Here is a 57,002-nt window from a genome sequence, read left to right as displayed (position 1 = left end):
AATTCACCGAACGCGCGCGCCAGCAGGTCGGTCTGCCCGCCGGCCGGGTAGCTGCAGATCATGCGGATTTGCCGCGATGGCCAGGCGGCCTGCGCCGAGGCCCCGCGCGACAGCAGTGGCATTGCGGCGGCGGCTGCTCCGGCTGCGATGACGTGACGGCGGCTGATCTTCGCTGGCATCTTGGTCCCTCCCAGATTTTTCAGCGAGGGTAGCGCATCGGCCGATCTCAGCTACGGGACAGATTGGCGCAGCGGGCTCGCTCAGCGTCGCAACCGTTGATCCCTGATCGGCCCCGCCGATATCGGCGCAACCTTCTGCATCAGCCGCTGGCGGCCGACGAGGCCTGCGGTTGCCAGCATGACGGCGCCGCCGAACCACCATGAGCCGATCACGAATTCCCAGGCCCGCGGCGGGATCTCGTCGAAGATGATGCCGTAGACCGACACCAGCGCCGCCAGCGCCGCGAGGAAGATGCCGCCCGCGCTCATGAGCTCGACGGCATCGATGCGCCCGGTCGCGCGCAAGGCGGGCCTTGGAATATCGATGCCGAGATAGAAGCCGACGGCACCGATCACGATCGTCGTCACGATGAAGGCAAGTGTCCCGAACAGAACGACGTGCCCCTTCGCGAGCTGGGCGGCGACGAAGGTGCCGGCCATGGCACCGGCCATCGCCAGGCCGGTTCGCTGCAATACATGCGCTGCGCGGCTGACCATCATCAACTCGCGGGCGATCACGGCCCGCTGCTTCGGCCTGGTCACGATCCTCATGTGCGGTCTCCTTTCCTGCGAAGCCCCCTCTCCCCGTTCTCACGGGGAGAGGGTTGGGGTGAGGGGCCGCTTCCGCAGATGCGGTGAGCGTTGCGCTTGCGGAGACTCCCCCTCACCCGGATTGCATCTCCAATCCAGCGTAGCCGAGCTCCGCTTCGGCGTTCTTGAGAACGGCCGCCGACGGCGGCCTCTGTCTCTCCCGCATGCGGGGCGAGGTGCAGCGGAGCCTGCTGCTCGACCCGAAGTCACGCCTTCCCGCCCTAGAACGGGTAATAGCGGATCTGCGACATGATGATGTGGTCGTCGGTCCTCGGCGCACCGCCGACACCTTCGAAGGCAAAGCGCTGGTTATAGGAATACTGGACGCCGGCCTTGATCGCCCCGTAATTGCCCTTGAAGATCGTGTCGTAGAAGCCGACCGTGTATTGCCTGACCTCCGAGGTGTTGCCGTTGCAGGTCGCCGCCGGCGAGTTCTCGATGTTGCAGCCGAGATTGTTGTAGAGCGGATTGCCGTAGCCGAACGGTACCGAGCCGACATTGGAGAACGTCGCCTTGGTCTTCTCGAGGCCGGCATAGGCGTAGAGATCGAGCGACGGCGTCGTGTGCCAGACCGTACCGAGCAGGAACGCTGTGATCGGCAGCGGCTGGATCGAGCCGTCCTGGCGCAGCGTCGCGTCCGGGAATGGCGTCGCGGTGAAGCGGCCGAGCGCGCCGTGTGACGCCGAGCCCTGCAACTCCAGGAGCTTCGGCACGATCTCCGCCGAGAAATGCCCGCCGAAGCTCACCGTGTTGACGTCGTGATTGGCGAAGTTGAAGTGGTCGTAGAAGTCGCGATACATCGCCCAGCCCTCGAGATGCAGCTTGTAGGGCCCGAGCCGCGGATCCCACGCGCCCTTCACGGTGAAGTCAGGCACGTGGTTGAGACTGACATTGTTGGCGTTGTTGAAGAAGCTGCCGCCCGGACCGGTGAGGTTGACGAGGACATTCGGGTTCAGCACGCCTTGCGGACCGACCGCGGGCGTCCCGACCAGCGGCGTGTTGCCACCGAAGAACGAGGTCTGCGCATTTTCCGCCGAGAAGGCGAGCTTGAACTCGGGCCCGAAATCCTGCCAGACGCGAACGCCGGGCTGGCGCGCCGCGAGGAAGCCCGGCACCGATTCGAAATCGATCACACCGGGAGCGTCGACTCCGCGCGGATCGATGCCGGCCTTGCTCGGCGCATTCAACGACCAGCTCTGGCCGGCAAGGAAGTGCAGACCGAGGTCGGTGCGCGCGATCTCGATGCTGGCCTGGCGCAGCCGCGGGTTGAACGAGTTGGTTGCGACCGAATTTGCGGTCTGCGCCGCGCCTTCGAGGTCGAGTTCGCCATAGCCCGCGACGTGCGTGTCGGCGAACACATCGGCTTCCGCGAGCAGCGAGAACCGGCTCTGGCGCGCGGAGAAACGCGTTTCGTCGGTGTTGAAGTTCTTGCTCTGCCGGAACGGAATGAAGTTGTAGACCGAGCCGGTGTCGGAGGCGAGATTGCGGCTGCGATAGATGCCGGTGAGATCGACCCAGCCGCCGAAGGTGAAGGTGACGCCCTTGTAGCAGAGCTTGCCCGATGCGCAGGGGTCGAACGGTATCGGCGCCTTCGCCGCCATCTGGGTGTTCTGCAGGGCGCTCTGCCTTGCCGCCAGCGCCTCCTCTTTGCGCGCCTGCGCTTCCATCTTCTGCTCGAGCTGTTTGAGGCGCGTCTTCAACGCCTTCAGCTCCGACGCATCGTCGTCCGCCAACGCTGAACCTGCCGACAACAGCATGCTGCCGAGCAGAATTCCCCCGAGAACTCGCATCGCTTCCTCCACACGAGGTTGTTTCCTCAGGCGAGAGAGAGCGGTACTCGGGGAATGATATTCGCGGCGGCCCGCAATATTGCGGTCACGTTTTTCTCATGCTGCCGCGGGAATAGTTTGCCGTGATGAACGATATCGCGCGCGAGGGATCAATGAATCGTGGGGCGCATCAGCGAAGCGTGATCCACTGCACTGTCGGCGCTGAAGGACGGCGGATTGCGCGTTGCGGCTAATGCGCCCTACGAAGCGACAACACCGACGTCGCGCCTTCGCGTGAGTTTTTCTCGCGCTATGCGCGAGTTTTTACCGGGTTGTCCGGTTCGGATTTTGGCGATACGTCCATGTCGTGGTCAGGCGATCAACAGGGGCACGCAACATGGCTGACGACACGAGCATTCGGACCGGCCAGTGCCATTGCGGCACCGTGCGTTTCGAGGTGGCGCTCAACGACGGCTTCAACTCGATCCGCCGCTGCACCTGCTCCTACTGCCGCATGCGCGGCGCCGTCGTCGCCATGGCCGAGATGGGCGGGATCAGATTCCTGCAGGGCGAGGACGCGCTGACGAGCTACCGCTTCCATAGCGGAACGGCGCAGCACTTCTTCTGTTCCCGCTGCGGAATCTACACCCATCATCAACGGCGCTCCGACCAGAACCTCTATGCCGTCAACGTCGCTTGCCTCGACGGGGTCAGCCCGTTCGATTTCCCTGACGTGCCGGTCATGGACGGCGTCAACCACACCAACGACACCGGCAAGCCAACGCGTCGCGCCGGAACGCTCCGCTTCATCCCGGCTGACTGAGCGCGCTGCTCAGAACAGCGGCGGGATCTGCGCGACTTTAAGCGGGCCCAAGAACACCGCGCCGTCGGCGAAGCGGAGCGGGAAGCTGCGCGCCTTCTTGCCTTCGAGCGTGGCCTCGGTGCCGAGCGAATTGATCCCGGCCGAGATGCCGGCATTGGCGTTCTGCTTGATCACCTTGCCGAGGCCGGGAATGGCGCGGTCCAGCGCGCCGAACAGATTGCTGAGGTCCTGGCTCTTCACGCCCGGCGCGACACGATCGAGCGTCGACTGCGGCACGCCGTCCTCCAGCATCTTGTCGATGCCGAGCGCGGGGATGACGCGGTCGAGGCCCGCGACCGTCATCTGCAGCTCGCCCTCGATACGGCCTTGCGCGTTGAGGCGCAGCGTACCGGCCGCGACCGACAGCACATCGCCCTGCTCGATGCGCGACTGCTGGATCTCGACGCTGCCGCCGGCGGCCTGGATCTCGCGGAAGCGATCCGGCCACGGCTTCGGCGAGAAATCCTTCAACCCGTTCAGCCGCGCATGGATGTCGGCGTTGAACGGCTGGGTGAGCAGCGGGTGCACCTCCTGCAAGGTGCCGCCATTGATCTGGAGCACGGTCTCGATCGCCGGGCTGTCAGGAGCCGAGCCGTCGACCTGCCGTCCGTGCAGCTCGATGTGATTGACCCGCATCAGCGGCGTCGGCGCGGGGCCGCCGGTGCGGTCGATGGCGAGATCGTCGAACACCAGCGAGGCGCGCTGCGGCACCGCCGGCAGGCCGACCACGCTGGCGCGTCCGAGACGCCAGTCGACCGACAGCGTCGGCTGCGCGTTGCGCTCGGCGATGGTGGCCGGGCCCTTGAACTCCGCGATCACCAGCTTGGGATCATAGATCTGCGCCACGACCAGGATCTCGGCCAGCCGCGCCACGAACGACATCTGCGGCGAGGCGGTCTGCGACACCAGCATCACGCTGGGCTGCCCGCAGCGGATCTCAAGCCGGAACGGGTAACCTGCCACCGAGCGCTTGTCGCAATCATAGACCCGGCCCGCCTTCGCCTCCTGCGCGCGCCAGGCATCGGCCTGCACGCCGACCTGCGAGGCGGCGAAGAACCAGAAGCCGCTCCACAGCACCGCGGCGATCAGGACCGCGACGGGGACGGCATAGAGGCCGAAGCGCGAGCGGCGGCGGGGGGCGGAGGTCAAATCGGACATGCGGCGTCCTTTGGAGCGCGAATTTGTCAAAATCTAAGCGGCAGCAAGCCGCGGGCAAGCCTTACGCAACCTTCACGCAACCCTTCTGCGACCCTTCTGCAACCCTTGCGCAACTCTTGCGCAACCCTTGCGCAACTCTTGGAAACATCACGGAATCTGCTTCGCTTCGACGGCCCGTTCTGCTAGCCCATCTGCGCGATGTCAGCAAATCCTCCCCATTCCGAAACCGACGGCGACCTCTGGGTGTTCGGCTACGGCTCGCTGATGTGGAAGCCGGGCTTCGAGTTCCTCGAGCAGGTGCCGGCACGGCTGATCGGTGAGCATCGCGCGCTCTGCGTCTATTCGTTCGACCACCGCGGCACGCCGGAGAAGCCGGGCCTGGTGCTCGGGCTCGACCGCGGCGGCGCCTGCCGCGGCATCGCGTTCCGCGTCGCCGCCCGCCAGCGCCACGACACCATCGCCTATTTGCGGGCGCGCGAGCAGACCACCAACGTCTATCGCGAGGTGATGCGCTCGGTGTGGCTGGAGAACACGGCGCGCGATCGCGTCTCAGCGCTCGCCTATGTGGTCGACCGCGGCCATGTGCAATACGCCGGGCGGCTGTCGCTGTCCGAGCAGTTGCGCCTGGTGCAGCAGGGCCACGGCCGTTCCGGCAACAACCGCGACTATGTGCTCTCGACCGTGGCCTCGATCGAGAAGCAGGGGCTTCGCGACGCGCAGCTGCACCAACTCGCGGTCATGCTGCATGATTCGGGCTCCTTGCATCGCGACGCACGCGGCTGATGGGCTCGAACCGGGCCGGGGCACGGAACCGACTCGCGAATTCCTGCCACGGCGCGAACAACATTGTGGTCTCAATTTCCGGTCGCTGGAATGGAATGACCGGAATGCGCCCCTCACTGCCCAAGCTCGCCGCACTCGGCCTGCTCTTGCTGTTCACCACACCATCCTATGCCGGTTTGAGAGAGGACGCTGCGGCGTGCGACGCCAAGGATCCGCACCCGGAGCTCGCGATCCCCGCCTGCACCCGCCTGATCGCGGCCAATCCGAGGGGACGCGACCTTTCGATCACCTATTACAACCGCGCGCTCGCCTGGCATAACAAGGGCGATCTGGAGAAGGCCAAGGCGGATTACGATCAGTCGATCGCGATCAATCCGTCGTTTGCGCCGTCCTATGGCCAGCGCGCCAAGGTCTATCTGCAAAACCAGGACTACGACCGCGCGCTGAGCGACTTCGACCGAGCGATCCAGCTCAAGCCCGCCGGCCCGTTCAGCGCCGGCTGGTTCAACAACCGCGCCGAGCTGTTCGTCGCCACCGGCGACTATGATCGCGCGCTGGCCGATTATGGCAAGTCGATCGAGCTCGATCCCAACTCGTGGTACGCCTATGTCAATCGCGCGCTGGTCTATGATTTCAGCGGCAAGGACCGGCTCGCGGCGCTGCATTGCCAGCAGGCGATCAAGCTCGCGCCGCGCGCGGCCGGCCCCTATTATTGCCGCGCCGTCATCGAGATCAGCGCCGGCGATCTCGACAATGCCGCGCGCGATGTCGACCGCGCGATCGCGATCCAGGACGGGCAGGCTGAGTTCTACTCGCTGCGCGGCCTGACGCTGGCCGGCAAAGGCGAGCTCGATCAGGCCATGCGCGACTACGACCACGCCACGCAACTCAATGCCCAGGGCGCGCTGAATTACGCACGGCGCGGCCTCGCCGACGAGAAGAAGGGCGATATCGAGAGTGCCCGCGCCGACTTCCGCCACGCGCTCGACGTCATCGGCCTCGATCAACTCGACCGCACGCAGGGCCAGCGTGTCGCCCGGGACGGCCTGCAACGGCTGGATAAAATTGCCAGCACGGACAAGAGCGTCGTCGCAGATCATAGTGCGGCCAAGCCAGCTACTACGGTCGCCGCCGCCGTCCCTATCGCACCGGTCGGCACGGGCCCGAAGGCGGCGACGACGGAGCGGCGCGTCGCCCTGGTCGTCGGCAACTCCAGATATCGCTCGGTCCCGGTGCTGCCGAACCCCGGCCAGGACGCGGCAGCGATCGCCGACACGCTGCGCGCGGTCGGCTTTCAGGATGTCCGCCTCGTCACCGACGCCACGCGCGACAGCCTGGTCGACGCGCTCAAGTCGTTCGCCAACGCGGCCGACGGCGCCGATTGGGCCGTGATCTACTATGCCGGGCACGGCATGGAGATGGCGGGCGAGAACTATCTGGTGCCGGTCGACGCCAAGCTCGCCACCGACCGCGACGTGCCGTACGAGGCGGTCGCGCTGACCCAGGTGATGGCCGCGACCGAGGGAGCGCGCAAGCTGCATCTCGTCATCCTCGATGCCTGTCGCGACAATCCGTTCGCCAACCAGATCAAGCGCACCGTCGCGTCGCGCTCGATCGGCAGGGGGCTGGCCCAGGTCGAGCCCGACAGCGGCACGCTCGTCGTCTACGCCGCCAAGCACGGCCAGGTCGCGCTCGACGGCGACGGCGGCCACAGCCCGTTCGTGACCGCCCTGATCAAGCGCATGCAGACGCCGCGGATCGAGATCCGCAAGCTGTTCGACCTCGTGCGCGACGACGTCATGGCCGCGACGGACCGCCGGCAGCAGCCCTTCAGCTACGGCTCGGTGCCGGGAAGCGAGGATTTCTACTTCACCGGCGCGAGCCAGAATGCGGCGAAATAGGCCGGACGCCAGCCAGCGGCGCGCGGGATTTGCAAGAGGCGGATGATGAGCACCGAGATGCCGAGATTGCAAAGCGATGACCCGCTTGCCGTCGAGCTGACGGCAGCGCTCAAGGCCGGTGAGGCCGAACACCTCCGCGCACTGCTCACATCCCATCGCGAACTTGCCGGCTGCGTGGTCGAGGATGCGAAGGGCGGCGGGCGAAGCCCGCTGCACCTGTTTGCCGACTGGCCGGGTCACAACCCCAATGCGGCTGCGATCGTGCAGATCCTCTCCGCAGCCGGCGCCGATCTCGACGCGCCGGCGGCTGCAATGTGGCATCGGGAAACGCCGCTGCACTGGGCCGCTAGCAATGACGATGTCGCGCTGATCGATGCACTGCTCGATGCCGGCGCCGATATCGAGCACGAGGGCTCATCGATCGACGGCGGTCCAGCGCTGTCGTCGGCTGTCGGTTACGGCCAATGGGCGGCGGCACGGCGGCTGGCCGAGCGCGGCGCGCGAACACAGCTGTGGCACGAGGCGGCGCTCGGCATGATGCCCGAGATCGTCCGTCGGCTCGGGACCGCGCCCCTCCCGGCCGGAGAGCTCTCGGGACCGTTCTGGAATGCCTGCCATGGCGGCCAACTCGCCGCGGCAGAATATCTGCTCGAGCACGGGGCCGACCTCAACTGGCCCGCTCCCTGGACCGGGCAGACAGCGCTCGACATCGCGGAGCAGGCGGAGCATCGCGAGGTCGTGGCCTGGCTGCTGGAGCGTGGCGCCGTCCGCGCAAAGCAGGGCTCCGGGCCGGACGCCAGCTGAACGGCTCGGATAGATCGCGCCGCAAATCCGATCGTGGTTTGGTCGCAACCCGGCAAATCGCGGCAGGTGTATGGCAGCGCCCTGTGACATTTAGGCTTTTGCATCGTGGCGCGGACGGATAGAAGCTCATCCGCAAACATCGCTCGCTGATGCAATGAACCTCTCCGCCCCCTTTGTCCGACGGCCGGTCGGCACCACGCTGCTGTCGCTTGGACTTGTGGTGGCGGGCATCATTGCGTTCTTCAAGCTGCCGGTGTCGCCGCTGCCCGACGTCGACATCCCGACCATCATGGTGCAGGCGACGCTGCCCGGCGCCAGCCCGGCCGACGTCGCTTCCACCGTGGCGAGCCCGCTGGAACGGCACCTCGGCCAGATCGCAAGCGTCACCGAAATGACCTCGGTGTCCTCGCTCGGCTCCGCGCGCATCACGCTGCAATTCGACATCGACCGCGACATCAACGGCGCCGCGCGCGACGTGCAGGCGGCGATCAACGCGGCGCGCGCCGACCTGCCGACCAACCTGCGCGCCAATCCGACCTACCGCAAGTTCAACCCGGCCTCGGCGCCGATCCTGATCTACACCCTGACCTCGGACACCCTGACGCCGGCCGAGCTCTATGACGCCGCCTCGACCGTGCTGGCGCAGAAACTGTCGCAGGTCGAGGGCGTCGGCGAGGTCTCGGTCGGCGGCGGCTCGCTGCCCGCGGTGCGCGTCGAGCTGATCCCGCCGGCGCTCTACAAATACGGCATCGGGCTCGAGGACGTCCGCGCCGCGCTCTCGAGCGCCAATGCGCACAGCCCGAAGGGCGGCATCGACGTCGGCGACCAGCGCTACCAGATCTACGCCAACGACCAGGCCCGCAAGGCGGCCGACTACAAGCCGCTGGTCGTCGCCTACCGGAACGGCGCGGCGGTGCGGCTGACCGACGTCGGCGACGTGATCGATTCCGTGGAGAATGTGCGCACGCTCGGCCTTGCCAACGGCAAGCCGGCCGTCGTGATGATCGTGTACCGGCAGCCGGGCGCCAACATCATCAAGATGGTCGACAATGTGAAAGGGCTGATGCCGCAGCTCAAGGCCTCGGTCTCGCCCGCGGTCGACATCACGCTCGCGATGGACCGCTCGAAGACGATCCGCGCCTCGCTGCACGATGTCGAGATCACGCTCTTGATCGCGGTCGCCCTGGTGATCCTGGTGGTGTTCGCCTTCCTGCGCAATGCGCGGGCGACGCTGGTGCCTGTGGTGGCGGTCGGCGTGTCGCTGATCGCGACCTTCGCCGTGATGTACCTGCTCGGCTACACGCTCGACATCTTCTCGTTGATGGCGCTGACGGTGGCGACGGGCTTCGTGGTCGACGACGCCATCGTGGTGCTGGAGAACATCACCCGCCACATGGATGCGGGGCTGTCGCGGCTGGAGGCGACGCTGGTCGGCACCCGCGAGGTCGGCTTCACCGTGCTGTCGATGAGCGTGTCGCTGATCGCGGTGTTCGTGCCGATCCTCTTGATGGGCGGGCTGGTCGGCCGCCTGTTCCGCGAATTCGCCATGACCATCACGATCGCGATCGTGATCTCGCTGGTGGTCTCGCTGACTACGACGCCGATGATGTGCTCGGTGCTGCTGCGCAAGGAGGGAGACCGGGCGCATGGCCGGATCTACCGGATCAGCGAGCGCATCTTCGAGCTGCTGCTGGGTGGCTACCGCGCGACGCTCGGCCTCGCGCTGCGCCATCCGCTCTTGGTGATGCTGATCCTGGGCTCGACGCTCTATCTGAACTTCCATCTCTACCGGGTCGTGCCCAAGGGCTTCGTGCCGCAGCAGGATACCGGGCTGCTGGTCGGCTCGATCCAGGCCGACCAGAGCACCTCGTTCCAGCTGATGAAGCAGAAGCTGACCCAGTTCATCGACATCGTGAAGTCGGATCCGGCGGTCGATACCGCGGTCGGCTTCACCGGTGGCGGCGGCGTCGGCCCGGGCGGCACCAACACCGGCACCGTGTTCGCCTCGCTGAAGCCGATGGGCGAACGCAACCTGCGCGCCGACAAGGTGATCGAGCGGCTGCGCGAGCCGTTGGCGAGCGTGGCCGGCGCCACCCTGTTCCTGCAATCGATCGGCGATCTCGGCGCCGGTGGGCGCTCGGGCAACGCGGCGTATCAATACACGCTGAAGGGCTCGACCTTCGAGGAGCTGAACGAGTGGACGCCGAAGCTGGTCGCCGCGCTGCAGAAGGAGCCGACCCTTGCCGACGTCAACAGCGACCAGCAGAACAAGGCGCTGCAAGCCAATCTGGTGATCGATCGCGACGCCGCCTCGCGGCTCGGGATCACCGTCAGCCAGCTCGACAACACGCTCTATGACGCATTCGGGCAGCGCCAGGTCTCGACCATCTTCGTCGCGCGCAACCAGTATCACGTCATCATGGAGGTGGCGCCGCGCTTCTCGCAGGACCCGCAGACCCTGAAGGAGGTCTACATCTCGACCTCGGGTGGGTCGGCGACCGGCACCCAGAGCACCAATGCGGTGGCCGGGACCGTGGCCTCGTCCTCGCAGAAGAGCTCGCTCAACTCGATCGCCGCCAACGTGGTACGCAACCAGGCGACCAACTCGATCGGCGCCACCGGCAAGGGCGTCGCCTCGACCGGAACCGCGGTCTCGACCAGCGCCGAGACCATGATCCCGCTGTCGAGCGTCGCGCGCTTCGAGCATGGCGAGACGCCGCTTGCGGTCAACCACCAGGATCTCCTGGTGTCCAGCACCATCTCCTTCAACCTGCCGCCGAGCGTCTCGCTGAGCACCGCGACCACCACGATCGAGAATGCGATGCATGCGATCAACATGCCGGCGGGCATCAACGGCGGGTTTGCGGGGTCCGCGAAGATCTTCCAGCAGGCGCTGGCGAACGAGTTGTTCCTGATCCTCGCCGCGCTGGCGACGATCTACATCTCGCTCGGCATGCTTTATGAGAGCTACATCCACCCGCTGACCATCCTCTCCACCTTGCCCTCGGCCGGCGTCGGCGCGGTCGCGGCCTTGATGCTGTCGCACACCGATTTCGACATCATCGGCATGATCGGGGTGATCCTGCTGGTCGGCATCGTCAAGAAGAACGCCATCATGATGATCGACTTCGCGCTCGACGCAGAGCGCCAGCGCGGGCTGTCGTCGCGCGATGCGATCTACGAAGCCTGCCTGATGCGCTTCCGCCCGATCATGATGACGACGCTCGCCGCGCTGTTCGGCGCGGTGCCGCTGATGATCGGGCTCGGCGAAGGCAGCGAACTGCGCCAGCCGCTCGGCATCGCGATCTTCGGCGGATTGATCCTGAGCCAGATCCTGACGCTCTACACCACGCCGGTGGTCTATCTCTATCTCGACCGCGCCAGGCTCTGGACCCAGCGCCGCCGCGCCGCACGCCGCGCACGGCGGGCAGCAGCGGCAGGCGCCGCCGGTCGTTGACATATCGGCGTCGATCTTGCCAACCTGACGCGAAGTGGCAGGCGCAAGGAACCAGGCCGTGACTCCAGCACCGGAAATCGCAGCATCCCGCTGGTTCAACAGCGAGCCGCTGACCCTGGCGGCGCTGCGCGGCCGCCCCGTGCTGCTGCACGCGTTCCAGATGCTGTGTCCGGGCTGCGTGTCGCACGGCACCCCGCAGACCCAGCGCGCCTTCGAGCTGTTCAAGCATTCCGACCTGCAGGTGATCGGGCTGCACACCGTATTCGAGCACCACGCGGCGATGACGCCCGTGTCGCTGGAAGCCTTCATCCACGAATACCGGCTGACCTTCCCGATCGGCGTCGATGAGGCCGGCGACGGCACGCCGATCCCGGTCACCATGCAGCGCTACGGCATGCAGGGAACCCCGACCAGCATCCTGATCGGTCGCGACGGCAACATCGTGCATCACGGCTTCGGCCAGCAGAGCGACATGGCGCTCGGCGCGATCATCGCAGCCGAGCTTGCCGCACCGCACGGCTGAGGCCCGAGCAACCCCGTTCACGCAGGCGCGTTATGACGGCGTCGCGCGAGGCATGATACCGTTTGGCCAACCAGAACCAGCGTCTCTGCGGGAGGATCTCATGAAGACCTATCAGCTCTACATCAACGGCCAGTATGTCGATCCGGCCAATGGCGAGTGGTTCGAATCGATCGATCCCTATCGCGGCGAGGCCTGGGCCAGGATCCCGCGCGGCACCGCCGCCGATGCCGACAAGGCGGTGAAGGCCGCCAACGAGGCGATGTGGAATGGACCGTGGGCGAAGATGACGGCCTCCGCCCGCGGCAAGGCGATGCGCAAGCTCGGCGACCTCGTCGCGGCCAATGCCGAGCGGCTCGCCGAGATCGAGGTGCGCGACAACGGCAAGCTGATGGCCGAGATGCTGGGCCAGCTGCGCTACCATCCGGAGTGGTGGTGGTATTTCGGCGGCCTCGTCGACAAGCTCGAGGGCGGCCTGGTGCCGATCGACAAGGCGGAGACGTTTGCCTACACCACGCACGAGCCGGTCGGCGTCGTCGCGGCGCTGACCGCGTGGAATTCGCCGCTGCTGTTCGTCGCCTGGAAATGCGCCGCCGCGCTCGCGGCCGGTTGCGCCGTGGTCGTCAAGCCCTCGGAATTCACCTCGGCCAGCACGCTGGAATTCGCCGAGCTGACGAAAGAAGCCGGGATTCCCGACGGCATCTTCAACGTGGTGACCGGCTTCGGTCCCGAAGCAGGCTCGGCGCTGATCTCGCATCCCGGCGTCGCCAAGATCACCTTCACGGGGTCGGACACGACAGGCGCAAAGGTCTACGAGACCGCGGCGAAGAGCCTGAAGCGCGTTTCGCTCGAGCTCGGCGGCAAGTCGCCGAACATCGTATTCGAGGATGCCGACCTCACGGCCGCCGCCGCCGGCGCGATCTCCGGCATCTTCGCCGCCACCGGGCAGACCTGCATCGCCGGATCGCGCCTCCTGGTGCAGAGCTCGATCAAGGAGAAGTTCGTCGCGCGCGTATTGGAGCTCGCGAAGTCCGCCAAGATCGGCGATCCCATGCAATCAGACACCAATGTCGGGCCGATCACGACACCCGCGCAGTACAAGAAGGTGCTCGACTACATCGACATTGCAAAAGCCGAAGGCGCACGCTGCCTGCTCGGCGGTAAGCCTGCGTCCGGCGACGGCATCAAGGGCGGCCAGTTCGTCGAGCCGACCATCTTCACCGATGTCGACAACTCGATGCGGATCGCGCGCGAGGAGGTGTTCGGGCCGGTGCTGTCGATCATCTCCTTCGACTCCGAGGAAGACGCCATCCGCATCGCCAACGACACCATCTATGGCCTCGCCGCCGGCATCTGGACCAAGGATCTCGCCCGCGCCATCCGCGTGCCGAAGCAGCTGCGCGCCGGCACGGTGTGGGTCAACACCTACCGCGCCATCAGCTACATGATGCCGTTCGGCGGCATGAAGTTCTCCGGCGTCGGCCGCGAGAGCGGCATCGACGCGGTGCGCGAATATCAGGAGACCAAGAGCGTCTGGATCTCGACCGCGACCGACGTGCCGGCCAATCCATTCGTGATGCGGTGAGCAAGCGCTATGCTTCACCTCTCCTCGCCGAGGGGAGGTGAAGCACGCATTCGCCAAGACGTTGCGTCACGCAGCCGGACTTGCCGACGCACAAGACGTGCATTGCTTGCCCTGCGGCGAAGCGCTCCGACCAGAATCACGAGCGACGAGAGAGCGAGGATGGCGGCGCTGAACAGGAAGGTGGCACGATAGCCGCTGCTGTCGAAAAGCACGCCACCACCCGCGGCACCCGCCGTAATGGCGAGCTGGATCACCGCGACCATCAGCCCGCCGCCTGCTTCAGCGTCATCGGGCAAGGCCTTGCTCAACCAGGTAAACCAGCCAACGGGCGCCGCAGTGCCGATGAAGCCCCACAGCAACATCAGCGCCGTCGTTGCGCCAAGCGAGCCGCCCAATGCCGTGAGGGCAACGGCAATCGCGGCCATTGCGAACGGCATCAATACAAGGAACGTGTAAAGGCGGTCGCGGATAACAAGGCCGATCAGGGTCGTACCGACAAGACCGGCAACGCCCATCACGAGCAGCAGAGCCGAAATGGTCGTGACATCGACGCGCGTGACCGTCTCGAAGAATGGCCGCAAATAAGTGAAGAGCGCGAACTGCCCGAGGAAGAACAGCCCCGCCGCGAGCATGCCGTACGGCACTCCGGGCCGGCGCAGCACCTTGAATGCCGCCGTCGCGCTCGCCCGTTCATGGCTCGGCATCCTGGGGAGGGCGACGAATTGCCAGAGCAGCGTCAGCGCCGCGATCGGCACGACGCAAAAGAACGCGCCGCGCCAACCGATATACTGGCCGAGAAAGCTACCAAGCGGCGCGGCGATCGTCGTCGCGAGCGCATTGCCACCATTGAGGATCGCGAGCGCGCGCGGCACATCGGCGGCTGGCACGATGCGGATCATCGTTGCGGCGGACATCGACCAAAAGCCTCCAACGACCATGCCGACCAACGCACGCCCGACCATGAAAACCGTGTAGGTGGGCGCAAACGCGACGACGACGCCGGAGATCAGCATGACGCCGGTCAGCCACAGCAAGACTGCCCGCCGATCGGCGCCGCGCGTTGCGGCCGAAATGAAAAGGCTGGTCAGGATGGCGAAGAAGCCGGACACGGAAATGGCTTGCCCGGCCTGTCCTTCAGTCAACTCAAGGCCTGCTGCAATCGGCGTGAGCAAGCTCACGGGCATCCACTCGGTTGCAACGAGGGTCGAGGCGCAGAGTGCAAGCGCGAAGACGGCGCTCCACGCGGTCATTGGTTGCATTGTCTTTTGATCGATTGTGGCGTCCATCGAGCATCCATGTTCAGAGAGGCGCCCGCGTCGGCGCTGTTCGCGGTCACACATAGAGCGCGGCACGACGTTCGATTAGCCGCTATAATTCGCTTGCATTAATCGACCTGGGCCATGAATACTGGCGCCATGGCAAGCCAGGATTTCAACGACTTACTGGCCTTCGTGGCGGTCGCCCGCGAGCGCAGCTTCACCAAGGCCGCTGCCAAGCTGGGCGTCGTACAGTCGACGCTCAGCCACACGATCAAGCGCCTCGAGATGCAGATGGGGCTGCGGCTTCTCACGCGCACGACGCGCAGCGTCGGCCTCACCGAGGCGGGCGAGCGCCTTCAACAATCGCTTGCGCCGCGCATCGAAGAGATCGAGCGCGACATCGCGGCGCTGATGTCGCTGCGCGACACGCCATCGGGTACCATCCGGATCACGCTTTCGGACCACGCGCTGCAGACCGCCGTCTGGCCGAAGCTGTCGCCCGTCCTGAAGAGATATCCGGATATCCAGGTCGAGTTCAGCGTCGACACGGGATTCCGCAACATCGTCAAGGACGGCTTCGACGCCGGCGTCCGGCTCGGCGAGAGCGTGGAAAAGGATATGATCGCGGTGCGCATCGGCCCCGATTGGCGGCTGGTCGCGGTCGCTTCACCCGCCTATCTGAAGGAACATCCCCGGCCCAAGCGTCCACAGGACCTCGTCAACCACGTCTGCATCAAGCGGCGCCTGGCGGCGGGCGGTCACTATGTGTGGGAGTTCGCCAAGAATGATGCTGAGCTCCGGGTACGCGTCGAGGGGCAAATGACCTTCAACGACTCGCACGCGATGATCGATGCCGCCGTGAAAGGCTTCGGCATTGCCTACCTTCCCGAAGACATGGCCGCGCAGCATGTGCGGTCGGGAGAGTTGGTTGTCGTGCTTGACGACTGGTCGCCGAAGTTCGACGGCTATTTCATCTACTACCCGACGTCCCGGCAGAACTCGGCTGCATTCAAGGTGATCGTCGATGCGCTACGGCACCATGACATCCGGCGGCAAGAAAAGCGCGGCTAGCGACGCCGAACGTCGCCGTCCACGAGATCGCGCCCTACTCCGTCGCATCCGGCACGCCACCGAACAATTTGGCCTGCTCGGCGCGGCCGGCGTCGACGATGCGGGTGGTGGCGGTTTCGATCTCGTCGCGCAGGCGGGTCATGAACTCGTCGCGCGGCAGCCCCGGCGGCAGCGGATCGAGGAATTCGACCACCAGCGTGCCGGGGTAGCGCATGAAGGTGCGGCGCGGCCAGAACAGCCCGGAATTGAGCGCGATCGGCAGGCACGGCACGCCGCTCTCGGCATAGATCTGCGCGACGCCGGCCTTGTAGTTCGGCGCGGCGCCGGGCGCGGTGCGGGTGCCCTCGGGGAAGATCACGAGCTGGCGGCCGAGCTTCACCTCGGCTGCGGCGCGCTTCAGCGTCTTGACCAGGGAACGCGGTCCGCCGCCGCGCTCGACCGAGATCATGCCCACTTTCTTCAGGTACCAGCCGAACACCGGGATCATCATCAGCTCGCGCTTGAGGATGAACAGTGGGTGCTCGAAGAAGCGCACTAGCGCAAACGTCTCCCAGAACGACTGGTGCTTGGAGGCGACCACCAATGGTCCCGGCGGGATCTTTTCGACGCCGCGGAACTCGATCCGGATGTTGCAGATCACGCGCATCAGGAACAGGCTGATGTTGGCCCACAGGGCCTCCAGCGCCATCAGCGCGCCCCGCGGCAGCAGCAGCGCCGGCAGCGCGACGATGCAGAGCAGCACCAGCACCAGATAGAACAGCACGTTGAAGATCAGCGAACGCAGGAAGATCATTTCAGTCCTTGTTTGACGCCTGCGCCGTCGCCGGGCGGCGCGGCGTGGCTGCCGGCTCGCCGAGATCGGAGGTCAGGTCGAGGCCGATATCGGCCAGCCGCACCCGCATCTCCGCGGCGACATATTTGGCGTATTCCGATAGCAAGAGACGGAACGTTCCGCCACTCGTCCACCACGGCTCGTCGCGCCATTTGTCGCCGACCACCGCGAACGGGATCAGCGTGACATCCGGCATCGCATGCGACAGTTCCACGATCGCGCGCGGCATGTGGTAGTTCGACGTCACCACGATCAGCGACCTGAAGCCGCGCTCGTGGACCCAGCGCCGCGTCTCCGCCGCATTGCTGCGGGTGTTGACCGCCGAGCGGTCGAGGTCGACGCAACAGCGCATCAGCCCCTGGCTGTCCGGCACCGAGCGGGAGATGTCGCTGGCGTCGTTGGTCGGGTGCACGCCGGAGATCAAGAGACGCTTGCCGTAGCCGGCCGCCAGCAGTTCCATCGCGTCCGAGACCCGCGACGAGCCGCCGGTCAGCACCACGATGCCGTCGGCATTGTGCGGCGGGTCAGTCTCGACGCCGCGCAATTGCGACAGGAAGCCGATGAAACCGACCGCGGCGGCGACGAACGCCAGCGCCAGCGACGCGACGATGGCGGCGCGCAGCCAGCCGCGCGGGCGCGCGGCATGGCCATTCGGCGACGTATCGTCGGACTGCAAACTCATGTGATGCGGCTACCCTTCCCCCCGGTGATTTTAGAACATGATCCGGAAAAGTGGAAACCGGTTTTGCCGCGGCTGGACCTGCGCGAATGCACGCCGGATCACACTCACCCCGCGAACTGCGACCACGAAATCGGCGCCATCAATGCGATGCCGCCGGCCGTCAGTCGATGTCGTCGAGCGTGGCAAACAGGGTGCGCCGCGACGCCCATGCCGTGATCGCCGCGATCAGCACCGCCTGCAACGCCAGCACCAGATAGCCCGACGGACGCAACGAGAAGGTGCCGAGCAGGGCCGCGAACTGGTCGCCCACCGGCGTGCCGGAGAACCAGTTGGCGATCGACTCGGAGAAGCCGAACGCCAGCATCGCCGCGCCGCCGCCGATCAGCCCGCCCTCGAGGCCGAGCCGGAGGAAGTGCCGCAGGAAGCGGTTGGCGATGAAGCTGTCGCCGGCGCCGACGAAATGCAGCACCTCGACGATCGGGCGGTTGGCGGCCATCGCGCCGCGGGTGGCGAACGACACCGAAATGATCGTGGCGATGATCACGAGGATCAGGATGCCGACGCCGGCGAACACCGTGGCGCCGGTCATCGAGCGCATGCGCTCGATCCAGGCGCGGTGATCGTCGACACTTGCAGTTGGCGCCGCCTGCGTTACCCGCGCGCGCAAGCCCGCGAGATCGAGCGTGGTGCCGGGCTGCACCCGCGCCACGATGACGCGCGGCACCGGCAGTTCGTCGATCGAGAGCCCGCTGCCGAGCCACGGCTCCAGCAGCTTGGCACTCTCCTCCTTGCTGAACGGACGGACCTCGAGGATGCCGGGCTGCGCCCGCATCGCATCGCTTGCTGCCTGCGCGTCGCGATCGAGATCGCGGCCCGGCGAAGGGCGCACCTGGATGGTGATCTCGCTCGAGACTTCCGACTGCCATTCGGCGGCGGACGCGCTGACCAGCAGCACGGTGCCTGTCGTCAGCGAGGCGAGGAAGGTCATGATCGCGACCACGGCGACCAGTGCGCGGCCGGAGATCGATGCGCGCGGCACGATCGGCGACATGTTGCGCGCCGTGGCCGGGACCTGCGGACGCTCGCGCCCGAGATCGACCAACGACACTTTCTCGTCGCCGCTCCTACTCATAGATGTGCAGCCGTCCCTGATGCAGCACCAGCCGCCGCGCCTCGTATTGATCCATCAGCGTGATGTCGTGGGTCGCGATGATGACTGCGGTGCCGGACTTGTTCAGCTCGATGAACAGCCGCAGCAGGCGGCGTCCGAGCGTCGGATCGACGCTGCCGGTCGGCTCGTCCGCCAGCAGCAATTGCGGCCGCGAGATCACCGCGCGCGCGATCGCGGCGCGCTGCTTCTCGCCGCCCGACAGGATCGGCGGCAGCGCATCCATCCGCTCGCCGAGGCCGACCCATTTCAACAGGTCGATTACCTCGCGCCGATAGGTCGATTCCTCGCGGCCCATCACGCGGAACGGCAGCGCGACGTTCTCATAGGTGGTCATGTGATCGAGCAGGCGGAAATCCTGCAGCACGATGCCGATCCGCTTGCGCAGGTCGGCGACCTGGTCCTTGCTCAGCAGGGAGACATCCTTGCCGAACAGATTGACCAGCCCGCGGGTCGGCCGCAGCGACAGGAACAAAAGCCGCAGCAGCGAGGTCTTGCCGGCGCCGGACGGCCCGGTGAGGAACTGGAACGAGTGCGCCGGGATCATGAAGGAGAGGTCGCGCAAAATCTCCGGGCCGAGCCCGTAGCGCAGACCGACATTTTCGAACCGAACCAATGCGCTAGCTCCGTTCGAGAGGGCCTGGTGGCCCAATACCCAACACTGACGGCGGCCCGAACGCCCCGCCGAGCGGCCGCGAACCGCACCGAAAGCTTGTGCGACCGTTATGGTTTCCGATTCGTTAACGGTCGCTCAGTAGCATCCGGGCATACCACACGGTGGAGATTCGGCTCCATGCATATCGTTTGCCCGCATTGTACAACATCCTATGCCATCAATCCGGCCACCCTCGGGGAGGCCGGACGCACCGTCCGTTGTTCCCGCTGCCGCGAGGTCTGGCTGGCCCGGCCGGAGGATGCGATCGGGGCGACCGCGCCCACCCTGGCCTACGAGGCCGCCGGCTCCGATCTTGCCGCCGAATGGGAGGCGATGGGCCGCGAGGAGACCGACGAGACCCCGGTGGTCGAGAGCCCGTCGATTTCGGCCGATTTGCCCGAGGGCGATGCCGCGACCGCGTGGCCGGCGGTGGCCGAGGCGGATGCCGCGGCCCATGCCGACGGCCAGGAAGCGACCGGAAAGCGCCGCTTCCGCCTGCCGCGATTTCCCCGCTTGTTCCGCCTGCCTGCCCTGCCCCGGATTCCCTTCATGCCCGTGATCGGCGCGCTGCCGACCACCTGCGCTGCGATGGCCGCGCTGATCATCGCGCTGTTCGTCTGGCGCAACGACGTGGTGCGGCTGCTGCCGCAGACGGCGCTGTTCTACAAGATGGTCGGGCTCGACGTGAATCTGCGCGGGCTTGCCTTCAAGGACCTCAAGATCACCAACGAGACCGTGGACGGCAAGCCGGTGCTGGTCATCGAGGGCATGATCGTCGGCCAGACCAGGAAGCCGGTCGAATTGCCGCGGCTGCGCTTCTCGGTGCGCGACGCGCAGGGCGCCGAGATCTATGCCTGGAATGCGGTGCTGGAGCAGCCGGTGCTCAATCCCGGCGAGCGCGCCTTCTTCAAGTCGCGCCTCGCCTCGCCGCCGCCCGAAGGCCGCAATATCGACGTACGCTTCTTCAACAAGCATGACCTCACCGGCGGCCGCGCCTGAGGCTGCGCGCCAACACTTGCGGGAACCGACACTCACCATGACGCGTGTTCTGATCGCCGACGACGAAGATTCGATGCGCTCGCTGGTGGCGCGCGCATCGCGATGGACGGCCACGAGACCGTGACCGCGCAGGACGGCGCCGAGGCGCTGGAGGTTCTGACGCGCGACGAAGGCGCGTTCGACCTTTTGCTCACCGACATCCAGATGCCCGTGATGGACGGCATCGCGCTGGCGCTGACCGCGGCGCGCGACTTTCCGGAGTTGAAGATCCTGCTGATGACCGGCTTCGCCCATCAGCGCGAGCGCGCCTCCGGCCTCGAGGCGATCGTGCACGACGTGGTGACCAAGCCGTTCTCGGTGGCGGATATCCGCACCGCTGTGGCGGACGCGCTGGCAGCGCGGAAGGCGCAATAGTCCAACACACACATTCGGTGTCATACCCCGCGCATGCGGGGTATCCAGTACGCCGCGGCCTCTCGATTCAAGCACTGACGTCTCTGGAATACTGGATCGCCCGGTCGAGCCGGGCGATGACAGCGGAGATGATGGCCGGATCAATAATCCTTCAGCAGCCGCTCGATGTAGTCGAGCTCGATCTGCGGCCGTGACGGATCGGCGAGGCGGCGGCGCAGCTCTTCGAGGATACGGCGGACGCGCTGGACGTCGATCTCGCCGGGGATCTTCACCGTGTAGTCGTCGCCGAATTCGCGGCCATGCAGCGGACGGCCGAGCGGATCGGTCTGGTTGCCGCCGCTCTGCTGGCGGCCGGCGCGGTTGCCGGGGCCATCGCCGGGCTGATCGCCGTCACCCTGCTGCATCGCGTCGGCAAGGCTCTGGGCGCCCTTGCGCAGCGCATCCAGCGCGCGGCCCTGCGAATCCACCGCGCCGTCGGCGTTGCCCTCGCCGAGCCGGCCGGAGGCATCGCCCATCGCGGAATCGGCCTGGTCGAGCCCATCGCCGTCGTCGCCCTGATCCCCCTGATCGCCGCCTTGCTCGCCCTGCTGGGCCTGATCGCCCTTCTGACCTTTCTGGCCCTTCTGGCCGCGCTGCTCCGGCCCCATGCCGCGCTTGGCGAGCTCGTCCTGCAGCTTCTTCAGGCGGTCGCGCAGCGCCTGCTGATCCTGCTGCAGGTCGCCCATCGACTGGTCGCCCTGCTTGCCGCGCATGCGGTCGCGGCGGGAATCCTGGCCCTGCTTGAAGGTCTTGTCGCGCAACTGCTGCTGCTTGCGGATCATGTCGCCGAGCTCGTTGAGCGACTGCTGCATGTCGTCGTCGCCCTGGTTGGGCTGCGCCATCTGCAGGTTTTCCAGCATCTGCTGCATCTGTTCCAGCAGCTGCCGTGCCGCGTCCTTGTCGCCGGAGCGCGACAGCCGCTCCATGCGATCGAGCATGTTCTTGAGGTCCTGCTGGCTCAGCACCTTGGCATTGGGATCGAGCGGCCGGGCGAGCTGCTGCGGATTGTTGCGGAACTGCTCGACCATCTGGCGCAGGAAATTGTCCAGCGCAGCGCGCAGATTGTCGGTGAGCTTCTTGATCTCCTCGTCGGTCGCGCCGCGCTCCAGCGCCTGCTTGAGTGCGTCCTGCGCCGCGCGCAGCGCCTTGTCGACGTCGCTGATATTGCCGTCCTCGATGGTGACGGCGAGCGCCCACAGGCTGGCGACGACCTCGCGCAGCTGATCGTCGGTGCGCGCCGCCTCGAGCTGGCGGGCCACGGTGTGGAGGCCGAGATAATAGCCGGTCTCCGGCATGAACATTTCCGGCGCGATCATCAGCGCATCGAGCGCGGCGTAGACCTGGCCGTTCTGGTTGGCATCGAGCGCCAGGATGCGGCGCTGCTCGATCAGCGCGCGCGCCAGCGGCTTGGTGAACAGCCGCTCCGGCAGCCGCATGTTGAAGGGCTCGCTCTTGCCCTCATTGCCAGCCTCGTCCTTGGCGGTCAGCGTCAGCGTCACGTCGGCGCCGGCATAGGGATCTTCGCTGAGGTCCTTGACGGTCTGGCCGACGCCGTTGCGGGTGCGCGCATTCGGCAGCACCAGCGCGAACTGCGGCGGCTCGAACAGCGGCCGCGGCTGCGCGGCCTTGCCGTCGGCATCCTTGGTCGAATCCTTGGTCGCGTCTTTGGGCGCATCGGCGGGCCGCGCCGCGAACTGCGCGTGCGCTTCGGTCACGCCGTAATCGTCCTCGAGCCGGTAGGACATCTGCAGGGCGCCGCGCGCCTGCCGCTCCGGATCCTTGGCGAGCGCGATCGACGGCGGGCGGTCGGGCGTCGCAGTGAATTTCCACTGCGGCTGGCCGGCCGGCGCGCGGACATGCGCGGTGCCGTCGCCGGTGATCTTGAAATGCCGCTCATTGGTGCCCTTCGGCGCCTGCCCTTCCGGCGCCACCTCGGCAACGCCGCCACCGACCACGACGTCGATGGTGCCGCCACTGGAGCGCACCAGCAGCGTGCTGCCCGAGGGAACCGCGAGCGGGGTGGTGTCGGCCGCGTTGGCGTCCTTGTTGGCGTTCGACAGGATGATCGGCGGCTTGCCGGTGTAGTTCGGCGGTGTCACCCAGGCGTCGACCCTGACATTGGCCGGCGCCATGATGCCGTTCCAGTCGAACGCGGAGGCGACCCGCAGCCCGCGCTCGTCGCCGGCCGCGATATAGCTTGCGACCAGCATGACGATGACCAGCGCGCGCAGCGCCCAGGGGTCGTGCAGCGAGACGCGCGGCCGCGGCAGGCCGGCGCGGATGCGCTTGATCGAAGCCAGCGTGCGCTCGCGCTGCGCCTGCCACAGCGCCAGCGCAAACGGATCCTTGTTGGTGAGCGTATCGGACAGCGTGGTCGCGGGGCGATGCGGGATGCCGGCGCCGCGGTCGAGCCGGCTCAGGCCCTCCTCGCGGCTCGGCCAGCGGAAGCGCACCAGCGGCGCCAACGCCGCGAGCGCGGCAAGACCGAACAGGCCGGCACCGGCGACGCGTGCGGCAAACGGCAGCAGCAGCCACAGCCCGGCCCAGGATGCGACCAGGAACAAACCCACGACCGTCAGGAACCGCGCCAGATGCGGCCAGGCCCGCTCCCACGCAATCGCGAATCTTGCCCGCTGCAGAGCCTCGGTCAATTTCAGCCGCGCGATCGCATCGCTGTCGCGGACCGCGCGTGAGGCGTTGTCAGACGGGTCGATGTTGGCTCCGCTCAATAAAATCTCCGGGGTAGCCGGCAGGTCAGCCTAGCACGGCGGCGGCTTTGAGGCACCCGTTCCGGGGCGTAACCCACACCGGGAAATACGCATAACACGAAGGCGTGACTGCGGCGGTTCGACCCCGTAACTTCCCGGCCCGAACCAACGCCTTAACGCACGAGGAAACGATATGGACCAGAAGACGCACGACAAGGGGCTCGAAATCCGCAAGGCGGTGCTCGGCGAGGCCTATGTCAACAATGCGCTGAAGAACTCGGACAGCTTCAACAAGCCGTTCCAGGAACTCGTCACGGAATATTGCTGGGGCGCAGTCTGGGGCCGCGAGGAGCTGCCGCGCAAGACCCGCAGCATGCTCAACCTCGCCATGATCTCGATCCTGAACCGGCCGCACGAACTGAAGGCGCACATCAAGGGCGCGCTGACCAACGGCGTGTCCCGCGACGAGATCCGCGAGATCTTCATGCAGGTCTCGATCTATGCCGGCATCCCGGCCGGCGTCGACAGCTTCCGCATCGCGCGCGAGGTATTCGCCGAACTCGACAAGGCGTGAGGCGCTGCTGCCTCCGCATCGTCGTCCCGGCGAAAGCCGGGACCCATAACCACAGGCCTTCGTGGTTAGAGATGCCGGGGCGCCAGCCTCGCACAACAATCAAAAGCGGTGGTTATGGGTCCCTGCTTTCGCAGGGACGACACTGAATGTGGGGCGCGGAACATCGCGCATAACAAAGAAAAGGAAACGACCCATGGAAATCGGATTCATCGGCCTCGGGAAGATGGGCTTCCCGATGGCACGCCGGCTGATCGAGGCCGACCACAAGCTCACCGTGTTCGACACCAGCAAGGACGCGCTCGACAGGCTGGTTGCGCTCGGCGCTGCGGCGGCATCGTCGCCGAAGGACATCGCCGACCGCGTCGAGACCGTGATGGCGAGCCTGCCGTCGCTGCAGGCCTCGCTCGAGGTTGCGACCGGCCCAGGCGGCGTGATCGAGGGCACGCGTGTCAAGCGCTTCATCGATCTCTCTACCGTCGGCTCGCGGATGGCCGTGAAGATCCACGATCTGCTGGCGAACAAGAACATCGTGCAGATCGACAGCCCGGTTTCGGGTGGCGTGTCAGGCGCCGAGAAGGGCACGCTGGCGGTGATGGTGTCGGGCCCGCGCGCCGATTTCGAGCTGGTGAAATCCGCGCTCGACGTCATCGGCAAGGTGTTCTTCATCGGCACCAAGCCCGGCTCCGGCCAGACCATGAAGCTCGCCAACAACTTCCTGTCCGCAACCGCGATGGTCGCAACATCCGAGGCCGTCGTGATGGGCGTGAAGTCCGGGCTCGATCCCGCAGTCATGATCGACGTCATCAATGCCGGCTCGGGGCTGAACACCGCGAGCCGCGACAAGTTTCCGCGCTCGGTCTTGCCGCGCAGCTTCGACTTCGGCTTCGCCACCGGGTTGATGGTCAAGGACGTGCGCCTTGCCGTCGAGGAGATGCGCGCGCTCGGGCTGTCGATGGAAGTCGCCGAAGCGGTCGGCCGGCTCTGGGAGGTCATCATCCGCGACGAGGGACCGGAGTCGGATTTCACCGCGGCGATCAAGCCGATCGAGAAGGCTGCGGGCGTGATCGTCGGCGGGGCCAAGGGCGGTAGTCACGCCGCGAAGTAAGCGCCGTGAAAAAAAGACGTCGTCCCGGGCAAGCAAAGCGCGACCCGGGACCCATAACCACAGGCGTTTGTGGTTTAGCTGAGCTGGAGCTCCAGCTCGGCATGACAATCAGGTGCGGTGGTTATGGTCCCGGCCTTCACCGGGACGACACCGTTAGTGAGGCGCCATCAGCGCCTCACAGCCACGGCGCCGGCTTGTCCATCGCGATCAGCGCATCGACGTCGATGCGCGGGCGCACGACGGCGTACTGGTCGTCCTTGACCAGCACCTCCGGCACCAGCGGCCGCGTGTTGTAGGTGCCGGACTGCACCGCGCCATAGGCGCCCGCGGTCATGATCGCGAGGAGATCGCCGGCCTTCGGCTGCGGCAGCGCGCGGTCGAGCGCAAGATAGTCGCCGGTCTCGCAGACCGGGCCGACCACGTCTGCGACCATCGTGGGCGTATCAGGCGCCGGCTGCCGCACGGGCAGGATGTCGTGATACGCTTCATACAGCGTCGGCCGGATCAGATCGTTCATCGCGGCGTCGATGATGACGAAGTTCTTGGCATCGCCCGGCTTCACATGGATCACGCGGGCAACCAGGATGCCGGCATTGCCGACGATCATGCGGCCCGGCTCGAACATCAGCGTGCAACCGAGATTGTGCGTGACGCGCTTGACCATCGCGGCATAGGCACTGGGTTCCGGCGGCGCGGCGCGGTCCATGTAATAGGGAATGCCAAGGCCGCCGCCGAAATCGACATGCGAGATATCGTGACCGTCGGCGCGCAGCGTCTGCACGAATTCGGCGAGCAGCCGGAAGGCCGCCTCAAGCGGACCGAGATCGGTGATCTGGCTGCCGATATGCACGTCGGTGCCGGTGACCTTGATGCCCGGCAGCTTCGCCGCGCGGGCATAGACCTCGCGGGCGCGGGCGATCGGAATGCCGAACTTGTTCTCCGACTTGCCGGTGGAAATCTTGGCGTGAGTGCCGGCATCGACATCGGGATTGACCCGCACCGAGATCCGCGCCGTGGTCTTCATCTCGACCGCCAGCCGCGACAGCATTTCGAGCTCCGGCTCGGACTCGATGTTGATGCAGAGAATGTCGGTAGCGAGTGCGGCGCGCAGCTCGCTTTCGGTCTTGCCGACGCCGGAGAATACGATCTTCGACGGCGGAATGCCGGCCGCCAGCGCCCGCTTCAACTCACCGCCGGACACCACATCGGCGCCGGCGCCGAGCTTGGCCAGCGTGCGCAGCACCGACTGATTGGAGTTCGCCTTCATGGCGTAGCAGACCAGCGCCTTCTCGCCGGCGAAAGCTCGGTGAAGACGCGGTAGTGCCGCTCCAGCGTCGCCGTCGAATAGCAATAGAACGGCGTGCCGACGGCTTCCGCGAGCTCAATGAGATTGACCGCCTCGGCATGCAGCACGCCGTTGCGATAGTCGAAATGATTCATGACGCGCTTTATTGTTTGAGCATGATCTCTTCGGAAAACCGCTTCGCACTTTTCCGCATCATGCTCGAGATATTAATTGCCGAGCAGCGGATCGAGGACGAAGGGCCGTTTATTGCCACGCGTCGCGGCCGGCGCGGCATCCGAGCCATAGGTCGGATTGAACACGCTGGGCTGCGCCGCCCGCTCGCTCTCGGTGTCGCTCGCGGCTGCGCCCGGCGCGGCGTTCGCGGTCGGCGGCAGGTCAAGCGGTCCCTTGCGGCCGCAGCCGCCGAGCGCGAGCGCTGACACGCTCAGCACAATCATGGCCCATCCCGAGGGGGTCAGGCGGTTCTTGCTAATCACGACGAATTCCCCAATTCGGGCGGCACCATACAAACATTGGCGTGCTCTGGCGAGAGGCGGTGGCCTGAGAAATCACGACCAAATTTTGCGGTTCAGCCCAATTTTCGCTCTTTTTCCAGCCGCTTGGCCCAGGCCTTGGCCTGCGCCATCACATTCTTCGGCGCCGTGCCGCCAAACGAGGTCCGGCTCTTCACCGAGGATTCGACGCTGAGCACCTTGAGCGCGTCGGCGGTGATCTTCGGTTCGACCTCCTGCATGGCCGCAAGCGGCAGCTCGTGCAGTGCCACGCCCTTGCTGGAGGCCAGGCCGACGATCCGCCCGGTAACGTGGTGGGCATCGCGGAACGGCATTTTCAGGCTGCGCACCAGCCAGTCGGCAAGGTCGGTGGCGGTGGCGTAGCCCTCGCCGGCCGCAGCCTTCATCTTCGCCTCATCAGGCACCAGATCCTCGACCATGCCGGTCATGGCGCGGATCGCGAGCGACAGCGCCTCGAACGCCTCCATCGCGCCCTGCTTGTCCTCCTGCATGTCCTTTTGATAGGCGAGCGGTAGGCCCTTCATCACGATCAGGAGCGCGGTGAGCGCGCCGATCACGCGGCCGGTCTTGGCGCGCACGAGTTCCGCCGCATCCGGATTGCGCTTCTGCGGCATGATCGACGAGCCGGTCGTGAACTTGTCGCTGAGCTTGACCAGACCGACCAGGGGCGAGGTCCAGATCACGATCTCCTCGGCGAAGCGCGACATGTGAACCGCGCAGATCGCGGCCGCCGACAGCGTCTCGAGCACGAAATCGCGGTCCGATACCGCGTCGAGCGAGTTGGCCATCGGCCGGTCGAAGCCGAGTGCCTTCGCCGTCGCGGCGCGGTCGATCGGAAAGGAGGTGCCGGCGAGCGCCGCGGCGCCGAGCGGCGATTCGTTCAGCCGCTTGCGCGCATCGGTGAAGCGGCCACGGTCGCGGCCGGCCATCTCGACATAGGCCAGCAGGTGATGGCCGAAGGTCACCGGCTGCGCGGTCTGCAGATGGGTGAAGCCCGGCATCACCGTTCCGGCATGCTCCAGCGCGCGGGTGACCAGCGCCTGCTGGAACGCAGCCAGCGCCGCGTTTGCCTCGTCGATGGTATCGCGGACATAGAGCCGGAAATCGGTCGCGACCTGGTCGTTGCGCGAGCGCGCGGTATGCAGCCGGCCCGCCGCGGGCCCGATCAGCTCGGACAGCCGCGACTCGACATTCATATGGATGTCCTCGAGCGCGCGCTTGAAGTCGAAATCGCCCTTGCCGATTTCTGACAAAATCGTGTCTAGACCTTTACCGATATTTTTCGCATCAGCTGACGTGATGATGCCTTGCGCGGCGAGCATCGCGGCGTGGGCCTTGGACGCGGCAATGTCCTGGGCATAGAGGTGCCGGTCGACGTCGATGGAGACGTTGATTTCCTCCATGATCGCGTCAGGACGCTCCGAGAACCGGCCGCCCCACATCTTGTTGCTCATGACATCTCGCTCACGAATTTGTATTTCAGGCCGTGCTGTTTCATTGGCCGTGGCGGCGAAACAGCATGGCGGTTCCCAACGTATTCCCGGCACTGCATAGCCATATCTGACCCAGGATGACAAACGATATGCCCGAGACGACCCCGTCCGAACCGACCGCCAAGCCGACGGCCAAATGGCGCATCCCGCTGGTGATCGGCGCCGTGCTGGTCGGAGCCGTGCTCGGCTATGTCGGGGTCTCCGGCCTCAGGCATCCGGCGGGCGGCGACGTCGCCTGCAACAGCGCGGTGGACCTGGCCAAGAAGATCGCCCCGCTGGCCCATGGCGAGGTCGCGGCGCTGACCATGGCGACCACCCCCTTGAGGCTGCCCGATCTCGCCTTCGAGGACGCCAACGGCCAGCCCAAGAAGCTGTCGGACTGGCGCGGCAAGACCGTGCTGGTCAATCTGTGGGCGACCTGGTGCGTGCCCTGCCGCAAGGAAATGCCGGCGCTCGACAGCCTGCAGACCAAGCTCGGCGGCAAGGATTTCGAGGTGGTCGCGATCAACATCGACACCCGCGACCCGGACAAGCCGAAAAACTTCCTGAAAGAGGCCAATCTGACCAATCTCGGCTATTTCAGCGACCAGAAAGCCAAGGTATTCCAGGACCTTAAGAACATAGGCAAGGCGCTGGGCATGCCGACCTCGGTGCTGGTCGACGGCAAGGGCTGCGAAATCGCCAATATCGCCGGCCCCGCCGAATGGGCGAGCGACGATGCGATCAAGCTGGTGAAGGCGGCTCTACAGCCTGCCGCGGCCGGCTTCTGATCAGGCGACGGCGTTGAGGTTGCCGCCGACGCCGGGCGCCAGATTCGCGGTAGAGGGGCTGCCGAGCAGGGTCTGAACCGCGAACTTTTCCGCGTCGAGGTTCTGCTTGGTCACGCGGGTCGCGATCTCACCCTGCAGATTGCCCTGCTGCATCGAGAGGATGCTGCTGACCATGCTCATCGTGTCCATACGCGGTACTCCCAAGTTCGACCTTAGGTAGCGCGCGAAAGTTAATGCTTGGGTAACGGATCGCCGCGTCAGGCTGACGCATCGTCGTCTTCATGGCGCAGGAGGTCGCCGGGCTGGCACTTCAGATAGGTGCAGATCCGCTCCAGCGTGTCGAACCGGACGCCCTTCACCTTGCCCTGCTTGAGCAGGGACAGATTGGCCTCGGTGATCCCGACATATTCAGCAAGCTCCTTCGATTTCACGTTGCGCTCGGCGAGCATCACGTTGAGGCGGACCCGGATCGGCATCGCAACCGCCTCAGACGAATTGCGCGTGCTCGTCGGCGATCGCATTGGCTTCAGCCATCACCCAGGCCGTGACCGCGACCAGACCCGCGAACAACAGCGCCAGCAGCGTGTCGGAGCCGAATGCGATGACGACGGACTTCCCCACCGCGTAGGTCTGCCAGCTCAGCAGGATCGAGAGCAACGCGCCGATCAGCGGCTTCATCACGGTCGAGGCCAGCATCGCAATCGCGAGGTCGCGCAACCCCGCGACATTATCCGCCGTGAAGAAGCGTCCCGCCGCGAACGAATTGAAGCAGCGCCGCACCCGCGACAGTCCCCAGATCAGACCGGCCAGCGGCAGCGCCGAGACCACGAGAGCGATCAGGCGGACCAGCCAGCCGATCGGATGGAACGCAATGCCGGTCAGCCCCGCATCGCGCAGGATCGCCTCATCCGGGCTCGCCAGCCAATAGGCCAGCAATCCCACGGCGAGCACGAACGAGATGCCGGTGCAGGCATAGGCAAGCAGGCGGCTGATCGCGCTGATGCGCGCGAGCCGGGCCGGCCGTGTCGACCGGGAAAGTTCTGACGAGAGGGACACAGACATGCTCGACCTCGGGACCGTTGACCTGATATTATTGTTTTACAATAATTAATATCTGCAAGTCAACATGCCTCGAAAGGTCCACCTCATGCTCGATCGTCCGGCGCACGCCATCTGCGCTCTTCTCTTACTGGCGACAGCCGCGCAGGCGCAGCCTTCGACATCGCGCGGACAGATCTCGGTGGCGCAGGTCAGGGCCATGCTGGATCAGGCCGCCACCAATCCGACCGCGCGCCAGACGTTGACGGCGTATCTGGCCGGGTCGGGCGAAACCGCCGGCTGGCTGCTGGATTCCGCGCGCGGCCTGCCGCCCTGTACCCGACGGCTGACGCTCGACGCCCAGCAGGCCCGCGATGCGATCGCAACTGCTCCCGCCACCGCCGCAGCCGAGACGCCGGCCACGCCGCTGATCATCCGCGACATGCTCAGGCGCGCCGGGTGTCGCTTGGCTGAATGACGGACGTCTAGGCCGCGTTCGCCGCGAAGGCTGCGCCGAGGGTGCGCAGCGCCTGCCGTGTCCGCGCGTCCGACAGTTTCGAGTGCAGCATGACGTCGCGCGACGGCAATGGCGGCAGGCCGAGCCGCGGCCCGAGGTCGATGGTATCGGCTGGCGCCACCCGGCGCGCCAGCGCGGCAACCGCGAGACCAGCTGATATCGCGGCCCCGATGGTCGATAGCCCGCCACCGACGAACGCCTCGGTCCAGGCGATGCCGGCAGCGTCGAGGACCTCGACCGCCATGGCCCGCACACTGCACGGCTCGGCTTGCGTCGCGAGCCGCAGCGGCTCGCCAGGCCGATGATGAAAATCGGGTGCAGCCATCCAGCCGAACGGCTCCTCGAACAGCACGTCGCCGTCGCGACGTTTGGCGTCATGACGCAGCACGACCGCCGCATCGAGCTTGCCGTCGTCGAATGCGCCGAGCACCGCGCGTGACGTATCGACATGCAGCTGGATCACCAGCCCCGGATCGGTGGCGTTCATCCGCTTCAACAGCGAGGCCAGCTCCGATCCGACGATGTGATGGCTGATGCCGACGACCAGGCGCCGATGCTCGACTGCAAACGAGCCGATCGCCGATTGATGCGCGGCGACCAGGTTGCGCGCCGCGCCTAGGAAGGCGGCGCCCTCGGCGGACAGCCGGACCAGCCGCGGCGTTCGCTCCAGCAGCCGCCGTCCGAGCCCGTCTTCCAGCCGCCTGATCTTCAGGCTGACCGCCGACTGTGTGGTCTCCATGACCTGCGCCGCGCGGGTGAAACTGCTGAGGTCGGCGACCAGGACAAAGGCCTGCACCGCCTCGACATCGAGCGCCTTCATGGAGCTACATTTAAAAATGATATCATTGAAATATCATTCCATATGATTTTTCAATGATCAAGAAGCTCCTAGGTTGGGTCGGAGACAATTCGACCTCAGGAGACCGCTATGGCGCTTGCGTCAGCCATCCCAACCCTCTCGCCGCGCATGAGCGGCATCAAGGCATCGCCCGCATCGGTGCTGCGTCGGCGCGCCCGCGAGCTGCGCGCCGCCGGACGCGACATCATCGAGCTGTCGTCGGGCAATCTGGATTTCCCGACGCCTGACCATGTGATCGCGGCGGCGCATGACGCGGCTTTGCGCGGCGAGACCCGTTACACCGATGTCGACGGCACGCCGGAGCTGAAGCGAGCGGTGCAGGCCGCGCTTCGGCGCGACCATCATCTCGACTATGGGCTGGATGAGATCGTCATCACCAATGGCTCGACCCAGGCGCTGTTCAATGCGCTACTGGCGACGCTGGGACCTGACGACGAGGTGATCATCCCCGCGCCCTATTGGGCGCCCTATCTCGACCAGGTGCGGCTTTCGGGCGGCACGCCCGTCGTCATGCCGTGCGTGCAGAACAACGGCTTCAAGCTGCGTGCCGAGGATCTGCAGGCGGCGATCTCGGCGCGGACGCGCTGGATCGTGATCAACAACCCGGTCAATCCCTCCGGTGCGCTGTATTCTCCCGAAGATCTCACCGAGATCGCCGCGGTGCTGTTGAAGCATCCGGACATCTTTGTGCTGGCCGACGGGCTCTACGAGCACATCGTGTTCGGCGGCGTGCCTGCGCCGACGCTTGCGAACATCGCGCCGCGCCTGAAGCCGCGGACACTGACCGTCAGCGGCCTCGCCAAGTCCTACGCGATGATGGGATGGCGGATCGGTTATGCCGCCGGACCAGCGGCGCTGATCCGCGCGATGATCGCGATCCAGTCGCAGACCACGTCCGGCGCATCGTCGATCAGCCAGGCTGCCGCGGTCGCCGCGCTCGATGGCGCGCAGGATGTGCTGCTCGAGCGCGCCGCCATCCTTCGCGCGCGGCGCGATCGCTTTGCCGAACTCGTGAACGGATGCGCCGGGCTCTCCTGCACGCCGCCGGAAGGCACGTTCTATCTGCTGGTCAACTGCGCCGGCGTGATCGGCAAGCGCTCGCCTGACGGCAAGGTGATCGAGACCGACCGAGACTTCTCGACTTATCTGCTCGAGGAAGCGGACGTCGTGGTGTTTCCCGGCGAGGATCTCGGGCTGTCGCCCTATGTCCGCATCAGCTTCGCCAACCCATCATCGACCATCGAGGAAGCCGCGAGGCGGCTGAAGCGCGCCTGCGAGGCACTGCAATGACACCTCATGCGCAGAGCCAGCGGCTCGCGCTGACGGCGCATCTGCTCGGGCTTGGAACGGGTGTGACGATGGTTGTCAGTCTCGTGCCCGCGACGCTTGCGCTGCTGCGGGCACTGATCTGAAGGCGCGTTGATTACCGGGTCGGGATCGGCTTGTCGCCGCGATAGTCGTAGAAACCGCGCTGGCTCTTGCGTCCGAGCCAGCCGGCTTCGACATATTTCACTAGCAGCGGGCACGGCCGGTACTTGGAGTCGGCCAGCCCCTCGTGCAGCACCTGCATGATCGACAGGCAGGTGTCGAGGCCGATGAAATCGGCGAGCTCGAGCGGGCCCATCGGATGGTGCGCGCCGAGCTTCATCGCGGCGTCGATCGCCTCGACGTTGCCGACGCCTTCATACAGCGTGTAAATCGCCTCGTTGATCATCGGCAGCAGGATGCGGTTGACGATGAAGGCGGGGAAATCTTCCGACACCGCGACCTGCTTGCCGAGCTTGGCGACGAACGCCTTGGCGGTGTCGAAGGTCGTGTCGTCGGTGGCGATGCCGCGGATCAGCTCGACCAGCTCCATTGCCGGCACCGGATTCATGAAATGAATGCCGATGAATTTCTCCGGGCGGTCGGTCGAGGCGGCGAGCCGCGTGATCGAGATCGACGACGAGTTGGTCGCGACGATCGCGTCCGGCTTCAGCACCGCGCAGACGTCGTGGAAGATCTTGCGCTTGGTCTCTTCTTTCTCGATCGCGGTCTCGATCACGAGATCGCAGTCGGCCAGCGCATCGATCGTCTCGGCGGAGGTGATGCGGTCGAGCGCCTGCTTGCGCTCGGTCTCGCTGATCGCCTTCTTGGCGACCTGGCGGGTCAGATTGCCGTTGATGGTCGCCAGCGCCGACTTCAGCCGGTCGCCGGACACGTCGTTGAGCACCACGTCGAAGCCGGCCAGCGCCGCCACGTGAGCAATGCCATTGCCCATCTGGCCCGAACCGATCACGCCGACCTTTTTGATTGCCACCGTCATCTTGTCATCCACCGGAACGGCGCGCATGTCGCGCCTGCCCAATCCCAACGATACCCGAAGTGCAGCCTTCCGGGTTGCCCAATCCGCCGGAAAACGCTTCCCGGGACCATGATGTGATGACAGGTCATCACATCCCGATCCCATTTCCCCCTGTCGGGCACGATCCTTCCGGAAAAACGTTTCCAGATCATTGCCTCGAAAATCATAACACCGGCCGGAGCTTACCCATCCGGCCGGTGTCTTGTCGGTTACTTTCCGAGCTTGCCGAGCGCTTCGGTGAGCTCCGGAACCGCCTGGTAGAGGTCGGCAACCAGGCCATAATCGGCGACCTGGAAGATCGGCGCGTCTTCATCCTTGTTGATGGCGACGATCACCTTGGAGTCCTTCATGCCGGCCAGATGCTGGATCGCGCCCGAGATGCCGACCGCGACATAGAGTTCCGGGGCCACCACCTTGCCGGTCTGGCCGACCTGCCAGTCGTTCGGCGCATAGCCGGCATCGACCGCGGCGCGCGAGGCGCCGACGCCGGCACCGAGCTTGTCGGCGAGCGGCTCGATGTACTTGGCGAAGTTCTCGCGGCTCTGCATGGCGCGGCCACCCGAGACGATGATCTTGGCCGAGGTCAGTTCCGGACGGTCGCTCTTGGCGACCTCCTCGCCGACGAACGTGGACAGACCCGGATCGGCGGCCGATGCGGCGTTCTCGATCGCCGCGCTGCCGCCTTCGCCGGCTGCGGCAAAGGTCGAGGTGCGGACCGTGATCACCCTCTTGGCGTCCTTCGACTTCACGGTCTGGATCGCGTTGCCGGCATAGATCGGCCGCTCATAGGTGTCGGGCGCGACGACCTTGATGATCTCGGAGACCTGCATGACGTCGAGCAGCGCTGCGACGCGCGGCATCACGTTCTTGAAGCGCGAGGTCGCGGGCGCGACGAAGGCGTCGTAGCCGGGCGCCAGCGCGACGATCAGCGCAGCCAGCGGCTCGGCAAGGTCGTGCTCATAGGCGGGGCCTTCGGCCACCAGCACCTTGCTGACGCCGGCGAGCTTGGCGGCTGCTTCCGCCGCCGCTTGGTGCCCTGGCCGCCACCGGCAACCAGCACATGCACGTCGCCGCCGAGCTGGCTCGCCGCGGTCAGCGCTTTGTTGGTCGAGTCCTTCAGGGTCTCGTGGTCGTGTTCAGCAATCAACAGCGTCGTCATCAGAGAACCCCGGCTTCGGTCTTGAGCTTGTTCACGAGTTCGGCGACGTCCTTGACCTTGACGCCCGCCTTGCGGCCTGCCGGTTCCGCGGTCTTCAGCACTTCCAGACGCGGCGTCACATCAACGCCGTAGTCAGCGACGCTCTTGTCGTCGATCGGCTTCTTCTTCGCCTTCATGATGTTGGGCAGCGACGCATAGCGCGGCTCGTTGAGGCGGAGGTCAGTTGTGACGATCGCCGGGCCCTTGAGCTTGATGGTCTGCAGGCCGCCGTCGACTTCGCGCGTGACCTTGAAGTCGCTTCCTTCGACTTCGAGCTTGGAAGCGAAGGTCGCCTGCGACCAGCCGAGCAGCGCGGCCAGCATCTGGCCGGTCTGGTTCGAATCGTCGTCGATCGCCTGCTTGCCGAGAATAACGAGGCCGGGCTGCTCCGCCTCGACCACCGCCTTCAGGATCTTGGCGACACCGAGCGGTTCGACATTGCCTTCGGCCTTGACCAGGATGCCGCGGTCGGCGCCCATCGCAAGGGCGGTGCGAATGGTCTCGGAGGCCTGCGCGGGTCCGATCGACACCACCACCACTTCGGTCGCCTTGCCGGCTTCCTTCAGCCGCAGTGCTTCCTCGACGGCGATTTCGTCGAACGGGTTCATCGACATCTTGACGTTGGCGAGCTCCACGCCCGTCCCGTCACTCTTGACGCGGACCTTGACGTTGTAGTCGACGACCCGCTTTACCGGCACAAGAACCTTCATCGATCCTCTTTCGCTTTGATTTTATGGGTTTCGGTTGGCTGGCGCGGAACCTAAAGGTCCCGTTTCCCCCGGTCAACGCGCCAAAGCCAAAAAACCGTCACCCGGTTTTGAGCCAGTCTAACGGTTCTGGCCCGGTACCCACAACACGTCGCCCGCCCCCTTATTGTTCTGGAAGCGGCTGGCAACGAACAGGAAATCCGACAGGCGGTTCATATACTGGATGCCAGCTTGATTGACCGGCTCGTCGGGCCGGGCGGCGAGTTCCACCATCATCCGTTCCGCGCGGCGACATATCGTCCGGGCGAGATGCAGATATGCAGCGGCAGGCGTGCCGCCGGGCAGCACGAACGAGGTCAGCGGCGCGAGCTGATCGTTCAGGCTGTCGATGTCGTGCTCGAGGCGCTCGACCTGGCTCGTCAGCACGCGCAGGCGTTCGGCCTTGCCCTCGCGCTCCGGCACCGCAAGGTCGGCGCCGAGATCGAACAGATCGTTCTGGATCCGGCCGAGCATCGCATCGACCTCGGGACGATCGGCCAGATGCAGCCGCACCACGCCGATCGCGGCGTTGGTCTCGTCGACCGTGCCGTAGGCGGCGACGCGCAGATCGTATTTCGGCCGCCGCTCGCCGGAGCCGAGCGCGGTGGTGCCGTCATCGCCGGTGCGCGTGTAGATCCGATTGAGAACGACCATGGCCGTGATCTCCTAAGATTTGCACTTCGCTGTTATCGCCCCATCGCCCACACCGCGAGCATCGCGATGACGATGGCGACGAACTGCAGCAGCACGCGCAGCCGCATCAGCTTCTGCGATGTGTTCGGCGAGCCGCCCTTCATCATATTGACGAGGCCGAGCAGGAGCACCAGCGCGACAGCGCCGACTGCGATGGGAAGAATGATCGTGCTGAGAAGAGATGTCATCTGCGGTACATAACACCGCGTGACGCGGACTTCCACACAGGCGACCGATGCAACCAACTGGCTTTTCAGTGCGTAATATCAGATGCTGGGTCCGTTCTCGGACCGAGCCGTTTTCGACAATGCCGGGTGGAATGTGAAGCAGCTTCGTTACGTCACCCACGTCGTGATGGATGCCTTTTACACGTTCCTCGCCGATGACGGCTGGGCGATCTCAAGCCACATCGCGCTGTCGACCCTGATGGCGCTGTTTCCGTTCCTGATCGTGCTGACGTCGCTGGCCGGCTTCTTCGGCTCCAAGGAGCTCGCGGACCAGGCGGTCGGGCTGCTGCTCCAGGTCTGGCCGGATCAGGTCGCCGAGGCGCTGTCCGGCCAGATCCACGACGTGCTGACCAACACCCGCGGCGACATCCTGACCATCGGCGCGGTGCTCGCGGTGTACTTCGCATCCAACGGCGTCGAGGCGCTGCGGGTGGCGCTGAACCGCGCCTATGCCGTGATCGAGCCGCGGCGCTGGTACTGGCTGCGGCTGGAATCGATCGGCTACACGCTGGTCGCAGCGTTCACCTCGCTTGCAATGGCGTTCCTGATCGTGCTCGGACCGCTGATCATCGAGGCGGCGCGGCGCTACATCCCGTTCTTCGTCGAATCCAACGAGAGCCTGCTCAACATCGCCCGCTACGGCGTCACGATCCTGGCGCTGGTCGTCGCGCTGTTCATCCTGCATGCCTGGCTGCCGGCAGGGCGCCGCGGCTTCACCCAGATCCTGCCCGGCATCATCTTCACGATGGTGGCGTCGCTGATCTCGGGCATCGGCTTCGGCATGTACCTGGCGCGCTTCGCCAACAACTACGTCACGATGTATGCGGGGCTCGCCTCGGTGGTGATCGCGCTGGTGTTCATGTATTTCATCGCCGCGATCTTCGTGTTCGGCGGCGAACTCAACGCCGCGATCATCAAGTCGCGGCTGCCGCGCGGCGTGTCGCTTCATGCAGCGCAGTTGCGAGTGCCCGCGGAGAAACAGGCTTGACCAAAAAGGCGTCGGCGCCGGCGGCACGCGCGGCGGCCTCGTCCTCTGCACGGCCGGAGATCCCGACGATCACGATCCGGCCACGCGGCGGCGGCAGTGCGCGGATGCGCCTGATGGCTTCGACTCCGCTGATGCCGGGCAGCACCATGTCCATCAGCACTGCGTCGAAGGCACCCTGTCCGAGCCTGTCGGCCGCGCCCTCGCCCTGACCGATGAATTCGGCATGGTGACCGAGCTCCGTCAGGATGGTGTTGAGCACGACGCGGCCGAACGGATTGTCCTCGACGCTGAGCAGCCGCAGCCCCTGCGACGACGGCGCCGCCGTGCCTTCGCCCGCGGGCGCGCCGGTCGTGCCTTCGGCTGAAACCAGCACCACGTTGAGCGTGAAGACCGTGCCGCCGCCTGAGCGCTGGGCCACGACGATGTCGCCGCCCATGGCGCGCGCAAGCTGCTTGACCGAGGACAGGCCGAGCCCGGAGCCGCCGAACCGCGCAGCGATCGAGACGTTGGCCTGCGAGAACGGCCGGAACAGGCGCTTGACCTCCGACAGCGTCAGGCCGATGCCGCTGTCGGCGATGGCAAAGGCAACGCCGACCCTGCCGTCCGCCCGTCGCTTCGCCGCGTTCTTAGCCGCAGGCACCGGCGTCACGCGCAGCTCGATGCTGCCCTGCTCGGTGAACTTGACGGCGTTGTCGATCAGGTTTTCCAGCGCCGCGCGCAGGCGCACGGGATCGCCGACCGCGAAGGCGGGCAGCTCGGCGGAGATCTCGATCGTGGCCCGCAGTCCCTTGGCTGCCGCCCGGCCGGCCAGCGAATCGCCGGCGTGGCGCGCCAGCGTGTGCAGGTCGAAGAAGTCCTGCCGGATCTCGAGCCCCGGCCCCTCGCTGCGGGCAGCATCGACGAACAGGGTCGCAAGGCTCGCCAGATGCTCGGCGCCGGCCCTGATGGTGTCGACCCAGCGCCGCTCGCGCTCGCCGAGCTCCGACGTCGCGAGCAGGTTGCTGATCGCGAGGATACCGGTCAGCGGGGTCCGTACCTCATGGGCAAAGGCGGCGAGTGCGGTCTCGACCATGCCGGGACCGGACTTGGCTCCGGACCTGGCTCCGGACTTGGCTGATGTCTTTGGCGCGGGCCGCGTGTGGCGCGGCTTGGCCGCCGGCTTGGGCTTGCGGGTCTTGGACTTGGGAGTCTTGGACTTGGGAGTCTTGGACTTGGGAGTCTTGGACTTGCGAGTCTTGGCCTTGCGGGTGTCGGCGGCGCGGGTCGTCGACGGCGCGCCCTTTGCTCGCCGCTTGCTGCGCCGTCCGCGCGATGATGCCGCCATGATCTCGTGACCCCGCCCCGGAGGCAACATGGCATGCCAGCAGTGGCAGAGTCACGGCGCTGTTTGGGAGGAGCCAAGGCAAATCAGGATGATGGTAAGCGGTCCATCCACTTGCGGCGCCCTCCCTTGCAAGAACAGCGCGCACCTCCAGCCAAAATGTCGAAAACAACCCCATGCAAAGGAGGCGGCGGCCGCGCCGGCGCCTGACGCCGCAACTTGACTTGTCGGGCAATTCGGGGATATTTTTCTATTATTCCGAAAACACGCAAGCCCCATCGCCTCCACCAGAGGGAGAGGAGCGCAGCACGTCAGTCGAGGACTACTCCAGACCGACCAGACGGCGGATGTCGGCGGGGCTCGCCCCCGCATCCCGCAATTCGCGCAGCCCGGTCGCGCGGGTGGATTTGGACAGTTTTTGACCCGTCGCGTCGAGGACCAGCGCATGGTGCCGGTAGGCCGGTGCGGGCAGGCCGAGCAGCGCCTGTAGCAGACGATGCACGCTGGTCGACCAGAACAGGTCAACGCCCCTGACCACATCGGTGACGCCCTGCAGGGCATCGTCGATCACGACCGAGAGATGATAGCTGGTCGGGGTCTCCTTGCGGGCCAGGATCACGTCGCCCCAGGCCTCGAGCCGGGCCGCGACCTCGCCGCTCTCGCCGGCCGGCCCCTCGCCCGCTTCCCGCCAGTGCAGGCCACCGGCCCCCGCGCAGGCCGCGGCCATATCGAGCCGCAACGCGAACGGCGCGCCGTGCCCGATCAGCCGGTCGCGCTGCCCGGCCGACAGCGATTTCGCCGCCCCCGGATAAAGCGGCGCACCGTCGGGATCGCGCGGCCAGCCGCCACCGGCCTCGCGTTCGGCGACCAGCCGCGCGATCTCGGCGCGGCTCTCGAAGCTCGGATAGACCAGCCCCTGCGCGGACAACCGGTCGATCGCCGCGCGATAGGCGGCAAAATGCTCGGACTGCCGCCGCACCGGGGTCTCCCAGGCGATGCCGAGCCAGGCGAGATCTTCGTAGATCGCCTGCTCAACTCCGGTCGGCAGCGCGTCGCATCGATGTCCTCGATCCGCAGCAGGAAGCGCCCGCCCGTCTGCCGTGCGAGGTCATGGTTGAGCAAGGCCGAATAGGCGTGGCCGAGATGCAGATAGCCGTTCGGACTCGGTGCGAAACGGAAAACGGGTGGCATCAAGGCGATCCCGCGCGGCGCGACGCGCCCGGTACAAAATCTGGCCCCAGTTCCAACCGTTCGATAACCATGCGGTAAAAGTGCTGCGCCTCCGATATCATCTCCTCGGACGCGTCTGCCGAGCCATCCTCAAATGCGCTGCGCGCAATCTCGAACTCCGAATCGATGAAGCCGGCAACAGCCCGCGACAGGGGCGTGGCGCCGAGTTCGTGCGTGACGGCCTTGCGCTGCATGAGATCGCGGACTTCCTCCCGTAACTCGGCAGGGGGGTCGCATTCCACCATCAGGGTGGGGAAATGCATCGGCGCAACGGCTTCGGTCGGATGCATCCGCAGCCAGCGCAACACCGCCGCCGGCCGCAGCGCATAAAAAACCTTCTTTTGCGGAACGCTGCTCTCATCACCGAAATAAACCCGTCGCTGGCGCTCCCCGAGGTGCAGGTAGTGGCGGCAGATCGCCTCCCGGCTCGCCGCACGGCGCGCAAATTCAAGGAAAGCATCGCGAAACCAAGCCTGGCCCCGATAGACCACGGGAGAGCAAAGCCACTCCACGATGACCGCATTGCCTTTCAGCAGCAGTTGAAGCGCCTTGCGCAAATCCCAGCCATTGGCATCGAGATCGCCCTCCAGCGGGAGTTCGATCACGTCCCGTACGGGCCAGACCGTAATATGATCGATAGTGCGGCGGACGTACACGAAGCGGCAATCGTAGTCACTGTCAGGAGAGGCAAATCCCCACGCCCGGCTTCCGCTCTCGACAGCCAGCGGCAAGAAGACCCGGTGTTCATCGGCGATGCGATCGAGCATCGCGTCGATCGAGGCGACCTTCCCTGCATCCATATCGGCAGGAATGCTTCTCAAACTCATCGAGTACTTCCGAAATCAAGGGAAGTTGTCATACTCTAAGACCTCCTGAAGCGTCCACAAGGCGCGGTGCCCGAGTCGCAAGAGCACGTCCGTCTGGCGAAGCCGATTCCGCAATGCTGATTCATCTCGAAACCCAGGCCGACCTCGACGACGCCGTCCACAAGCTGGTCGACCAGGATCGGCGCCTGCGCCCGATCCTCGAAGCGACCGGCATGCCGGCGATCCGGCAGCGCGAGCCGGGCTTTGCCGGGCTCGCCGCGATCGTCTGCGGCCAGCAGTTGTCGACCGCGAGTGCTGCCGCGATCTGGGGCCGCGTCAGCCAGGCCTTCGACCCGTTCCACCATGATGCCATCCGCAAGGCGCGCGCGACCGGCTCGGCCGGCTCGGATTGTCCGCCGCGAAGATCAAGACGCTGAAGCATATCGCCCGCGAGCTCGCCGAGGAGCGGCTGAACCTCGACGTGCTCGCCAACGAGGAGGCCGATGCCGCGCACAACACGCTGACCGCGCTGCCCGGGATCGGCCCGTGGACCGCCGACGTCTATCTTCTGTTCTGCCTCGGCCATGGCGATGCGTGGCCGGCGGGCGATCTCGCGGTGCAGGAGGCGGTCAAGGTCGGGCTCGGCCTGAAGGAGCGGCCGACGCCGAAGCAGATGGCGCCGCTTGCCGAGCCGTGGCGGCCGCTGCGCGGCGCCGCCGCCCATCTGTGGTGGGCCTATTATCGCGTACTCAAGAATCGCGAAGGCGTGATCGCCGGTGCAAAGTAGGCCGTCGAGAAAGACACGCCAATTGCGTGGTCGCGTGATATAGCATCAACATACTTTTTCAATTTGCCGGCGTCACCGATCTCGCACGCCCTGCACTTCCTTCCTGCAAGGGGGACCGACCTGGTATCGCTTCGCACCCCGCTGACGCTTCTCCTGATATCCTTGGGCGCTATCGCCACGGCGTGGTGGTGGCTGGGCACCCCGGTCAATCTGCCGCGCGCACCGATCGATCCGAACGACAAGGTTCAGTGCATCTCGTACGCCCCGTTCCGCGACAATCAGACATCGCTTTCGCCGGCGACGCAGGTCACGCCGGAACAGATCGCGGAAGATCTCGCCCAGCTTGCCAAGATATCCCACTGCATCCGCACCTATGCGACCGATCTCGGCCTCGACCAGATTCCCGGGCTTGCGGCCAAGGCAGGGCTGAAGGTCATTCAGGGCATCTTCCTTGATCGCGACCGGAAGAAGAATGCAACGCAGGTCGAAACGGCGATCCGCCTCGCCAGGGAATATCCGGACACGATCATCGCACTCGTGGTCGGCAACGAGGTCTTGCTGCGCAAGGAAATGGCGGCACCCGACCTCGCCGCCCTGATCCGCTCGATCAAGGCGCAGGTCAGTGTCCCCGTCACCTATGCCGAGGTCTGGGAGTTCTGGCTGAGCAACCGCGAGCTTGCCGAGGCCGTCGATTTCGTCACCATTCACATCCTGCCCTATTGGGAGAATATTCCAATCCGGGCGGATCGGGCCGCCGCGCACGCAGACGAGATTCGCAAGCAGGTGGCGGCGGCGTTCCCGGGCAAGGAAATCTTCATCGGAGAAGTCGGCTGGCCGAGCGAGGGGCGGATGCGCGAGTCCGCGCTGCCGTCGCGCACCAATCAGGCGCGCGTGGTCGCGGAGGTGCTCGACCTGGCGCGGCGCGAGCACTTCCGCGTCAACCTGTTCGAGGCCTATGACGAAGGGTGGAAGCGCGAGATCGAGGGCACGATCGGCGGCTCCTGGGGCCTGTTCGATTCCGAACAGCGCGCGCTGAAATATCCGCCAGGCCAGCCGGTCAGCAATTTTCCGGCCTGGAAGCTGCAAATGTACAGCGGAATGGCGCTCGCGATCCTGGTGTTCGGCGTCGCATGGCTGACCCTGCGCCGCAAGCCGAGGCAGCCCGAATTCGGATCATGGCTGGCGGTCGGCGTATCCGCGACGACAGGGGGAATCCTGCTCGGGATCGCCGCGCAACGCATGGTCTATGAAAGCTACGGCACCGGAGGCTGGCTGTTGTGGGGCTCGCTCCTGGTGGCGGCAACGGCGTCGCCGGTATTCGGCGCCAACGCCCTGATGTCGGGTCGCGCTCCCTCGAGCTTCCTGGAATTGCTGGGTCCGAAGGGCTACCACACGGAGTCGGTGCTGGTGACCATGCACGGATTGGCGCTGATCGTCACCGTCTTGGTCGGTACGGCGGCAGCCCTCGGCCTCGTGTTCGATCCGCGCTTCATCGATTTTCCCTTTGCACCTCTCACCATGGCGACCGTGCCGTTTGCGGCGATGACGCTGCTCAATCCGCCCACCAAAGGAACCCGCCCGCTGGCGGAATCGATCTTTGCCGGGATCTTTGTCGGAGCCGCCATTTATACGGTCCTCAACGAAGGGCTCGAGAACTGGCAGGCGCTGTGGACCTGCGCGGTCTTCATCGTGCTCGCGGCGACGCTGTGGCGGGCGCGTGCCTGAGCATGCGTTCTAGCTTTAGGGCGCGTACTCATGAATTCGGTACAGGCGTGCCGAAATGGCAGGGTCCGAATTGCGCTGACAAGCAGACATCAACGATGGCAGATTGAATGTCCGCGAAGGGACAACAGCCTCAGCCGCCTGGCAGCAGCGGAACACGCCACTTCATGGATTCCGATGTTCGAGGAATTCCTTCACCGGCCCGACGAAGGGGTGCACGAACTGGCCGAGCATGCCGCCGGGGATCGGCTTCACCGTACCGTATTTGACCGGCCAGCGGTCTTTGGGCAGGTGCCAAGTTCCGCCCAGCATATCGAACAGCGGCGTGTGTGCCGCGTAGTTCTTGTCGATGGCCTCGGCGTCCGACGCGTGGTGCCAGTGATGGAATTGCGGCGTGACGATTAGGTAGCGCAGCCAGCCGATATCCATCTTGATGTTTGAATGGATCAGCACCGATTGCACAGAGATGAAAATGAGATAGGCGAAGATCGTGTCCTGCGGGAAGCCGAGCAGGACGATCGGCACCAGCACCAGGGCGCGCGTTGCCAATGGCTCGAAGAAATGGAGGCGCGATCCCGAGAGCCAGTCCATGTGTTCGGGCGAATGATGGACCGCATGGATTCGCCACAACCAGGGCACCTCGTGATAGGCGCGGTGGGAGATGTATTCGACTGCATCGGCCGCCAGGATCATCAGCACGAAACGGACGATCGCCGGCAGGGCCACGACATGCGCCTGCAGCCACGGGCTGATCGCCCAGGCGAAATAGTCATGGGCAAAATGTGTCGAGACCACCAGGAAGATGCCGATCAGCAGGTGGTTGACGCCGAAATAGGCGAGATCGAGCCTCCAGCCGGGGCTGAGCGGCCCTTGCTCCGGCCGCACCCGTGGGAAGACCCACTCGAGCAGCACGAATGCTGCTCCGGTGAAGAATAGATCGAGCACCAGCCAATCGAGGCCGAGATAGAAGCGCGGCTGGAGAAAATCCGGTGTCGGCACGTAGGGCCCGCCAAGCAGCGTGGCGAGGAAAAGCGCGCTGAGGCCGATCGCAGCGGGCACCCGCGGGCCGCCAAGCACGATCCCGATGACGCCCAGCCAGGCACCGACGACCATGGCGATCGCGAGGGTGAGGCGGAGCAGCTCGACGTCGTAATGGACGCGCAGCTCAGGCGTCGTGAGAAAGGCGGGGTAGCGCAGGCATAGCACCGCAGCGACGCTGAGCACGCCGATCGCGGCGCAGAGAGAACTGCCGATGCGCCCTTCGCCGATGCGCGGCCTCGAACTTTCTTGAGCCATAAACAGTCTCCAAACAAAGATTCTCAAGCGCGTCAGCATAGGCGCGCGAGAGTTTCTCAGATCCGACGGCTAGGGTACGCGAATACGAGATAGACCCAGCCTCTCTTCATTCTCTCGACCCTGCATCACAATGCTCAAGACTTAGCATCCACCCGGCAACAGCCAAGGTCAGATGCAACCGTGGGTTAATAGATAATTTCAATTGCACGAGGGGGCTGGACGAACCGCTCGCCGTGAGGGCCACGAAGTGCCATGGGCCAAAAGCCGACATCCTTGATTCGCATGATATGAACGTGTTCCCAACGTGCTGTACGCGGAACCGGCCGTCGCCGAGCACTTTGGCAGAAAGGCATATTGACCATGACTGATCGATACGCCGTCATCGGCAATCCCATCGGCCACTCCAAGTCGCCTATGATCCATCGTGCATTCGCACAGCAGACCGGCCAAGAGCTCGAATATACGGCGATCGAGGCCCCCGAAGGGGGCTTCGCGGCAGCTGTAGATTCTTTCCGCCACAAGGGCGCACGCGGCTTGAACATCACCGCACCGTTCAAGCTCGATGCCTTTTCCTATGCGACCGAGTTGCGCGATCGCGCACGTCTTGCGGGTGCCGCCAATGCGATGTCCTTCGTTGGCGATGTCGTCGAGGCTGACAACTTTGACGGCGTCGGCCTGTTGCGTGATATCGAATACAACCAAGGCATTCCCCTGCAAGGCAAGCGCGTTTTGCTATTGGGGTCAGGTGGCGCAGCGCGCGGCGCCTTGCTGCCCCTTTTGGAAGCCAGACCGGCAGAGCTTGTGATCGTGAATCGGACGTTTGAGAAAGCGCGGTCGCTCGCTGAAGCCTTCGGCTCGTATGGCTCGGTCATCGCGAGCGATTATGACAAACTAAAGGATGCGAAACGCTATGATGTCGTGATCAACGCCACGTCGGCGGCGTTGCGGGGCGAAGTTCTCCCGGTCTCAGAAAACCTCTTCAGGAATGCCTCGCTCGCCTACGAACTCGCCTATGGGTTGACCCCATTCTTGCGCCTTGCCCGCGAATCGGGCGTCGCCCGAGTTTGCGACGGCGTCGGCATGCTCGTCGAGCAAGCCGCCGAGGCTTTCGCTTGGTGGCGCGGGGTAAGACCGGCGACAGCCGAGGTTATAGCTAAACTGACTGTCCCACTGACGTGAATGTCGGCTTTGGGTCAAGGAGCGACATCCCGGCCTCGGGGCTTCGCGTCCGCTTTGGTCCCGGCCTCGGACGTCTCGGCGGTGTCTCCGGAAGGTCAGCAACGGGCCACAAGCGGCTCCTCGCCGGACGCCTTCCGCGCGGGCTAAAGCCGGACTTCATCTCTAAAATTTGCGAGAGAGCGGTTTGGCGGCAGTTGCATCCGGTGCGGCAGGCGAGATGGCGAAGGTCACCCAGGCATTCCATCCTTCCGGCCTGTTCTGGGCTGCGAACTCTTTGTAGGCCTTGACGTTCACGTAGCCTGAAAATCGCCGACCGGAAAAAGATAGCCGATCTGCGGACCGATTCCCGCGATACGCGAGCGGAAGCCGCCAAGAGCGGGCGGTGTTCCTAGGTCGTCCGATATCTGCTGCAGATAATATCCAACCAGTCCGAGCTGGAGCTTGCTGTCGAAGAAGTGCGATGCGCCCCAGTCCAGATGGAAATCGACGCCGTTCTGATACTGTGTGTCGGGGTTCTTGAAATTGTAGGTGAGTCCGGCCACCCAGGAAAATTCGTGTCCAGATTTCGGATCGAAGTAAGTATAGCCACCGCCGAAATCGATGGCTCCATGCCCGATGCCGAGGTTCGCCAGCCTTGCGGGGTCGTAGTCACCAACCGGAATATCGCCGGCGCCGTAAACCATCCAGTTATTCACGCCCGTGTTCCACTTGAGCGAGACCTGCGGCAGCACGTCGCCGTAGGACGTCAGGTCCTGCGATCGATTGATTCCGATCGTGTTGCCTAGTGGGCCGGTCAGGGACAACGCGGCCGACGCATCGCTCCGGCCCGCCGTGCCCAGAAGGCTAACCGCCAATTGCCCACCGAGCACTGCGGTTGCAAATGTGTAAGTCGGACCGAAGCCGACCAGATCGCCCCTGCCGCTCACGCCGATGTCGACGCGACCTCCGCGCGGGAATTGAGCACCGGCGCCCGCCGCTGCCTCCGTGTGAATATAGAAGGTTGCCCAGGACCAGCCAGGCGTGGTCGGGGTAGCGGCAAGACTGCCGAAGGTGCCGGGCAGCCAGAAGCTGAGACCTCCTTCATCGGCGCGCGTCGGAGCAGAGATGGCAATCATGACCAGGCAGAGACCAACCCTTGCCGTGGTCCGCAGCACATTTGCTTGTTTCATCGTTTCCCCCACGATGTGAAGCGTCATGCCCTTCGAGCAGGTACGTGGTCCAGCGGTGCCCCGGCAGGAATCAATGCTTCACGCTTCACACTTGCGCCGAAGTTCTTCAGGATTTCGCCGAAGTGCACCGCAGTCCAACTGTGCATGTAAGGCAGGTCGATCGCTTTACGCTCCTTCGGATCGACCGTCAGGTTCACGATATGCGGGCTTGCCAACTTCAGCGACGGTTCGAGGCTGCTGCGCTGCAGATACATTACCATCTTGAAGTTGCGCCATTTAACCCCGTAGAGCGTATCTCCCATCCAGTACGGAAAGCCGTCACGCGCCGACGCCTCCTGCTTACCTTCCAGAAAGTCCCGTTGATCCACGCCGTCGATCACCCGATCGCTCGGGGCGTCGGTTCCGGCCCAACGCGCCAGTGTCGTGAACATGTCGGTGATGTGAACGACTTCGTTGCTTTGACGCCCAGGCGGGACCCGGCCTGGATATCGGATCAGGCACGGCGTGCGTAACGATCCCTCCATGCCGGTGAAATAAGACCCGTCAAAGAAGCCGGAATGTCCGCGCCATGGCTCCAGCTCCTCAGGCCCATTGTCGCCTGAGAACACCACGATCGTGTTGTCGTCGACACCCAGTTCTTTCAACGTGTCGAGCACCGCGCCGAAGTCCGAGTCGAGCTCGAGCAGGCAGTCCGCCCATTCGCCTTGGCCCGACTTTCCTTTGAACTCCGCGCGGGGAATCGTCGGCATGTGCATCATCGAGTGGTTGAAGTAGAGGAAGAACGGCTTCTTCGCTGCAACGCTCCGCTTCATGAACGACTTGGCGCGATCGAGAACTCGACATCGACATCACGTCGAACGGCTAGATCGAGTTGCTTGACCGGCCGCGGCGTCTCTCCTCTGCGCGCCTCCAGCATGCTCGTGACGCCGTCGCGCTTCGGATTGTACCAGGGATCTTCTGGCCAATAAGATTCGTCCCACGTCCGTGGCGGCCCGTACCATTCGTCGAAACCATGGTCGGTCGGCCAACGGCCTTGCGAGGCGCCGACATGCCATTTGCCTACGCACGCCGTGGCGTAGCCCTTGGCCGACAGAACGTCACCGATCGTGCGCTCCCAGGCAACCAGGCCGCCATCATCGCCGGGCAGCGCGACGGTGTGGTTCCCGGAGCGGATCGCGTAGCGGCCGGTCAGGAAAGCGGATCGCGACGGAGTGCACTGCGCCTCCGGCGCGAAGTTGAGGAGCTTCATCCCCTCGGTCGCGAATGCATCAATTCGGTTGGTAGCTGCGCCCCGCAGTATGCCGCCGCCGTAGCAGCCAAGCTCACCATATCCAAGATTATCAACCAGGAAGTAGACGATGTTGGGAGGCCCAGCCGGCGTAGGACGAGATTGCGCCAACACGCTCTCATTTGAACCCGCTATCGCAGACGCAGCAGCAAGCGCTGTACTTGCCAGCAAAACGTCGCGCCGATTTGGACCCTTGTCGTTTTTGTTTTTCACCGAGCTTCCCATCCAAGCCCTCCGCACGAGCATAGGTTGCCGGATCGAAGTCTGCACGCTCCTAGTTCGAAAAACCAGCTCTTTTGGATAGGCACGGAGTCCGCTTCGGGTCACAAGGCGGAATCCCTTTGATCAGATCGCGTGGCCGCTTCATTCTCCAAAACAGACATCTCGGATTTTATGAACATGCGTTCTAGCCGCGCAGCCTGATCCGGTCCTCGCGCGCGCAATCGGTGACGAAGCCGATCACCGCCCGCACCGACGGAAGCTCCACCAGATCGGGATGCGCGAGCAGCCAGAGATCGGAGAGGCTCGAGAGCTTTTGCGGCGCGACCCGAACCAGATCGGAATAGTCGGCCCCGACCAGGCAGGATAGCGCGCAGATCCCGAGCCCGGCGCGCGCCGCGGCAAGCATGTCGCCCTGCGAGGAACAGCGCATCACCGTCGTGCCCTGCCAGGTGATGACATCACTCCACCGCGCCAGCCGCGCATTCGAGGCCTGGTCGGCAAACCCGATCACGCTGTGGCCCTTCCATTCGTCCGGCCGCTCCGGAAGCTTGCGGCCGGCCGCATAGGTGCGCGAGGCATAGAAGCCGGCGCCGAGCCGCCCGATCCTGCGCCCGATCAGGTTCTCATCCCCGGCATCGACCGGCCGCAGCACCACGTCGGCCTCGCGGCGGCGGACGCTGGCCGGAAACGGATGGGTGATGATCTCGAGCTGGATATTGGCGTGGTCGCGCAGGAACGGCCCGAGCCGCGGCATCAGCCAGTGCGCCGCCAGCGTCGCGCCGATCGACAGCTTGACGACGCCGCGCGCCTGCTCGCCGGTCGCGGAGGCAGAGGCTTCCGCGCGCAGCGCCGCCGCCGCCATCGCTTCGGCATGTTCGCGGAACTTGCGGCCATGCGAGGTCAGCGACAGACCGTCATTGGAACGGGCGAACAGCCGGGTGCCGAGCTGCTTCTCGAGCGCCGCGACGTTGCGGCCGACGGTGGGATGGCTGATGCGCAGCCGCCGCGCCGCGCCGGCAAGGCTCCGCGTCTCCGCCACCGCGACGAATGTTTTGCAAAGCTCCCAGTCCATGCGCCCGCCCGCCTGCGCCCTGTTCATTTCTGGCCAATCGGCCGTTCAATATTGAACGCCATGATGCGGCCGTCCAGCCCTATATTGCGGCGCCAGAAGAGCCGTCGCTCCGGCCATCACAACACATCGCGATCCGCTCCGGCTGCCGTCCGGGCGGTTCCCCCATGGAGGATCCGAACAATGTCGCTGCCCGCTTCGCTCGCCAACAAGCTCGAATTGCCGGTCGTCGGCTCCCCGCTGTTCATCGTGTCGGGGCCCGAGCTCGTGATCGCGCAGTGCAAGGCCGGCATCGTCGGCTCGTTCCCGGCGCTGAACGCCCGCCCGGCCGAGAAGCTCGGCGAATGGCTGACCCAGATCGAGAACGAGCTCGGCGAGTACCAGGCGCTGCATCCGGAGAAGAAGGTCGCGCCCTACGCCGTCAACCAGATCTGCCACGCCTCCAACGACCGCCTGATGCGCGACATGGAAACCTGCGTGAAGCACAAGGTGCCCGTGATCATCACCTCGCTGCGTCCGCCGTCCGAGATCGTCGAGGCCGCGCATTCCTACGGCGGCGTCGTGTTCCACGACGTCATCAACGTGAAGCACGCCCGCAAGGCCGCCGAGCAGGGCGTCGACGGATTGATCCTGGTGTGCGCCGGCGCCGGCGGCCATGCCGGCACGCTGTCGCCGTTCGCGCTGGTGCGCGAGGTCAAGCAGTGGTTCAAGGGCACGATCCTGCTGTCGGGCGCGATCTCCGACGGCTGGAGCATCGCGTCCGCCCTCGCGCTCGGCGCCGACCTCGCCTACATGGGCACCCGCTTCATCGCGACCGCGGAAGCCAACGCCGACATCAGGTACAAGCAGGCGCTGACCGAGCACGCCGCGCACGACATCGTCTATTCGAACCTGTTCACGGGCGTGCACGGCAACTACCTCGGGCCGTCGATCGCCGCAGCCGGGCTCGACCCGGCCAACCTGCCGGTTGCCGACAAGTCCAAGATGAATTTCGGCTCCGGCGGCAACACCAAGGCCAAGGCCTGGCGCGACATCTGGGGCTCGGGCCAGGGCATCGGCCAGATCGTCGACGCCCCGCCGGTCGCCGAACTGGTGACGCGGCTGAAGGCGGAGTTTAATGAGGCGCGCAACGACTTCATGAAGGCCAGCGCCTGACGCTGGACGATCGCCTGGAGAGACCCGGTATGATCATCAGCGGCGACCGACAGATCAGCTATAGCGACATTCACGCCCGCATCGCGCGGGCGGCCACCGGCCTGCGCGCGCTCGGCGTGCAGGGCGGCAAGCCGGTCGGCATGATGCTGCGCAATGACTTCGCGCTGTTCGAGGTGGTCGCTGCCTCCGCCGCGCTCGGCAGCCCGGTGGTGCCGATCAACTGGCATCTGAAGGCCGACGAGGTCGCCTACATCCTCACCGACAGCGGCGCCGATACGCTGGTCTGCCACGCCGATCTGCTGCCGCAGATCCGCGACGGGTTGCCGCCTTCGATCAAGCTGCTGGTCGTGACCACGCCGCCGGAGATCGCCGCGGCCTATGGCGTGACGCCCGCGCTCACCCGCGTGCCCGACGGCATGACCGACTGGGACGACTGGCGCGACACGCATCAGCCGCTGACCGACGCGCCGATCGGCGCGGCGCCGATGTTCTACACCTCGGGCACAACGGGACTGCCGAAGGGCGTCAAGCGCAAGCCGATGCGGCCCGAGCAACAGGCGGCGGCCGCCCGCGTCGGCGCCCTCACCTACGGCGTCAAGCCGAACGAGGGCCAGGTGATCCTGATGAACGGCCCGATGTACCATTCGGCGCCGCACTCCTACGGCATGCTCGCGTTCCGCAACGGCTGCGCGATCGTGCTCGAGCCGCGCTTCGATCCCGAGGACCTGCTGCAATTGATCGCGCGCCACCGCGTCACCCACATGCACATGGTGCCGACCATGTTCGTGCGGCTGCTGCGGCTGCCCGAGGAGACGCGTCGCCGCTACGATTTGTCGTCGCTGCGCTTCATCGTGCACGGCGCGGCTCCCTGCCCGGTCGACGTCAAGCGCGCGATGATCGAATGGTGGGGACCTGTGATCAACGAATATCTCGGCTCGACCGAGACCGGCATCCCGGTCTGGCATTCGTCGGCCGAGGCGCTGGCCAAGCCCGGCACCGTCGGCCGCGCCATCGAGGGCGGCATCGTCAAGACCTTCCGCCCCGACGGGACGGAATGCGACGTCGGCGAGCCCGGCGAGATCTTCATGCGCCAGACCGCGACTTCGGATTTCGATTACCACGGCAACGCCAAGGCGCGCGCCGAGGCCGACCGCGACGGCCTGATCAGCGTCGGCGATGTCGGCTATCTCGACGCCGACGGCTATCTGTTCCTGTGCGACCGCAAGCGCGACATGGTGATCTCGGGCGGCGTCAACATCTATCCCGCGGAGATCGAGAATACCCTGATCGGCATGGACGGCGTGCGTGACTGCGCGGTGTTCGGCGTGCCCGACGACGAGTATGGCGAGCGGCTGTTCGCCTGCGTCGAGCCGGAGACCGGCGCCACGCTGTCGGCAGCAGCGATCCAGGATTTCCTGCGCGGCAAGCTCGCCAATTTCAAGGTGCCGCGCGACATCCGCTTCATGGATGCGCTGCCGCGCGAGGCCACCGGCAAGATCTTCAAGCGCAAGCTGCGCGACCTCTACCGCGAAGGGCAGCTTCGCTGAACGATGTGACGGTGAAGCGAACGGCGTTTGAAACTTAGTTGCTGTTGCAAACGACCGGCAATCGACGCAACGATGCAGCCGCATCTAGAGCATGATCCGGAAAAGTGGAAACCGGTTTCCGAGAAGATCATGCCCAAACAAAGATTAGATCATGATGCGATTCCATGGAAACGCATCATGATCTGAAGCCGGGATCATCGCCATGAACTCCACCGACTTCATCGTCATCCGCAACGACCTGCAGCAGTGCAAGGTGATCGAGACGCGATTGCCCGATGCCGCGGCGCTGCCGCCCGATGCGCTGCTGGTGAAAGTGACGCGCTTCGCCTTCACCGCCAACAACATCACCTACGCCGTGATCGGCGAGCAGCTGAAATACTGGCACCTGTTCCCGGCGCCCGAGGGCTACGGCATCATTCCGGTGTGGGGCTTTGGCGAGGTGCTGGCCTCGAAGCATCCCGCTGTCGCCGTCGGCGAAACGCTGTTCGGCTATTTCCCGATGGCGACGCATCTCGTGATCGAGGCCGCCGACGTCAGCAAGCGCGGCCTGCGCGATGGCGCCGCGCACCGGCAAGAGGTGTCGCCGGTCTACAACGCCTACGCCCGCGTCTCCGGCGATCCGACCTATGCCGGCCAGCAGGGCGATTTCCGCGCGCTGATGTTGCCGCTGTTCATGCTGTCGTTCCTGGTCGACGACTTCCTCGCCGAGAATGAATTCTACGGCGCCCGCCGCGTCATCCTGTCATCGGCCTCGAGCAAGACCGCATTCGGCCTCGCCCATCTGCTGCACCGACGTGGTATCCGGGTGATCGGTCTGACCTCGAAAGGCAATGTCGATTTCGTCACTTCGCTCGGCTGCTATGACGACGTCGTCACCTATGACCAGGTCGCGGCGATTCCGCCGGCCGAGCCCGTCGCCTATGTCGACATGGCCGGCAACAGCGCGCTGCGCGAGGCCCTGCACCGGCACTTCGGCGATCAGATGGTCTATTCCGGCCGGGTCGGCCTCACGCATCGCGCGAGCGAGCCGGCCGAGCCGACGCTGCCCGGCGCCAAACCGATGTGGTTCTTCGCACCCGACCAGATCCGCAAGCGCGCCAAGGAATGGGGGCCCGGCGGCATCGACCAGCGCTTTGGCGCCGCATGGACCGAGCTCGTGCCACATCTGCCCGATTGGCTCGATGTCGTCGAGCGGCGCGGCCCGGCCGCGGTGCGCGAGGCCTATCTCGATACCCTGCAGGGCCGCGTTCCGCCGGATCAGGGCTTGATCCTGTCGCTGGCCGAATAGGCGATATCCCGTCGCGCCCTTTCTGCGGCCTCGCCAATGGGTATAGGCTTTGCCGCAATGGGAACGCCGCCAGGCAACTGACCAAGGGCGGCCGATGACGGGAAACGCCCGATGCTCGACAAGACGGACGATATTTCGGTCGCCGCCGACAATTGGCTTGTGCAGTTCGAGGATGCGCTGGCGAGCCCCGACGATGTGCTGCTGAAGCCGCTGTTCCACCCTGACAGCTATTGGCGCGACGTGCTGGCGCTGAGCTGGAACATCCAGACCGTCAACCGCGCCTTTGCGATCATCGAGGAACTGCCGGCACATGCGCGCCGCAGTGCGCCGCACGACTTCCGCATCGATGCCGAGCGCGCGGCGCCGCGCCGGGTGACGCGCGCGGGCACCAGTTCGATCGAGGCGATCTTCAAGTTCGAGACCGCCACCGGCCGCGGCCACGGTATCGTACGGCTGATCCCTGACGCCGCCGACGGCGACCGGCTGAAGGCCTGGACCTTGCTGACCGCACTCGAGGAGCTCAAGGGTTTTGAGGAGCAGCAAGGCCATACGCGGCCGCGCGGACAGGCCTATTCCCGCGACTTCCGCGGCCCCAACTGGCTCGACCTGCGCAAGGCATCCACCGAGTATGCCGATCGCGATCCGGATGTGCTGGTGGTCGGCGGCGGACAGGCGGGGCTTGCGATCGCCGCCCGGCTGCAACAGCTCAAGATCGACGCGCTGATCGTCGACCGCGAGGCGCGCGTCGGCGACAATTGGCGCAAGCGCTACCACGCGCTGACCCTGCACAACCAGGTGCAGGTCAATCACATGCCCTACATGCCGTTCCCGCCGAACTGGCCGACCTACATCCCGAAGGACAAGCTCGCCAACTGGTTCGAATCCTATGTCGATGCCATGGAGCTGAACTTCTGGACCGGCACGGAATTTCTGGGCGGCAGCTACGACGATGCCCCGGGCCGCTGGACCGTCGAGCTGCGCCGCACCGACGGCACGACGCGGACCATGCGGCCGCGCCATGTCGTGATGGCAACCGGCGTCAGCGGTATCCCCAACCTGCCCGACATGTCAGGCCTGAAGAATTTTTCCGGCAAGGTGCTGCATTCCAGCCGCTACGAGGACGGCGAGAGCTGGACCGGCAAGCGTGCGCTGGTGATCGGCACCGGCAACAGCGGCCACGACATCGCGCAGGACCTGCATTCCTCCGGCGCCGCGGTGACGCTGGTGCAGCGCTCCCCGACCCTGATCACCAATATCGAGCCGTCGGCGCAGCTGGCCTACGCCGCCTATAATGAAGGCTCGCTCGAGGACAACGATTTGATCGCGACCTCGATGCCGCTGGTGCTGGCCAAGCGCAGCCATGTGCTGATGACCGAGCAGTCGAAGGAGCTCGACAAGCCGCTGCTCGACGGTCTCGCCCGCAAGGGCTTCAAGCTCGATTTCGGCGACGGCGGCACCGGCTGGCAGTTCAAGTACCTCACCCGTGGCGGCGGCTATTACTTCAACGTCGGCTGCTCCGACCTCGTCGCGAGCGGCGCGGTCGCGCTGAAGCAGTTTTCCGACATCGAGACCTTCGTCAGCGACGGCGCGCGGCTGAAGAACGGCGAGACGATAGAGGCCGACCTCATCGTGCTCGCGACCGGCTACCGGCCGCAGGAAGGGCTGGTGAAGAAACTGTTCGGCGAGGCGATGGCCGCACGCGTCGGCCCGATCTGGGGCTTTGGCGACGGCCAGGAGCTGCGCAACATGTACACCCGCACGCCGCAGCCCGGCCTCTGGTTCATCGCCGGCAGCCTCGCGCAATGCCGCATCAACTCGCGCTATCTGGCGCTGCAGATCAAGGCGATCGAGGAAGGGCTGTTGCCGCGCGACGTCGCGCCGGTGGCGAAGTTTGCGTAACAACCACCACCGTCATTCCGGGGCGACGCGTAAGCGTCGAGCCCGGAATCCATTGGGCCCCACGCTCTGCGGATGAATGGATTCCTGGCCCACGCGCGTGCATCCCGGAATGACGAGAGAGAGAGAGAGGACAGACAATGCCAACCATCCTGGGCGACGGCGAGCACCGCTATCGCGTCGTCGAGAATTTCGCAAAGCTGCCCGATGGCTGGAGCCTGACCGATGTCGCGTCCGTCGCGGTGGACAGCAAGGACCGTGTCTATGTGTTCAACCGCGGCGACCACCCGATGGTGGTGCTCGACCGCGAGGGAAACTTCCTCCGGAGCTGGGGCGAAGGCGTGTTCGCCCGCGCGCACGGTCTGCATATCGACGCCGACGACAATCTCTATTGCACCGACGACGGCGACCACACCGTGCGCAAATGCTCGACCGACGGCAAGGTGCTGCTGACGATCGGCATTCCGAACAAGCCGGCGCCGTTCATGAGCGGCGAGCCGTTCCATCGCTGCACCCATACCGCGCTGTCGCCGAAAGGCGAGATCTACGTCTCGGACGGCTACGGCAACGCCTGCGTCCACAAATACACCCCGGACGGCCGGTTGATCAAACCTGGGGCGAGCCCGGCACCGATCCCGGCCAGTTCAACATCGTGCACAACATCGCGACCGACGCCGACGGCTTCGTCTATGTCGCGGACCGCGAGAACCACCGCGTCCAGGTGTTCGACGGCAACGGCAGATACGAGACGCAGTGGAACAATCTGCATCGGCCCTGCGCGCTGTGCTGCTGCGGAAGCGGCAAGCAGCCGAATTTCGTGATCGGCGAGCTCGGCCCCGGCATGGCCGTCAACCGCAAGGTGCCCAATCTCGGCCCGCGGCTGTCGATCGTGGATGGCAAAGGCAAGCGCATCGCGCGGCTCGGCGGCGAGCAGGGCCCGGGGGTCGAGACCGGAAAATTCCTGGCGCCGCACGGCATCGCGCTGGATTCGCGCGGCGACATCTATGTCGGCGAGGTCGGCGTCACCGACTGGAAGACCAGCTTTCCCGACACCGAGATGCCGGCCGCGGTGCGCGTGACGCGCTGCCTGCAGAAGCTGGAGCGGGTGACGGGGTAGCCGCACGGCATTGAAAACAACTGCCTCAGCTTATCCCCGTCACCCAGAGGTGCTCGCGGAGCGAG

Annotated in this window: 48 protein-coding genes and 7 pseudogenes (1 of these 55 running past the window's edge); 25 read left to right on the top strand and 30 right to left on the bottom strand. The window is 65.5% G+C overall.

The window, feature by feature from the left end; translation table 11 throughout:
- The 3 genes from ALC15_RS24465 to ALC15_RS24455 form a co-directional block, all read right to left on the bottom strand.
- Positions 1-179, bottom strand: partial view of a Bug family tripartite tricarboxylate transporter substrate binding protein gene (locus ALC15_RS24465; protein ID WP_050629474.1) — the beginning only. It extends 811 nt beyond the left edge of the window; the window shows 179 of its 990 coding nt (coding positions 1-179); the start codon lies at positions 177-179; the stop codon falls past the left edge of the window.
- A gap of 81 nt (positions 180-260) precedes the next feature.
- A complete protein-coding gene (locus ALC15_RS24460; RefSeq protein WP_050629473.1) occupies positions 261-770 on the bottom strand; it encodes a hypothetical protein in 510 nt (169 codons plus the stop codon).
- 260 nt (positions 771-1,030) lie between these two features.
- Positions 1,031-2,599, bottom strand: a complete 1,569-nt coding sequence (locus ALC15_RS24455) for a hypothetical protein (protein WP_244486235.1) — start codon at positions 2,597-2,599, stop codon at positions 1,031-1,033.
- A 376-nt stretch (positions 2,600-2,975) separates the two neighbouring features.
- Between ALC15_RS24455 and ALC15_RS24450 the strand changes: the two genes are divergently transcribed.
- Complete coding sequence (locus ALC15_RS24450) at positions 2,976-3,401, top strand: GFA family protein (RefSeq protein WP_050629471.1); 426 nt, start codon at positions 2,976-2,978, stop codon at positions 3,399-3,401.
- Between the two features lie 9 nt (positions 3,402-3,410).
- On the opposite strand, the gene ALC15_RS24445 is transcribed toward ALC15_RS24450, so the two are convergent.
- Positions 3,411-4,598 (bottom strand): DUF2125 domain-containing protein, encoded by a 1,188-nt coding sequence (locus ALC15_RS24445; RefSeq protein ID WP_050629470.1) that lies wholly within the window; start codon positions 4,596-4,598, stop codon positions 3,411-3,413.
- 198 nt (positions 4,599-4,796) lie between these two features.
- On the opposite strand from ALC15_RS24445, the gene ALC15_RS24440 reads away from it, so the two are divergent.
- The 6 genes from ALC15_RS24440 (at position 4,797) to ALC15_RS24415 (ending at position 13,648) form a co-directional block, all read left to right on the top strand.
- The gene (locus tag ALC15_RS24440; RefSeq protein ID WP_050629469.1) at positions 4,797-5,381 is read left to right on the top strand and encodes a gamma-glutamylcyclotransferase; all 585 of its coding nucleotides are present in this window, start codon (positions 4,797-4,799) and stop codon (positions 5,379-5,381) included.
- A 104-nt stretch (positions 5,382-5,485) separates the two neighbouring features.
- The gene (locus tag ALC15_RS24435; RefSeq protein ID WP_162240509.1) at positions 5,486-7,282 is read left to right on the top strand and encodes a caspase family protein; all 1,797 of its coding nucleotides are present in this window, start codon (positions 5,486-5,488) and stop codon (positions 7,280-7,282) included.
- A 45-nt stretch (positions 7,283-7,327) separates the two neighbouring features.
- Complete coding sequence (locus tag ALC15_RS24430) at positions 7,328-8,086, top strand: ankyrin repeat domain-containing protein (protein ID WP_210168604.1); 759 nt, start codon at positions 7,328-7,330, stop codon at positions 8,084-8,086.
- A 154-nt stretch (positions 8,087-8,240) separates the two neighbouring features.
- A complete protein-coding gene (locus ALC15_RS24425; RefSeq protein WP_050629467.1) occupies positions 8,241-11,543 on the top strand; it encodes an efflux RND transporter permease subunit in 3,303 nt (1,100 codons plus the stop codon).
- 58 nt (positions 11,544-11,601) lie between these two features.
- Positions 11,602-12,066, top strand: coding sequence for a peroxiredoxin family protein (locus ALC15_RS24420; protein ID WP_050629510.1), 465 nt, complete (start codon positions 11,602-11,604; stop codon positions 12,064-12,066).
- Positions 12,067-12,166: 100 nt separating this feature from the next.
- On the top strand, positions 12,167-13,648 hold the full coding sequence (locus ALC15_RS24415; protein ID WP_050629466.1) for an aldehyde dehydrogenase: 1,482 nt from the start codon (positions 12,167-12,169) through the stop codon (positions 13,646-13,648).
- Between the two features lie 14 nt (positions 13,649-13,662).
- Here ALC15_RS24415 and ALC15_RS24410 read toward each other — a convergent pair whose 3' ends face one another.
- Positions 13,663-14,934, bottom strand: coding sequence for an MFS transporter (locus tag ALC15_RS24410; protein ID WP_094194070.1), 1,272 nt, complete (start codon positions 14,932-14,934; stop codon positions 13,663-13,665).
- Positions 14,935-15,063: 129 nt separating this feature from the next.
- Between ALC15_RS24410 and ALC15_RS24405 the strand changes: the two genes are divergently transcribed.
- Positions 15,064-15,978: a LysR family transcriptional regulator gene (locus tag ALC15_RS24405; RefSeq protein WP_050629465.1), complete on the top strand. Its 915-nt coding sequence runs from the start codon at positions 15,064-15,066 to the stop codon at positions 15,976-15,978.
- Between the two features lie 34 nt (positions 15,979-16,012).
- Here the strand turns inward: ALC15_RS24405 and ALC15_RS24400 are convergent, their stop codons facing one another.
- The 4 genes from ALC15_RS24400 to ftsE form a co-directional block, all read right to left on the bottom strand.
- Entirely contained in the window at positions 16,013-16,771 is a 759-nt protein-coding gene (locus ALC15_RS24400; protein WP_050629464.1) for a lysophospholipid acyltransferase family protein, read from the bottom strand.
- 1 nt (position 16,772) lies between these two features.
- Positions 16,773-17,492, bottom strand: coding sequence for a YdcF family protein (locus ALC15_RS24395; protein ID WP_050629463.1), 720 nt, complete (start codon positions 17,490-17,492; stop codon positions 16,773-16,775).
- Between the two features lie 160 nt (positions 17,493-17,652).
- On the bottom strand, positions 17,653-18,624 hold the full coding sequence (locus ALC15_RS24390) for a cell division protein FtsX (RefSeq protein ID WP_050629462.1): 972 nt from the start codon (positions 18,622-18,624) through the stop codon (positions 17,653-17,655).
- On the bottom strand, positions 18,617-19,276 hold the full coding sequence (ftsE, locus tag ALC15_RS24385) for a cell division ATP-binding protein FtsE (protein ID WP_021079468.1): 660 nt from the start codon (positions 19,274-19,276) through the stop codon (positions 18,617-18,619). The genes ALC15_RS24390 and ftsE overlap by 8 nt, the downstream gene beginning before the upstream one ends.
- A 177-nt stretch (positions 19,277-19,453) precedes the next feature.
- On the opposite strand from ftsE, the gene ALC15_RS24380 reads away from it, so the two are divergent.
- Together ALC15_RS24380 and ALC15_RS24375 are read left to right on the top strand one after the other, a co-directional pair.
- Positions 19,454-20,314: an MJ0042-type zinc finger domain-containing protein gene (locus tag ALC15_RS24380; RefSeq protein WP_050629461.1), complete on the top strand. Its 861-nt coding sequence runs from the start codon at positions 19,454-19,456 to the stop codon at positions 20,312-20,314.
- A gap of 37 nt (positions 20,315-20,351) precedes the next feature.
- A pseudogene (locus tag ALC15_RS24375) lies at positions 20,352-20,728 on the top strand (response regulator).
- A 140-nt stretch (positions 20,729-20,868) separates the two neighbouring features.
- Here ALC15_RS24375 and ALC15_RS24370 read toward each other — a convergent pair.
- The gene (locus tag ALC15_RS24370; RefSeq protein WP_050629460.1) at positions 20,869-23,496 is read right to left on the bottom strand and encodes a TIGR02302 family protein; all 2,628 of its coding nucleotides are present in this window, start codon (positions 23,494-23,496) and stop codon (positions 20,869-20,871) included.
- Positions 23,497-23,668: 172 nt separating this feature from the next.
- On the opposite strand from ALC15_RS24370, the gene ALC15_RS24365 reads away from it, so the two are divergent.
- Together ALC15_RS24365 and ALC15_RS24360 are read left to right on the top strand one after the other, a co-directional pair.
- Positions 23,669-24,049, top strand: coding sequence for a carboxymuconolactone decarboxylase family protein (locus ALC15_RS24365; protein WP_050629459.1), 381 nt, complete (start codon positions 23,669-23,671; stop codon positions 24,047-24,049).
- Between the two features lie 193 nt (positions 24,050-24,242).
- On the top strand, positions 24,243-25,154 hold the full coding sequence (locus ALC15_RS24360) for an NAD(P)-dependent oxidoreductase (protein WP_050629458.1): 912 nt from the start codon (positions 24,243-24,245) through the stop codon (positions 25,152-25,154).
- A 175-nt stretch (positions 25,155-25,329) separates the two neighbouring features.
- On the opposite strand, the pseudogene lysA reads toward ALC15_RS24360, so the two are convergent.
- The 3 genes and pseudogenes from lysA to argH form a co-directional block, all read right to left on the bottom strand.
- Positions 25,330-26,594 (bottom strand): annotated as a pseudogene (gene lysA / locus ALC15_RS24355) (diaminopimelate decarboxylase).
- Between the two features lie 72 nt (positions 26,595-26,666).
- On the bottom strand, positions 26,667-26,936 hold the full coding sequence (gene lptM, locus ALC15_RS24350) for an LPS translocon maturation chaperone LptM (protein ID WP_050629457.1): 270 nt from the start codon (positions 26,934-26,936) through the stop codon (positions 26,667-26,669).
- 92 nt (positions 26,937-27,028) lie between these two features.
- On the bottom strand, positions 27,029-28,426 hold the full coding sequence (gene argH / locus ALC15_RS24345) for an argininosuccinate lyase (protein ID WP_050629456.1): 1,398 nt from the start codon (positions 28,424-28,426) through the stop codon (positions 27,029-27,031).
- A gap of 128 nt (positions 28,427-28,554) precedes the next feature.
- Here argH and tlpA point away from each other — a divergent pair, with 128 nt between their 5' ends.
- Positions 28,555-29,235 carry a thiol:disulfide interchange protein TlpA gene (gene tlpA / locus ALC15_RS24340; RefSeq protein WP_050629509.1) on the top strand — a complete coding sequence of 227 codons (681 nt, stop codon included), beginning with the start codon at positions 28,555-28,557 and terminating at the stop codon, positions 29,233-29,235.
- Here tlpA and ALC15_RS24335 read toward each other — a convergent pair whose 3' ends face one another.
- The 3 genes from ALC15_RS24335 to ALC15_RS24325 form a co-directional block, all read right to left on the bottom strand.
- Positions 29,236-29,424, bottom strand: coding sequence for a putative motility protein (locus tag ALC15_RS24335; RefSeq protein ID WP_050629455.1), 189 nt, complete (start codon positions 29,422-29,424; stop codon positions 29,236-29,238).
- Between the two features lie 68 nt (positions 29,425-29,492).
- Positions 29,493-29,711: a helix-turn-helix domain-containing protein gene (locus ALC15_RS24330; protein WP_021079458.1), complete on the bottom strand. Its 219-nt coding sequence runs from the start codon at positions 29,709-29,711 to the stop codon at positions 29,493-29,495.
- Positions 29,712-29,721: 10 nt separating this feature from the next.
- A complete protein-coding gene (locus ALC15_RS24325; protein ID WP_050629454.1) occupies positions 29,722-30,297 on the bottom strand; it encodes a DUF2975 domain-containing protein in 576 nt (191 codons plus the stop codon).
- An 85-nt stretch (positions 30,298-30,382) separates the two neighbouring features.
- On the opposite strand from ALC15_RS24325, the gene ALC15_RS24320 reads away from it, so the two are divergent.
- On the top strand, positions 30,383-30,751 hold the full coding sequence (locus tag ALC15_RS24320; RefSeq protein WP_050629453.1) for a hypothetical protein: 369 nt from the start codon (positions 30,383-30,385) through the stop codon (positions 30,749-30,751).
- Between the two features lie 7 nt (positions 30,752-30,758).
- Here the strand turns inward: ALC15_RS24320 and ALC15_RS24315 are convergent, their stop codons facing one another.
- Complete coding sequence (locus ALC15_RS24315; RefSeq protein ID WP_050629452.1) at positions 30,759-31,610, bottom strand: LysR substrate-binding domain-containing protein; 852 nt, start codon at positions 31,608-31,610, stop codon at positions 30,759-30,761.
- A gap of 108 nt (positions 31,611-31,718) precedes the next feature.
- Between ALC15_RS24315 and ALC15_RS24310 the strand changes: the two genes are divergently transcribed.
- Positions 31,719-32,939 (top strand): aminotransferase class I/II-fold pyridoxal phosphate-dependent enzyme, encoded by a 1,221-nt coding sequence (locus ALC15_RS24310; protein WP_050629451.1) that lies wholly within the window; start codon positions 31,719-31,721, stop codon positions 32,937-32,939.
- Positions 32,936-33,061 carry a hypothetical protein gene (locus ALC15_RS47275; protein WP_283806295.1) on the top strand — a complete coding sequence of 42 codons (126 nt, stop codon included), beginning with the start codon at positions 32,936-32,938 and terminating at the stop codon, positions 33,059-33,061. Before ALC15_RS24310 ends, ALC15_RS47275 begins: the two co-directional genes overlap by 4 nt.
- A gap of 11 nt (positions 33,062-33,072) precedes the next feature.
- On the opposite strand, the gene ALC15_RS24305 is transcribed toward ALC15_RS47275, so the two are convergent.
- The 5 genes and pseudogenes from ALC15_RS24305 to ALC15_RS24285 all read right to left on the bottom strand — a co-directional run bounded on the left by ALC15_RS24305 (position 33,073) and on the right by ALC15_RS24285 (position 36,818).
- Entirely contained in the window at positions 33,073-33,954 is an 882-nt protein-coding gene (locus ALC15_RS24305) for a 3-hydroxybutyryl-CoA dehydrogenase (protein ID WP_050629508.1), read from the bottom strand.
- 248 nt (positions 33,955-34,202) lie between these two features.
- Positions 34,203-35,152, bottom strand: a pseudogene (locus tag ALC15_RS24300) (electron transfer flavoprotein subunit alpha/FixB family protein).
- Positions 35,152-35,901 (bottom strand): electron transfer flavoprotein subunit beta/FixA family protein, encoded by a 750-nt coding sequence (locus ALC15_RS24295; protein ID WP_050629450.1) that lies wholly within the window; start codon positions 35,899-35,901, stop codon positions 35,152-35,154. The pseudogene ALC15_RS24300 and the gene ALC15_RS24295 overlap by 1 nt, the downstream one beginning before the upstream one ends.
- 117 nt (positions 35,902-36,018) lie before the next feature.
- Entirely contained in the window at positions 36,019-36,591 is a 573-nt protein-coding gene (locus ALC15_RS24290; RefSeq protein ID WP_050629449.1) for a cob(I)yrinic acid a,c-diamide adenosyltransferase, read from the bottom strand.
- 32 nt (positions 36,592-36,623) lie between these two features.
- Positions 36,624-36,818 carry a twin transmembrane helix small protein gene (locus ALC15_RS24285; RefSeq protein ID WP_050422790.1) on the bottom strand — a complete coding sequence of 65 codons (195 nt, stop codon included), beginning with the start codon at positions 36,816-36,818 and terminating at the stop codon, positions 36,624-36,626.
- Positions 36,819-36,900: 82 nt separating this feature from the next.
- Here ALC15_RS24285 and ALC15_RS24280 point away from each other — a divergent pair, with 82 nt between their 5' ends.
- The gene (locus ALC15_RS24280) at positions 36,901-37,845 is read left to right on the top strand and encodes a YihY/virulence factor BrkB family protein (RefSeq protein ID WP_050629448.1); all 945 of its coding nucleotides are present in this window, start codon (positions 36,901-36,903) and stop codon (positions 37,843-37,845) included.
- Here ALC15_RS24280 and ALC15_RS24275 read toward each other — a convergent pair.
- From ALC15_RS24275 to ALC15_RS24260, 3 genes and pseudogenes are all read right to left on the bottom strand, one after another.
- Positions 37,772-39,169, bottom strand: a complete 1,398-nt coding sequence (locus tag ALC15_RS24275; RefSeq protein ID WP_162240507.1) for an ATP-binding protein — start codon at positions 39,167-39,169, stop codon at positions 37,772-37,774. The genes ALC15_RS24280 and ALC15_RS24275 overlap by 74 nt on opposite strands.
- A 319-nt stretch (positions 39,170-39,488) precedes the next feature.
- Positions 39,489-40,357: pseudogene (gluQRS, locus tag ALC15_RS24265) on the bottom strand (tRNA glutamyl-Q(34) synthetase GluQRS).
- A complete protein-coding gene (locus ALC15_RS24260; protein WP_050629445.1) occupies positions 40,357-41,223 on the bottom strand; it encodes a nucleotidyltransferase domain-containing protein in 867 nt (288 codons plus the stop codon). The pseudogene gluQRS and the gene ALC15_RS24260 overlap by 1 nt, the downstream one beginning before the upstream one ends.
- A gap of 113 nt (positions 41,224-41,336) precedes the next feature.
- On the opposite strand from ALC15_RS24260, the pseudogene ALC15_RS24255 reads away from it, so the two are divergent.
- Both ALC15_RS24255 and ALC15_RS24250 read left to right on the top strand, forming a co-directional pair.
- Positions 41,337-41,989: pseudogene (locus tag ALC15_RS24255) on the top strand (DNA-3-methyladenine glycosylase family protein).
- 162 nt (positions 41,990-42,151) lie between these two features.
- Positions 42,152-43,714, top strand: a complete 1,563-nt coding sequence (locus tag ALC15_RS24250; protein ID WP_050629444.1) for a glycoside hydrolase family 17 protein — start codon at positions 42,152-42,154, stop codon at positions 43,712-43,714.
- 162 nt (positions 43,715-43,876) lie between these two features.
- Here ALC15_RS24250 and ALC15_RS24245 read toward each other — a convergent pair whose 3' ends face one another.
- Positions 43,877-45,007 carry a sterol desaturase family protein gene (locus tag ALC15_RS24245; protein ID WP_050629443.1) on the bottom strand — a complete coding sequence of 377 codons (1,131 nt, stop codon included), beginning with the start codon at positions 45,005-45,007 and terminating at the stop codon, positions 43,877-43,879.
- Between the two features lie 360 nt (positions 45,008-45,367).
- Here ALC15_RS24245 and aroE point away from each other — a divergent pair, with 360 nt between their 5' ends.
- Positions 45,368-46,186 carry a shikimate dehydrogenase gene (gene aroE, locus ALC15_RS24240; RefSeq protein WP_050629442.1) on the top strand — a complete coding sequence of 273 codons (819 nt, stop codon included), beginning with the start codon at positions 45,368-45,370 and terminating at the stop codon, positions 46,184-46,186.
- Positions 46,187-46,348: 162 nt separating this feature from the next.
- Here the strand turns inward: aroE and ALC15_RS24235 are convergent.
- The 4 genes and pseudogenes from ALC15_RS24235 to ALC15_RS24225 form a co-directional block, all read right to left on the bottom strand.
- Positions 46,349-47,355: pseudogene (locus ALC15_RS24235) on the bottom strand (SphA family protein).
- Between the two features lie 23 nt (positions 47,356-47,378).
- On the bottom strand, positions 47,379-48,167 hold the full coding sequence (locus tag ALC15_RS47270) for a sulfatase-like hydrolase/transferase (protein ID WP_283806294.1): 789 nt from the start codon (positions 48,165-48,167) through the stop codon (positions 47,379-47,381).
- Complete coding sequence (locus ALC15_RS47265; protein WP_283806293.1) at positions 48,164-48,868, bottom strand: sulfatase-like hydrolase/transferase; 705 nt, start codon at positions 48,866-48,868, stop codon at positions 48,164-48,166. Before ALC15_RS47265 ends, ALC15_RS47270 begins: the two co-directional genes overlap by 4 nt.
- A 181-nt stretch (positions 48,869-49,049) precedes the next feature.
- Positions 49,050-49,937: a LysR family transcriptional regulator gene (locus ALC15_RS24225; RefSeq protein WP_050629507.1), complete on the bottom strand. Its 888-nt coding sequence runs from the start codon at positions 49,935-49,937 to the stop codon at positions 49,050-49,052.
- Between the two features lie 180 nt (positions 49,938-50,117).
- Between ALC15_RS24225 and ALC15_RS24220 the strand changes: the two genes are divergently transcribed.
- The 5 genes and pseudogenes from ALC15_RS24220 to ALC15_RS24200 all read left to right on the top strand — a co-directional run bounded on the left by ALC15_RS24220 (position 50,118) and on the right by ALC15_RS24200 (position 56,937).
- Positions 50,118-51,089 carry an NAD(P)H-dependent flavin oxidoreductase gene (locus ALC15_RS24220; RefSeq protein ID WP_050629441.1) on the top strand — a complete coding sequence of 324 codons (972 nt, stop codon included), beginning with the start codon at positions 50,118-50,120 and terminating at the stop codon, positions 51,087-51,089.
- A 29-nt stretch (positions 51,090-51,118) separates the two neighbouring features.
- The gene (locus tag ALC15_RS24215) at positions 51,119-52,636 is read left to right on the top strand and encodes an acyl-CoA synthetase (RefSeq protein ID WP_050629440.1); all 1,518 of its coding nucleotides are present in this window, start codon (positions 51,119-51,121) and stop codon (positions 52,634-52,636) included.
- Between the two features lie 202 nt (positions 52,637-52,838).
- Complete coding sequence (locus ALC15_RS24210) at positions 52,839-53,924, top strand: DUF2855 family protein (RefSeq protein WP_050629439.1); 1,086 nt, start codon at positions 52,839-52,841, stop codon at positions 53,922-53,924.
- 111 nt (positions 53,925-54,035) lie between these two features.
- Positions 54,036-55,823: a flavin-containing monooxygenase gene (locus tag ALC15_RS24205; RefSeq protein ID WP_050629438.1), complete on the top strand. Its 1,788-nt coding sequence runs from the start codon at positions 54,036-54,038 to the stop codon at positions 55,821-55,823.
- Positions 55,824-55,960: 137 nt separating this feature from the next.
- Positions 55,961-56,937 (top strand): annotated as a pseudogene (locus ALC15_RS24200) (peptidyl-alpha-hydroxyglycine alpha-amidating lyase family protein).
- The last annotated feature ends 65 nt before the right edge of the window (positions 56,938-57,002 follow it).

Origin of the sequence: Bradyrhizobium viridifuturi (assembly GCF_001238275.1) — a bacterium.
Classification (GTDB): Bacteria; Pseudomonadota; Alphaproteobacteria; order Rhizobiales; family Xanthobacteraceae; genus Bradyrhizobium; species Bradyrhizobium viridifuturi.
This window is presented reverse-complemented; position numbering and strand designations above follow the sequence as displayed.

Coding starts and splice junctions, on each gene's coding strand:
- ALC15_RS47265 (WP_283806293.1), bottom strand. CDS start 48,868: ATGGGAAGCTCGGTGAAAAACAAAAACGACAAGGGTCCAAATCGGCGC.
- ALC15_RS24455 (WP_244486235.1), bottom strand. CDS start 2,599: ATGCGAGTTCTCGGGGGAATTCTGCTCGGCAGCATGCTGTTGTCGGCA.
- ALC15_RS24285 (WP_050422790.1), bottom strand. CDS start 36,818: ATGACATCTCTTCTCAGCACGATCATTCTTCCCATCGCAGTCGGCGCT.
- ALC15_RS47270 (WP_283806294.1), bottom strand. CDS start 48,167: ATGAAGCGGAGCGTTGCAGCGAAGAAGCCGTTCTTCCTCTACTTCAAC.
- ALC15_RS24290 (WP_050629449.1), bottom strand. CDS start 36,591: ATGGTCGTTCTCAATCGGATCTACACGCGCACCGGCGATGACGGCACC.
- ALC15_RS47275 (WP_283806295.1), top strand. CDS start 32,936: ATGACACCTCATGCGCAGAGCCAGCGGCTCGCGCTGACGGCGCATCTG.
- ALC15_RS24445 (WP_050629470.1), bottom strand. CDS start 4,598: ATGTCCGATTTGACCTCCGCCCCCCGCCGCCGCTCGCGCTTCGGCCTC.
- ALC15_RS24400 (WP_050629464.1), bottom strand. CDS start 16,771: ATGATCTTCCTGCGTTCGCTGATCTTCAACGTGCTGTTCTATCTGGTG.
- ALC15_RS24330 (WP_021079458.1), bottom strand. CDS start 29,711: ATGCCGATCCGGGTCCGCCTCAACGTGATGCTCGCCGAGCGCAACGTG.
- ALC15_RS24275 (WP_162240507.1), bottom strand. CDS start 39,169: ATGGCGGCATCATCGCGCGGACGGCGCAGCAAGCGGCGAGCAAAGGGC.
- ALC15_RS24320 (WP_050629453.1), top strand. CDS start 30,383: ATGCTCGATCGTCCGGCGCACGCCATCTGCGCTCTTCTCTTACTGGCG.
- argH (WP_050629456.1), bottom strand. CDS start 28,426: ATGAGCAACAAGATGTGGGGCGGCCGGTTCTCGGAGCGTCCTGACGCG.
- ALC15_RS24415 (WP_050629466.1), top strand. CDS start 12,167: ATGAAGACCTATCAGCTCTACATCAACGGCCAGTATGTCGATCCGGCC.
- ALC15_RS24305 (WP_050629508.1), bottom strand. CDS start 33,954: ATGACGGTGGCAATCAAAAAGGTCGGCGTGATCGGTTCGGGCCAGATG.
- ALC15_RS24450 (WP_050629471.1), top strand. CDS start 2,976: ATGGCTGACGACACGAGCATTCGGACCGGCCAGTGCCATTGCGGCACC.
- ALC15_RS24410 (WP_094194070.1), bottom strand. CDS start 14,934: ATGGACGCCACAATCGATCAAAAGACAATGCAACCAATGACCGCGTGG.
- ALC15_RS24310 (WP_050629451.1), top strand. CDS start 31,719: ATGGCGCTTGCGTCAGCCATCCCAACCCTCTCGCCGCGCATGAGCGGC.
- ALC15_RS24395 (WP_050629463.1), bottom strand. CDS start 17,492: ATGAGTTTGCAGTCCGACGATACGTCGCCGAATGGCCATGCCGCGCGC.
- ALC15_RS24260 (WP_050629445.1), bottom strand. CDS start 41,223: ATGAGTTTGAGAAGCATTCCTGCCGATATGGATGCAGGGAAGGTCGCC.
- ALC15_RS24390 (WP_050629462.1), bottom strand. CDS start 18,624: ATGAGTAGGAGCGGCGACGAGAAAGTGTCGTTGGTCGATCTCGGGCGC.
- ALC15_RS24245 (WP_050629443.1), bottom strand. CDS start 45,007: ATGGCTCAAGAAAGTTCGAGGCCGCGCATCGGCGAAGGGCGCATCGGC.
- ALC15_RS24280 (WP_050629448.1), top strand. CDS start 36,901: ATGCTGGGTCCGTTCTCGGACCGAGCCGTTTTCGACAATGCCGGGTGG.
- ALC15_RS24360 (WP_050629458.1), top strand. CDS start 24,243: ATGGAAATCGGATTCATCGGCCTCGGGAAGATGGGCTTCCCGATGGCA.
- aroE (WP_050629442.1), top strand. CDS start 45,368: ATGACTGATCGATACGCCGTCATCGGCAATCCCATCGGCCACTCCAAG.
- ALC15_RS24405 (WP_050629465.1), top strand. CDS start 15,064: ATGGCAAGCCAGGATTTCAACGACTTACTGGCCTTCGTGGCGGTCGCC.
- ALC15_RS24335 (WP_050629455.1), bottom strand. CDS start 29,424: ATGGACACGATGAGCATGGTCAGCAGCATCCTCTCGATGCAGCAGGGC.
- tlpA (WP_050629509.1), top strand. CDS start 28,555: ATGCCCGAGACGACCCCGTCCGAACCGACCGCCAAGCCGACGGCCAAA.
- ALC15_RS24430 (WP_210168604.1), top strand. CDS start 7,328: ATGAGCACCGAGATGCCGAGATTGCAAAGCGATGACCCGCTTGCCGTC.
- ALC15_RS24440 (WP_050629469.1), top strand. CDS start 4,797: ATGTCAGCAAATCCTCCCCATTCCGAAACCGACGGCGACCTCTGGGTG.
- ALC15_RS24220 (WP_050629441.1), top strand. CDS start 50,118: ATGTCGCTGCCCGCTTCGCTCGCCAACAAGCTCGAATTGCCGGTCGTC.
- ALC15_RS24325 (WP_050629454.1), bottom strand. CDS start 30,297: ATGTCTGTGTCCCTCTCGTCAGAACTTTCCCGGTCGACACGGCCGGCC.
- ALC15_RS24215 (WP_050629440.1), top strand. CDS start 51,119: ATGATCATCAGCGGCGACCGACAGATCAGCTATAGCGACATTCACGCC.
- ALC15_RS24295 (WP_050629450.1), bottom strand. CDS start 35,901: ATGAAGGTTCTTGTGCCGGTAAAGCGGGTCGTCGACTACAACGTCAAG.
- ALC15_RS24225 (WP_050629507.1), bottom strand. CDS start 49,937: ATGGACTGGGAGCTTTGCAAAACATTCGTCGCGGTGGCGGAGACGCGG.
- ALC15_RS24425 (WP_050629467.1), top strand. CDS start 8,241: ATGAACCTCTCCGCCCCCTTTGTCCGACGGCCGGTCGGCACCACGCTG.
- ALC15_RS24210 (WP_050629439.1), top strand. CDS start 52,839: ATGAACTCCACCGACTTCATCGTCATCCGCAACGACCTGCAGCAGTGC.
- ALC15_RS24380 (WP_050629461.1), top strand. CDS start 19,454: ATGCATATCGTTTGCCCGCATTGTACAACATCCTATGCCATCAATCCG.
- ALC15_RS24435 (WP_162240509.1), top strand. CDS start 5,486: ATGCGCCCCTCACTGCCCAAGCTCGCCGCACTCGGCCTGCTCTTGCTG.
- ALC15_RS24315 (WP_050629452.1), bottom strand. CDS start 31,610: ATGAAGGCGCTCGATGTCGAGGCGGTGCAGGCCTTTGTCCTGGTCGCC.
- ALC15_RS24365 (WP_050629459.1), top strand. CDS start 23,669: ATGGACCAGAAGACGCACGACAAGGGGCTCGAAATCCGCAAGGCGGTG.
- ALC15_RS24460 (WP_050629473.1), bottom strand. CDS start 770: ATGAGGATCGTGACCAGGCCGAAGCAGCGGGCCGTGATCGCCCGCGAG.
- ALC15_RS24205 (WP_050629438.1), top strand. CDS start 54,036: ATGCTCGACAAGACGGACGATATTTCGGTCGCCGCCGACAATTGGCTT.